Origin of the sequence: Citrobacter sp. UYEF32, from assembly GCF_040546205.1 — a bacterium.
Classification (GTDB): Bacteria; Pseudomonadota; Gammaproteobacteria; order Enterobacterales; family Enterobacteriaceae; genus Phytobacter; species Phytobacter diazotrophicus.
The window spans coordinates 1-56,199 of record NZ_JBEPNI010000007.1 but is presented as its reverse complement, the minus strand read 5'-3'; the positions used below and the strand labels follow the sequence as shown (position 1 = coordinate 56,199).

Annotated in this window: 55 protein-coding genes, 3 tRNA genes and 1 pseudogene (1 of these 59 only partly in view); 24 read left to right on the top strand and 35 right to left on the bottom strand. The window is 52.6% G+C overall.

The window, feature by feature from the left end; genetic code table 11:
• Positions 1-605, bottom strand: partial view of an NAD(P)H-dependent oxidoreductase gene (locus ABIB59_RS19765; RefSeq protein ID WP_079497336.1) — the 5' portion only. 172 nt of this gene lie to the left of the window's left edge; the window shows 605 of its 777 coding nt (coding positions 1-605); it begins with the start codon at positions 603-605; the stop codon falls past the left edge of the window.
• An 88-nt stretch (positions 606-693) separates the two neighbouring features.
• Between ABIB59_RS19765 and ABIB59_RS19760 the strand changes: the two genes are divergently transcribed.
• The 4 genes and pseudogenes from ABIB59_RS19760 (at position 694) to ABIB59_RS19745 (ending at position 2,808) form a co-directional block, all read left to right on the top strand.
• Positions 694-1,587 (top strand): LysR family transcriptional regulator, encoded by an 894-nt coding sequence (locus ABIB59_RS19760; protein WP_354036707.1) that lies wholly within the window; start codon positions 694-696, stop codon positions 1,585-1,587.
• Positions 1,588-1,606: 19 nt separating this feature from the next.
• Positions 1,607-2,026 carry a FosA family fosfomycin resistance glutathione transferase gene (locus ABIB59_RS19755; protein ID WP_354036705.1) on the top strand — a complete coding sequence of 140 codons (420 nt, stop codon included), beginning with the start codon at positions 1,607-1,609 and terminating at the stop codon, positions 2,024-2,026.
• 152 nt (positions 2,027-2,178) lie between these two features.
• Positions 2,179-2,351: pseudogene (locus tag ABIB59_RS19750) on the top strand (type II toxin-antitoxin system HicA family toxin).
• A gap of 49 nt (positions 2,352-2,400) precedes the next feature.
• Positions 2,401-2,808: a type II toxin-antitoxin system HicB family antitoxin gene (locus ABIB59_RS19745; RefSeq protein ID WP_354036703.1), complete on the top strand. Its 408-nt coding sequence runs from the start codon at positions 2,401-2,403 to the stop codon at positions 2,806-2,808.
• 53 nt (positions 2,809-2,861) lie between these two features.
• Here ABIB59_RS19745 and ABIB59_RS19740 read toward each other — a convergent pair whose 3' ends face one another.
• Entirely contained in the window at positions 2,862-3,524 is a 663-nt protein-coding gene (locus tag ABIB59_RS19740; RefSeq protein ID WP_354036701.1) for an O-methyltransferase, read from the bottom strand.
• A gap of 99 nt (positions 3,525-3,623) precedes the next feature.
• On the opposite strand from ABIB59_RS19740, the gene ABIB59_RS19735 reads away from it, so the two are divergent.
• The 4 genes from ABIB59_RS19735 to ABIB59_RS19720 are packed head-to-tail and all read left to right on the top strand — an operon-like array spanning position 3,624 to position 6,272.
• Positions 3,624-4,271 carry a TetR/AcrR family transcriptional regulator gene (locus ABIB59_RS19735; protein ID WP_354036699.1) on the top strand — a complete coding sequence of 216 codons (648 nt, stop codon included), beginning with the start codon at positions 3,624-3,626 and terminating at the stop codon, positions 4,269-4,271.
• 53 nt (positions 4,272-4,324) lie between these two features.
• On the top strand, positions 4,325-4,849 hold the full coding sequence (locus ABIB59_RS19730; RefSeq protein ID WP_039078200.1) for a hypothetical protein: 525 nt from the start codon (positions 4,325-4,327) through the stop codon (positions 4,847-4,849).
• Entirely contained in the window at positions 4,840-5,274 is a 435-nt protein-coding gene (locus ABIB59_RS19725; RefSeq protein ID WP_354036697.1) for a putative T6SS immunity periplasmic lipoprotein, read from the top strand. Before ABIB59_RS19730 ends, ABIB59_RS19725 begins: the two co-directional genes overlap by 10 nt.
• A gap of 38 nt (positions 5,275-5,312) precedes the next feature.
• The gene (locus tag ABIB59_RS19720; protein ID WP_354036695.1) at positions 5,313-6,272 is read left to right on the top strand and encodes an ankyrin repeat domain-containing protein; all 960 of its coding nucleotides are present in this window, start codon (positions 5,313-5,315) and stop codon (positions 6,270-6,272) included.
• 413 nt (positions 6,273-6,685) lie between these two features.
• Here the strand turns inward: ABIB59_RS19720 and symE are convergent, their stop codons facing one another.
• The 5 genes from symE to ABIB59_RS19695 all read right to left on the bottom strand — a co-directional run bounded on the left by symE (position 6,686) and on the right by ABIB59_RS19695 (position 15,411).
• Positions 6,686-6,970: an endoribonuclease SymE gene (gene symE / locus ABIB59_RS19715; protein ID WP_354036693.1), complete on the bottom strand. Its 285-nt coding sequence runs from the start codon at positions 6,968-6,970 to the stop codon at positions 6,686-6,688.
• Between the two features lie 350 nt (positions 6,971-7,320).
• Positions 7,321-8,784 carry a restriction endonuclease subunit S gene (locus ABIB59_RS19710; protein ID WP_354036691.1) on the bottom strand — a complete coding sequence of 488 codons (1,464 nt, stop codon included), beginning with the start codon at positions 8,782-8,784 and terminating at the stop codon, positions 7,321-7,323.
• Positions 8,781-10,400, bottom strand: coding sequence for an N-6 DNA methylase (locus ABIB59_RS19705; protein ID WP_354036689.1), 1,620 nt, complete (start codon positions 10,398-10,400; stop codon positions 8,781-8,783). Before ABIB59_RS19705 ends, ABIB59_RS19710 begins: the two co-directional genes overlap by 4 nt.
• Before the next feature lie 66 nt (positions 10,401-10,466).
• Positions 10,467-13,988 (bottom strand): type I restriction-modification system endonuclease, encoded by a 3,522-nt coding sequence (gene hsdR / locus ABIB59_RS19700; RefSeq protein ID WP_354036687.1) that lies wholly within the window; start codon positions 13,986-13,988, stop codon positions 10,467-10,469.
• Between the two features lie 253 nt (positions 13,989-14,241).
• Positions 14,242-15,411: a restriction endonuclease gene (locus ABIB59_RS19695; RefSeq protein WP_354036685.1), complete on the bottom strand. Its 1,170-nt coding sequence runs from the start codon at positions 15,409-15,411 to the stop codon at positions 14,242-14,244.
• A 380-nt stretch (positions 15,412-15,791) separates the two neighbouring features.
• On the opposite strand from ABIB59_RS19695, the gene ABIB59_RS19690 reads away from it, so the two are divergent.
• The 4 genes from ABIB59_RS19690 to ABIB59_RS19675 all read left to right on the top strand — a co-directional run bounded on the left by ABIB59_RS19690 (position 15,792) and on the right by ABIB59_RS19675 (position 19,477).
• Positions 15,792-16,757: a quinone oxidoreductase family protein gene (locus tag ABIB59_RS19690; protein ID WP_354036683.1), complete on the top strand. Its 966-nt coding sequence runs from the start codon at positions 15,792-15,794 to the stop codon at positions 16,755-16,757.
• 124 nt (positions 16,758-16,881) lie between these two features.
• On the top strand, positions 16,882-17,349 hold the full coding sequence (locus ABIB59_RS19685) for a MarR family transcriptional regulator (protein ID WP_039078208.1): 468 nt from the start codon (positions 16,882-16,884) through the stop codon (positions 17,347-17,349).
• Positions 17,350-17,352: 3 nt separating this feature from the next.
• On the top strand, positions 17,353-18,420 hold the full coding sequence (locus tag ABIB59_RS19680; protein WP_354036680.1) for an HlyD family secretion protein: 1,068 nt from the start codon (positions 17,353-17,355) through the stop codon (positions 18,418-18,420).
• Positions 18,410-19,477, top strand: a complete 1,068-nt coding sequence (locus ABIB59_RS19675; protein WP_354036678.1) for a DUF2955 domain-containing protein — start codon at positions 18,410-18,412, stop codon at positions 19,475-19,477. Before ABIB59_RS19680 ends, ABIB59_RS19675 begins: the two co-directional genes overlap by 11 nt.
• Here ABIB59_RS19675 and ABIB59_RS19670 read toward each other — a convergent pair.
• The 5 genes from ABIB59_RS19670 to mdtM all read right to left on the bottom strand — a co-directional run bounded on the left by ABIB59_RS19670 (position 19,471) and on the right by mdtM (position 23,319).
• Positions 19,471-19,710 (bottom strand): DUF2164 domain-containing protein, encoded by a 240-nt coding sequence (locus ABIB59_RS19670; RefSeq protein WP_039078211.1) that lies wholly within the window; start codon positions 19,708-19,710, stop codon positions 19,471-19,473. The genes ABIB59_RS19675 and ABIB59_RS19670 overlap by 7 nt on opposite strands.
• A gap of 78 nt (positions 19,711-19,788) precedes the next feature.
• Entirely contained in the window at positions 19,789-20,046 is a 258-nt protein-coding gene (locus ABIB59_RS19665) for a putative Se/S carrier protein (protein WP_354036676.1), read from the bottom strand.
• On the bottom strand, positions 20,046-20,810 hold the full coding sequence (gene yjiL / locus ABIB59_RS19660; RefSeq protein WP_103244961.1) for a putative 2-hydroxyacyl-CoA dehydratase activator YjiL: 765 nt from the start codon (positions 20,808-20,810) through the stop codon (positions 20,046-20,048). The genes ABIB59_RS19665 and yjiL overlap by 1 nt, the downstream gene beginning before the upstream one ends.
• 9 nt (positions 20,811-20,819) lie before the next feature.
• The gene (locus ABIB59_RS19655; protein ID WP_354036674.1) at positions 20,820-21,971 is read right to left on the bottom strand and encodes a double-cubane-cluster-containing anaerobic reductase; all 1,152 of its coding nucleotides are present in this window, start codon (positions 21,969-21,971) and stop codon (positions 20,820-20,822) included.
• 112 nt (positions 21,972-22,083) lie between these two features.
• On the bottom strand, positions 22,084-23,319 hold the full coding sequence (mdtM, locus tag ABIB59_RS19650; RefSeq protein WP_354036672.1) for a multidrug efflux MFS transporter MdtM: 1,236 nt from the start codon (positions 23,317-23,319) through the stop codon (positions 22,084-22,086).
• A 338-nt stretch (positions 23,320-23,657) separates the two neighbouring features.
• Here mdtM and ABIB59_RS19645 point away from each other — a divergent pair, with 338 nt between their 5' ends.
• Positions 23,658-24,764, top strand: coding sequence for a glycosyltransferase family 9 protein (locus ABIB59_RS19645; protein WP_354036671.1), 1,107 nt, complete (start codon positions 23,658-23,660; stop codon positions 24,762-24,764).
• A 55-nt stretch (positions 24,765-24,819) separates the two neighbouring features.
• Here ABIB59_RS19645 and ABIB59_RS19640 read toward each other — a convergent pair whose 3' ends face one another.
• Positions 24,820-26,100 carry a DUF445 domain-containing protein gene (locus ABIB59_RS19640; protein WP_354036669.1) on the bottom strand — a complete coding sequence of 427 codons (1,281 nt, stop codon included), beginning with the start codon at positions 26,098-26,100 and terminating at the stop codon, positions 24,820-24,822.
• Positions 26,101-26,289: 189 nt separating this feature from the next.
• Here ABIB59_RS19640 and ABIB59_RS19635 point away from each other — a divergent pair, with 189 nt between their 5' ends.
• The 4 genes from ABIB59_RS19635 to ABIB59_RS19620 all read left to right on the top strand — a co-directional run bounded on the left by ABIB59_RS19635 (position 26,290) and on the right by ABIB59_RS19620 (position 29,335).
• A complete protein-coding gene (locus ABIB59_RS19635) occupies positions 26,290-27,828 on the top strand; it encodes a DNA recombination protein RmuC (RefSeq protein WP_354036667.1) in 1,539 nt (512 codons plus the stop codon).
• A 74-nt stretch (positions 27,829-27,902) separates the two neighbouring features.
• A complete protein-coding gene (locus tag ABIB59_RS19630) occupies positions 27,903-28,184 on the top strand; it encodes a type II toxin-antitoxin system RelB/DinJ family antitoxin (RefSeq protein WP_052249220.1) in 282 nt (93 codons plus the stop codon).
• Positions 28,162-28,467, top strand: a complete 306-nt coding sequence (locus ABIB59_RS19625; RefSeq protein WP_071193569.1) for a type II toxin-antitoxin system RelE/ParE family toxin — start codon at positions 28,162-28,164, stop codon at positions 28,465-28,467. The genes ABIB59_RS19630 and ABIB59_RS19625 overlap by 23 nt, the downstream gene beginning before the upstream one ends.
• 82 nt (positions 28,468-28,549) lie before the next feature.
• A complete protein-coding gene (locus ABIB59_RS19620) occupies positions 28,550-29,335 on the top strand; it encodes a hypothetical protein (RefSeq protein WP_222557010.1) in 786 nt (261 codons plus the stop codon).
• Between the two features lie 7 nt (positions 29,336-29,342).
• Here ABIB59_RS19620 and yjiA read toward each other — a convergent pair whose 3' ends face one another.
• The 4 genes from yjiA to ABIB59_RS19600 form a co-directional block, all read right to left on the bottom strand.
• On the bottom strand, positions 29,343-30,296 hold the full coding sequence (gene yjiA, locus ABIB59_RS19615; protein WP_354036664.1) for a GTPase: 954 nt from the start codon (positions 30,294-30,296) through the stop codon (positions 29,343-29,345).
• 10 nt (positions 30,297-30,306) lie between these two features.
• Positions 30,307-30,510, bottom strand: coding sequence for a YbdD/YjiX family protein (locus tag ABIB59_RS19610; RefSeq protein WP_039078221.1), 204 nt, complete (start codon positions 30,508-30,510; stop codon positions 30,307-30,309).
• Positions 30,511-30,606: 96 nt separating this feature from the next.
• Positions 30,607-32,760, bottom strand: coding sequence for a carbon starvation CstA family protein (locus ABIB59_RS19605; protein ID WP_039078222.1), 2,154 nt, complete (start codon positions 32,758-32,760; stop codon positions 30,607-30,609).
• Between the two features lie 251 nt (positions 32,761-33,011).
• Complete coding sequence (locus ABIB59_RS19600; RefSeq protein ID WP_334749263.1) at positions 33,012-33,554, bottom strand: hypothetical protein; 543 nt, start codon at positions 33,552-33,554, stop codon at positions 33,012-33,014.
• A 299-nt stretch (positions 33,555-33,853) separates the two neighbouring features.
• Here ABIB59_RS19600 and tsr point away from each other — a divergent pair, with 299 nt between their 5' ends.
• Positions 33,854-35,515 (top strand): methyl-accepting chemotaxis protein, encoded by a 1,662-nt coding sequence (gene tsr, locus ABIB59_RS19595; protein WP_039078224.1) that lies wholly within the window; start codon positions 33,854-33,856, stop codon positions 35,513-35,515.
• Between the two features lie 83 nt (positions 35,516-35,598).
• Positions 35,599-36,411 (top strand): GNAT family N-acetyltransferase, encoded by an 813-nt coding sequence (locus tag ABIB59_RS19590; protein WP_354036661.1) that lies wholly within the window; start codon positions 35,599-35,601, stop codon positions 36,409-36,411.
• 15 nt (positions 36,412-36,426) lie between these two features.
• Here the strand turns inward: ABIB59_RS19590 and ABIB59_RS19585 are convergent, their stop codons facing one another.
• Both ABIB59_RS19585 and ABIB59_RS19580 read right to left on the bottom strand, forming a co-directional pair.
• Positions 36,427-37,788: an MFS transporter gene (locus ABIB59_RS19585; protein WP_354036660.1), complete on the bottom strand. Its 1,362-nt coding sequence runs from the start codon at positions 37,786-37,788 to the stop codon at positions 36,427-36,429.
• Positions 37,789-38,002: 214 nt separating this feature from the next.
• Positions 38,003-38,917, bottom strand: coding sequence for an FCD domain-containing protein (locus tag ABIB59_RS19580; RefSeq protein WP_039078227.1), 915 nt, complete (start codon positions 38,915-38,917; stop codon positions 38,003-38,005).
• Between the two features lie 139 nt (positions 38,918-39,056).
• Between ABIB59_RS19580 and ABIB59_RS19575 the strand changes: the two genes are divergently transcribed.
• Positions 39,057-40,079, top strand: a complete 1,023-nt coding sequence (locus tag ABIB59_RS19575) for a zinc-binding alcohol dehydrogenase family protein (protein ID WP_334749260.1) — start codon at positions 39,057-39,059, stop codon at positions 40,077-40,079.
• 138 nt (positions 40,080-40,217) lie between these two features.
• On the opposite strand, the gene opgB is transcribed toward ABIB59_RS19575, so the two are convergent.
• The 9 genes from opgB to ABIB59_RS19530 all read right to left on the bottom strand — a co-directional run bounded on the left by opgB (position 40,218) and on the right by ABIB59_RS19530 (position 47,745).
• Entirely contained in the window at positions 40,218-42,509 is a 2,292-nt protein-coding gene (gene opgB / locus ABIB59_RS19570; RefSeq protein WP_354036658.1) for a phosphatidylglycerol--membrane-oligosaccharide glycerophosphotransferase, read from the bottom strand.
• Between the two features lie 237 nt (positions 42,510-42,746).
• Positions 42,747-43,247, bottom strand: a complete 501-nt coding sequence (locus ABIB59_RS19565; RefSeq protein WP_354036656.1) for a YjjA family protein — start codon at positions 43,245-43,247, stop codon at positions 42,747-42,749.
• 73 nt (positions 43,248-43,320) lie between these two features.
• Positions 43,321-44,058, bottom strand: coding sequence for a replicative helicase loader DnaC (dnaC, locus tag ABIB59_RS19560; RefSeq protein ID WP_047371948.1), 738 nt, complete (start codon positions 44,056-44,058; stop codon positions 43,321-43,323).
• Positions 44,059-44,060: 2 nt separating this feature from the next.
• Positions 44,061-44,600: a primosomal protein DnaT gene (gene dnaT, locus ABIB59_RS19555; RefSeq protein ID WP_071193578.1), complete on the bottom strand. Its 540-nt coding sequence runs from the start codon at positions 44,598-44,600 to the stop codon at positions 44,061-44,063.
• A 185-nt stretch (positions 44,601-44,785) separates the two neighbouring features.
• A complete protein-coding gene (locus ABIB59_RS19550; RefSeq protein WP_039078233.1) occupies positions 44,786-45,214 on the bottom strand; it encodes an organic hydroperoxide resistance protein in 429 nt (142 codons plus the stop codon).
• 82 nt (positions 45,215-45,296) lie between these two features.
• Positions 45,297-45,752: a MarR family winged helix-turn-helix transcriptional regulator gene (locus tag ABIB59_RS19545; protein WP_039078234.1), complete on the bottom strand. Its 456-nt coding sequence runs from the start codon at positions 45,750-45,752 to the stop codon at positions 45,297-45,299.
• A 44-nt stretch (positions 45,753-45,796) separates the two neighbouring features.
• Positions 45,797-46,438, bottom strand: coding sequence for a TetR/AcrR family transcriptional regulator (locus tag ABIB59_RS19540; protein WP_071193580.1), 642 nt, complete (start codon positions 46,436-46,438; stop codon positions 45,797-45,799).
• 66 nt (positions 46,439-46,504) lie between these two features.
• Positions 46,505-46,978: a threonine/serine exporter gene (locus tag ABIB59_RS19535; RefSeq protein ID WP_039078235.1), complete on the bottom strand. Its 474-nt coding sequence runs from the start codon at positions 46,976-46,978 to the stop codon at positions 46,505-46,507.
• Positions 46,969-47,745, bottom strand: a complete 777-nt coding sequence (locus ABIB59_RS19530; protein ID WP_039078236.1) for a threonine/serine exporter family protein — start codon at positions 47,743-47,745, stop codon at positions 46,969-46,971. Before ABIB59_RS19530 ends, ABIB59_RS19535 begins: the two co-directional genes overlap by 10 nt.
• Positions 47,746-48,260: 515 nt before the next feature.
• Between ABIB59_RS19530 and ABIB59_RS19525 the strand changes: the two genes are divergently transcribed.
• Complete coding sequence (locus ABIB59_RS19525) at positions 48,261-48,995, top strand: helix-turn-helix transcriptional regulator (RefSeq protein ID WP_039078238.1); 735 nt, start codon at positions 48,261-48,263, stop codon at positions 48,993-48,995.
• Positions 48,995-49,621, top strand: a complete 627-nt coding sequence (bglJ, locus tag ABIB59_RS19520; RefSeq protein WP_039078239.1) for a DNA-binding transcriptional activator BglJ — start codon at positions 48,995-48,997, stop codon at positions 49,619-49,621. Before ABIB59_RS19525 ends, bglJ begins: the two co-directional genes overlap by 1 nt.
• Positions 49,622-49,661: 40 nt before the next feature.
• Here bglJ and ABIB59_RS19515 read toward each other — a convergent pair whose 3' ends face one another.
• Positions 49,662-50,120, bottom strand: a complete 459-nt coding sequence (locus ABIB59_RS19515) for a YbaK/EbsC family protein (protein WP_039078240.1) — start codon at positions 50,118-50,120, stop codon at positions 49,662-49,664.
• 337 nt (positions 50,121-50,457) lie between these two features.
• Between ABIB59_RS19515 and ABIB59_RS19510 the strand changes: the two genes are divergently transcribed.
• Complete coding sequence (locus ABIB59_RS19510; RefSeq protein ID WP_071193582.1) at positions 50,458-51,798, top strand: PTS sugar transporter subunit IIC; 1,341 nt, start codon at positions 50,458-50,460, stop codon at positions 51,796-51,798.
• 125 nt (positions 51,799-51,923) lie between these two features.
• On the opposite strand, the gene fhuF is transcribed toward ABIB59_RS19510, so the two are convergent.
• Together fhuF and ABIB59_RS19500 are read right to left on the bottom strand one after the other, a co-directional pair.
• Entirely contained in the window at positions 51,924-52,715 is a 792-nt protein-coding gene (gene fhuF, locus ABIB59_RS19505; protein ID WP_169039966.1) for a siderophore-iron reductase FhuF, read from the bottom strand.
• 104 nt (positions 52,716-52,819) lie between these two features.
• On the bottom strand, positions 52,820-53,890 hold the full coding sequence (locus ABIB59_RS19500; RefSeq protein WP_165159782.1) for a GGDEF domain-containing protein: 1,071 nt from the start codon (positions 53,888-53,890) through the stop codon (positions 52,820-52,822).
• Between the two features lie 252 nt (positions 53,891-54,142).
• Between ABIB59_RS19500 and ABIB59_RS19495 the strand changes: the two genes are divergently transcribed.
• Entirely contained in the window at positions 54,143-54,382 is a 240-nt protein-coding gene (locus ABIB59_RS19495; RefSeq protein WP_039078244.1) for a DUF1435 domain-containing protein, read from the top strand.
• Between the two features lie 33 nt (positions 54,383-54,415).
• Here ABIB59_RS19495 and ABIB59_RS19490 read toward each other — a convergent pair.
• The 4 genes from ABIB59_RS19490 to rsmC all read right to left on the bottom strand — a co-directional run bounded on the left by ABIB59_RS19490 (position 54,416) and on the right by rsmC (position 55,930).
• A tRNA-Leu gene (locus tag ABIB59_RS19490) sits at positions 54,416-54,501 on the bottom strand.
• Positions 54,502-54,533: 32 nt separating this feature from the next.
• Positions 54,534-54,619: transfer RNA gene (locus tag ABIB59_RS19485), tRNA-Leu, on the bottom strand.
• A gap of 28 nt (positions 54,620-54,647) precedes the next feature.
• Positions 54,648-54,733, bottom strand: a tRNA-Leu gene (locus tag ABIB59_RS19480).
• A gap of 168 nt (positions 54,734-54,901) precedes the next feature.
• Entirely contained in the window at positions 54,902-55,930 is a 1,029-nt protein-coding gene (gene rsmC, locus ABIB59_RS19475; RefSeq protein ID WP_079497306.1) for a 16S rRNA (guanine(1207)-N(2))-methyltransferase RsmC, read from the bottom strand.
• Positions 55,931-56,199: the final 269 nt, after the last annotated feature.

The window sequence follows — 56,199 nt, the reverse complement described above, 5'->3', positions numbered from 1 at the left end:
TCATCTGTCTTGCTGGTGCGATAAATCACCAGCGGCGGCAACACTTCGAAACCCGGATAAAACAGCATCCCGTGCTGGATGGGGAACAGAATATCGTCGATTGGGCCGTTGATCCCACGGGGGCTATAGTGTGATTCCCAGCCGCCTGTCGTCACCAGCAACATCGCCCGCTTGCCTGACAGACTCCCCTCGCCATAGCGATCGCCCCAGTGAGTGTCGCTGTGTTCGCCCACACCATAGGCAAATCCATAGGCGTAAACCCTGTCGAACCACCCTTTCATAATGGCAGGCATCGAAAACCACCACAGCGGAAACTGGAAAATGACCGCGTCTGCCCAGCGTAATTTCGCCTGTTCGCCAGCGATATCCGCACTTTGCAAACCCTGCTCAAAGGCCTTTTTTGAATCCAGTGACGGGTGGAAATGGTCACCCGCCAGCGGGGCCAGCGTGTCGCTGGCATCCAGTTGTGATTTCCAGTTCATGGCGTAGAGATCGGATACCTGCACGTGGTGTCCGCTATTTTCCAGATGCGAAATGGCAAAGGCATTTAGCGCACCGTTCAGAGAGTGGGCTTCGGGATGGGCGTAAACAATCAAAACATTCATTGTGTGTACCTGGTGTTGGGAAAGTCACCCCACGGTAATGAATGGGAAGGTATAGTAGAAATTAATTACTGATATTGTAGGTATAGCCATGGTTAATTTCCGTCGTATCGATTTGAATCTGCTGGCGACGCTGGATGTCCTGTTGACCGAACTTAACGTGACGCGGGCGGCGCAAAGGCTCAATTTGTCGCAGCCCTCGGTCAGCGTGCAGCTTGCCCGCCTGCGGGAGATCTTTGGTGACCCGCTGTTGCTGCCGGGGCCGCGTGGCATGCAGTCGACCGCCCGTGCCGATGAACTGCGTCTACCGCTGAGACAGGCGCTTGATGCGCTGGAAAGCGCCGTTTCGTCCGGTAGCCCTTTTGATCCGGCGAGTGCCGATCTCACCTGGCGGATCGTGGCCACGGATTACACCGAGTCGGCCGTGGTGTTGCCTGCGCTCAACAGCCTGCGGGCGGCCGCACCGGGTACCCGTCTGGCGCTCTTCGAGCTCAATCCCCCGCAGATTTTGCGCCAGGCGGAGCAGGGCGATGTCGATCTGATCTTTCATACCCGTGAAGGAGCGCCGCCTGCATTGCATCAGCGACTGCTGTTTACCGAACGCTATGTGCTGGCCGGGCGGCTGAATCACCCGGCCTTAAAACGTCGCCCGACGCTGGCGCAATTCTGCAGGCTGGAGCATGTGATTGTCTCGCCGGAAGGCGGGGGCTTTAGCGCGATAACCGATGAGGTGCTGGCAAAGAGTGGGCTTTCACGGCGCGTCGTACTCTCTGTGCCACATTTCTTGTTTATGCTGGAGGCGCTGGCCACCAGCGACCTGGTAGCCGTACTGCCGGAACGTCTGGTGAAAAAGGCAGGAGCCTTGCAGGTGGTGGAGCCGCCCGTGCCGCTGCCGGGGTTCGATATGCTGATGCTCTGGCATGAACGTCTGCACCGTGACCCGGCACACCAGTGGCTGCGACAACACTTACTCGACTGCCTTTAATTTCTGCTGAGATGACAACATGTTAAACGGTCTGAATCACCTGACGCTGGCGGTCAGCGATATCGCCAGCAGCATCGGTTTTTACCATCATCTGTTGGGGTTACCCCTGCATGCACGCTGGGATAACGGCGCGTATCTGCGCTGTGGCGATCTGTGGCTCTGCCTGTCGCTGGACGCGCAGCGGTGGTACATCGCCCCGCAGGAGAGCGACTATACCCACTATGCCTTTAGTATCGATGTAAATGATTTTGCTACGTTTGTGGCACGCCTTACGCAAGCGGGGGTAACGTCGTGGAAAGAGAACAGAAGCGAAGGGGAGTCGTTCTATTTTCTCGACCCGGACGGGCACAAGCTGGAAGCCCACGTGGGTAGCCTCGCGCAACGGCTGGCCGCCTGCCGCGCGAAGCCATACAAGGGGATGGTGTTTTTTGACGAGTAGCCCCGGTAAGCGCAGCGCCACCGGGGAAATCCCGGATGGCTACATGCGCTGAATACTATTTATACCCACTATACCTACAAATGCATTGGTGCTGGTGTGGATAGTGGGTATACTCTCTTTGCGCTGTTAAAAGGGAGACATTATCGAAAGGGATGACAAGCAGAGAACTCATGAAACAACTGCAAGAGCGTGGCTGGGTTCTTGACCGGGTGAAAGGAAGTCACCACACGTTCGTGAAGGAGGGGTAGCGTATGTCATTACGGTACCTCACCCTGAAAAGGATATTGCAAAGGGAACATTGCAGAAGATCCTGAAACAAATGTAATTAAAGCGGCACCGGGCCGGTGCCCTTTCAATCTTAATAGAGGTAAACCATGAAATTTCCGATCTATCTGCATCAGGCTGATAGCGGCAGTTTCTCCGGATTTGTACCGGACATCACGGGCTGCTATTTCGCAGGTGAAACGATTGATGCCGCGATCGCTGATGCCTGGAATGCGATCGACGCTCATCTGGATTATGTCACTGAGAAAGGAGAACTCGTGCCACAGGCGCAGAGCATTTCCGTGCATATGAATGATGAAGATTGCCAGGGTGGTATTTGGGCTTATGTCGATGTTGATTTAAGCAAATATGACAGTAAAGCGGTGAAGTTAAATATTACATTGCCGCAAAATTTATTAGTAAAAATAGACATCTATGTTGAGCTTCATCGGGAGTACGGATCGCGAAGTGGTTTCTTTGCCGATCTGGCGCGCCGGGAGCTTCAAAAAAGCGCGTAACCTCTTTTTCAGTGGTGCGTGCGGCCCGCCTTACACGGCGGGCTTTCAATCCCTCATCCCAGCCAGACAGACAGCTCCACATCCTCGCTAAACGGCGTCGACAAATAACCATTTTCTGGCGAGCGGACTTTTTTCAGATACGGCGGGTAATAATCGGCGTTATCGGCGACGATCAGCGCGCCTTTTCTCAGGTGCGGCTCCAGTAACGCCAGAATTTCTGGGTAGAGCGATTTCGCGCCGTCGAGCAGCACCAGATCAATCGATTCAGGCAGATCCTGACGCAGGGTTTCCAGCGCATCGCCTTCGCGGATCTCAATCAGATCGCTCACGCCACCCAGGTTAAAATGCTGCCGGGCGCGCGCCGCTTTGGAGGGCTCGAACTCGCAGGTAATCAACCTGCCGCCACCGTTATCACGCAGTGCCGCCGCCAGATGGAGCGCGGAGATCCCAAACGAGGTGCCGTACTCGACAATAGTGCGCGCGTTACTGCTGCGCGCCAGCATATACAGCAGTGTGCCGGTCTCTTTTGACACCGGTAGCCACAGATCTTTCAGGCGCCCGTACAGATCCCGGTAGTCGGTTTTGCTTTGTAACAGGCGCATCTGTTCCTCTTCGGAAACATCATCCAGTACGGGGCTGGTGGTTGCCTCGGCTTCGGCAAACAGACGTTCCAGCAACAGGGCCAGCGGTGCGGTGGTGAGGGTGGTCATGGTCATGCAGGACTCCAGTATAAAATATGACGAATTATTCGCATTTAGAATATGATGGATTCGTCACATTCACTATTCGCATTCCTTTCGCTGGAGACTCACCCGATGATATCCCGTTCAACCCCGCGTATTTCCTCACGAAAACAGCCGCGTCAGGCACGTTCTACCGCGCTGGTGACGGCAATCCTGGAAGCCGCTATTCAGGTTTTAGCTGAGGAAGGAGCACCGCGTTTTACCACCGCGCGGGTGGCCGAACGTGCGGGCGTCAGCGTTGGTTCGGTGTATCAGTACTTTCCCAATAAAGCTTCGATTCTTTTCCAGCTCCAGCTTGAAGAGTGGCAGCGTACGTCCGCACTGATGCGGGAGATTTTGCAGGACACCCATTATCCGCCACTCCAGCGAATGCGCACGCTGGTGCTGGCTTTTGTGCGCTCGGAGTGTGAAGAGGCTGCGATGCGCACCGCACTGGATGATGCTGCGCCGTTGTATCGCGATGCGCCGGAGGTGATGGCAGCAAAAGCCGCGGGGGAAGGTATCTTTCAGACCTTTGTGCAGGAGGTGTTACCGAGTGAGACGCCCGCCAGACAGGCGCAGGTCTGCGAACTGGTGACCACCACCATTGGCGCGGTGGGCAAGGCGTTCTCTTCTGTGCCGCGTAGCGAGGCGGAGATCACCGCGTTTGCGGCAGAACTGGGGGAAATGGTGTGCGGATATCTGCAGTTGAAAGACGAAATGTCACGCCGCGGCGATTGAAAAATCATTCGTAAGGTTTATATATATGAGGTCGCCATAATCAGAGGGTGTCTATGGACGGGGAAGGGAGTCAGCGGTTATTGCAGCCGGGCGAGATCCGTCTGGCCAGAAGTGTCTTCGGTAATAGTATTGAATACCATAAAGTCTGGGTGCATCACGAAAGCTATTTCCCGTTTGGCTTACAGCCGCAAAGTGCGGGAATGGCCCCCGATGGCGAGCTCTATTTTCGCGAATGGTACCGGAACGATTTTTCGCGAGAGTCGCATCCTTTTCAGCATATTTTCATTCATGAACTCAGCCATATCTGGCAGCGTAACCGCGGCATGAATGTGCGTGTAAATGGCTTAGTCAGTGGGCTGGTAAGTTACCGCTACCATTTAAATGGGCGACCTTTACGACGTTATTCGATGGAACAGCAGGCACAAATCATTGCCGATTATTTCATTCTCAAAACTTACGGCTATGCTTCCTGGATGGCATTAAGAGCGAGAGGCGATGTGACGCTTGACGGGGATCTCCGTGAGTCCCGCATGTTGCCTGAATATCAAAAAACGTTGCAGGGGTTTCCATGGTGCTAAAAAAGGGGATAACACGCGGTATGTTATTACTGGCGTCCCTGCTGGCACTGACTGGCTGTCCGGGCTCAGGCGACAGGCTAAGGCCCGATGAAACCACCTCGGTGAGGCGTACAGCGAATAATGAAGTCTGTTTTGCCGTTCATCATGCGGGAGATTACCAGCCGGTATTTATCTCTATTAATCCGCGCAATATTCCGCCCCCGAAACATAAATATACTTTGATGCCGCCCTTAAAGGTTAAAGATGCGCAACTGTGTATTCTGCCCTCTTTCTATACTTTCGCCAGCGACGGGCAATTTATCGTTAAGTACATCCTCAAATCGAGAACCCAAAGCCCGCCGACACGCAGCGTAGTGGTAGGGGTTGACGTTTCAAAAGGGGAAATAAGTGTCTTCCCCTTAGCAAACAGTGAAATCACTCGCTAAAGGATGAAAGTAAGACGGAACAGCAAAAAGGAGGCTCCATGGCCGATTCTCTGGCGCTGGCGGCAGGCCAGCTTTCTCTTAATGCATGGCAGGGGAAGTGGGATGAGGTCCTGGCTGTCCTCGAACAATATCCCTCGCTGATTAATCATGTTTCGCAGAAAAAAGGCTATTCCGCGCTGCATCAGGCCGCGTGGCACGGTGCGGATTTAACGGTCATTGGGCGCTTGTTGCAGTTCGGCGCGGATACCCAGCTCAAGACGCACGATAAACAGCAAACGGCGTATGACATTGCCGTTAAGAAGCACACACAGCGCCAGGATCTGTGGTTTGTGCTTTATCCGGCCCCGCGAACGCTCGCCCAGTTAATGCGTAAGATTTTCGCCCAGGGCATGCCGGAGTTGATGAATTATCCCGATAAGTTGCTGATGGACAATCTGGTGATGTTGCTCAGTGATGAAGAGTGTGTTTCGCCAACGGCCAGTGTGAAGGAGCGCTTTTATGGCGCCTTTATGGCGATGACGGGAACATCGCTCTCTACGCCCTTTGTACGCCACGCCTCGATTCCCCCGCACTGGTGGGTGGATACCGACTACTGGCGTGATGAATTTTTACCCCAACTCCTGGCATTGGAAAAACGCAAATCATGCATTCCGCTGGAACACAGTTGGGCAACGATTGGCGATCTGCTGACACCGGACCACTCTGGTTGGGGACTCAGGGGCGACCCCTGGTTATGGATGGAGATGCGCAAATCGTTATCCCGTGTCCCGCTGCCGGACACGCTAAAAGAGCTGACCGCGCTGCTGCGTAACGTTGTGCTCGCGCGAACCAATTCATCCATGCTTGATGACGATGCGGTCTATATCCCGCGTTTTTGCCGCGGCGGTATGAGCAGCGGCCATATTTCACTGCGTTTCTGGGAACAGAAAGCCATCCCCTCCATTGTGGAGCGCGCCGGGTGGCTAAGGGAGATGTGGGGGGCGGGGGAGCGGGGGTAAGGTGTCGCTTGTTCACGAAATATGTTTGTTCATGCTGCGTGAACAATGGTCATTCGTGAACAAGAAGGTTCAGTTAACGCCTTTCAATGCCGTCAAACGTACTTGCGATTGCACAGATAAAGGGTGTTTATACCTGTTTCCAGCATACCGAGCGCAGAGGCTGGATGGTTTCACCGAAGCCTGGACGCACGCTGTTACTGTGTATATTCCGCAGCGTGGCGTCGTTCGTTTTTGTTCGCCAGCCGGGAGCTGGCCATGCGGATGACATCGAAAAAAGAATAAACGATTTCTGGTACACGCTTGTGCAAGAATAAGCAGCGGAGCGCGATGGGCTGCGCTCCGCATATTTCAGTGCGTTACGCTCGCTGTTTATTTGCGGTTTTACCGCTGATCACGCCAATAAATTCCTCAACCTACTTTTGCTTGCGTGCAGACAGTTTATCAACCTGACGTAACGCGAGCATTAATTCCGGCTCTGGCTGCTTCGCGATAATCACGATACAGCCTTCCATTACTTTGATATCGATTTTGGCACCGGTGGCAAAATCGGCAGCTTCCAGCCACTGGCCCTTCATGATAATTGCTGGGATATGCTGGCGATCTTCAAAGCGGCTCGCGTAACTGACGGTGCCTTTACGGTTATTTTCCGGGGAGACTTCTGGATCGGTGAATTCTGCAATAGAATGCGGGGTAGTCATGGTCTCTATTCCTTTTCAATAGGGATTGTGATTAGCGAGGCGCTCGTGTTGCAGCACGGGCGTCTTGCGATAAATACTTGGATATATCATCAGGGAATAGAAGGAAAGTCCAGCTGAAAATAGACTGTAATGGGAATGAACATGAAAAGACTGGATATATCTTTGACGGTTATGAATGCGGAAAATAATATACACAAAATCATTCGGGTTGCATCAAGGCGGCAAGAGAACGAGTCCCCAGGAGCGTATATAAATACGTGACTGGGGTGAGCGAACGCAGCCAACGCCGAGGCAGCTTGAAGGATGAAGTGTAAAAAAGCGCACGGTTCAGGTGCGCTTGAAAATAACGGTCAGGCTTTTTTACGCGAGGTTTTTTTACCCCCACTGGCGGCGCGTTCGGCCTTGATTTTTTCCAGCAGGGCGGCGGCGCTGTTTTCACCGCTGATGAGATCCGGGTTTTCAGCACGCCACTGGGCGGTAAGCTCGCCGCGGAAGGCTTTCGCCAGGATCGACTGGGTGAGGCTGTTGACGCGGGTCAGTGCGTTATTGACTTGCTTTTCAATGGTGTCGGCGTAGGCGAAGAGTTGTTCGACACGGCGGACGATTTCAGCTTGCTCTGGTACCGGGGGGAGGGGGATACCAAGGTTTTTAATAGGACCAAGAAACAGATTTGCTTGGGCTGTTGATTTTGAGTTTTCCTCTATTTCTTTTTGTAATAACGGAGATTGAAGTAGGTACATCATATATTTATTGATAACAAAATCTTGCATTAACTTGATTAATGCAACACTACGAACCATAACATACTTGGAGTTCTCATCTACAAGACATACTCGCCCTATTGAACCAGAGCAGGAGATAAGAATATCTCCGCTATCAGGATCACATCTATTTCTTAGCTTTTGAAATTCAGCATCACTGACATAATCGACATCTGATAGTTTGAGATAGCCATCTTGAATATTTCTTGCTGAAATTAATAATTGCCCAGCAGATTCTCTTTTTGGAGTTTTATGTTCACCATCAGTAATTTTAGTAGCTATTGATTGTAATTTTACATATAGCCAATCTGAAGGTATTTGATATTTTCTATCAAGTTTAAAGTATGTTAAATCTTTCTTGACTATTTTTTTTGCTATCAATTTATTTTTGATTTTTTCAATTTCTTCTTCAACAATATTTGAATTATTGTTCATTCTCCATTCAGTAGTTAAGTCTCCATTTACTGCAGCAGCTAGCACCGTCTGACGAAAACGTTTCAGGATTTGTGGGATTTGCTCAAGACGTGTTTTGGTGCTGTCTACCTGCGCCAGCAGCGTATCGAGTTTTTCGGCGATGATTTTTTGTTCAGCAATGGAGGGGAGATTAATTGTAAGAGCTTTCAAAACTTCCAGGCGTATTCCTTTTACCGTTGTGCCAGTTCCTAAACTTTCAATTAGCTGTGCCTGTGAACGATACCAGTGAATGAAAAAATTACGATCCACTTCGCGAGATAGGAATAGTGCTTTCAAGTCTTGGTTAATTGCTGAATCAAAAGATGCCGTAACAATTTTTCCCAAACTCATACGGGTCGCAATAATCGGTGTCCCAGCAGGAATGATATTTGTACTGCTATTTTCTACAGCATCACTGGTGATATGGTCGATAGTATCTGTAAGGGCATGTTTATTCATATCCTTGACACTCATCCAAGGTATATCCCCTTGATAATACTCCGGGATTGCTTTGCTTGGGGTGCCTCCACCAATAATAGCAAGAAGTATATTATCCAAGTCGCTTTTTACCCACCCTTCCGGCAATTTCCCCCCACTCATGCCTTCACCTCACCAAACGCTTCATTCAACAACTGACGCTGCGCGTCCGCTTCATCCCCCGCGCCCAATTCGCGCATCAGCGCATCCAGCTCGCCCAGCGCCTGTACCAGTTCGCCCATCGCCTCTGCCGCCAGCACGTCCGGCTCCGGCAGGCTGTCGGCGTCGATGCTGTCCTTATCCTTCAGCCAGGATATATCCAGCGAATCGGATTTGGCGCTGCGGATCCACTCGCGGTTGAACTTGCGCCAGCGGCTGGTGGCCTGATGTTGATCGGTATTTTTATTCTCTTCGCTGTCGGCAACTTCGCTCTCTTCGGCGTTAAAGCTCCACTCGCCTTCGGTACGCGGGCTTAAGCCGTGCGGATCTTCGCCGTAGACGGTTTCAAACGGCTGCAGGTGCTGCTCGGTAAATGGCGTGCGCTTGCCGAAGCTCGGCATATTGGTACGCAGGTCATACACCCAGACATTTTCGGTGCAATTCTCTTCTTGGTATTTATCGGCGTCGGTGCCTTTGGTGAAAAACAGCACGTTGGTTTTCACGCCCTGCGCGTAGAAAATCCCGGTCGGTAAACGCAGGATGGTGTGCAGATTGCATTTGTTCATCAGGTCGCGGCGAACATCGGCACCGACCCCGGCTTCAAACAGCACGTTATCAGGTAGCACAACGGCAGCACGACCGCCCGGCTTCAGGTTGCGGTAAATATGCTGCAAAAAGGCCAGTTGTTTATTGCTGGTGTTATAGGTAAGGTCATCGCGGGTAATACTGGCTTCTCCGCCCTTGGAGGTACCAAACGGTGGGTTGGCTAAAATGATATCGGCTTTCGCCAGCGACTGTCCGGCCATGCCCAGCGCGTTGCCCTGATGCACCACGCCTTTTTCATCGCCTTCCATTCCGTGCAGCAAGCAGTTCATCAGCGCCAGACGGCGGGTAGATGGCACCAGCTCAACGCCGATAAAGGCTTTATTCTTCTGGAATACGCGCTCTTTGTCCGATAGATCGTACAGATCGTCGGTGTTGGCCTTGATGTACTGATCGGCGGCAATCAAAAAGCCCGCAGTACCGGCGGCAGGATCCTGAATCACTTCGCCCGGCCGCGGTTTGATGCAGCGCACCATGCTGTTGATCAGCGCACGCGGGGTAAAGTACTGCCCTGCACCGGACTTGGTTTCACCGGCGTTCTTTTCTAGCAGCCCTTCATACAGGTCGCCCAGACCGTCTTTCTGCGCGCTAAACCAGTCAATCTGATCCAGCGAGCGGATCAACTGCTCCAGGTGGCGCGGCTCGCGCAGGCGCGTTTGCGCGTCGGCATAAATTGCGGTGATCAGCGGGTCGGCGTGGACCAGTTTGCCTTCGGCGTCTTTACCGGTAGAGAGTTTCAGCAGAATTTGTTTGTAGTCGTTCAGCAGGTTAAGACCGGATTTGCTATTTAAATCGCTCCAGCGGCACCCTTCTGGCAGGATGTGTTTATCCAGCGTTTCCGCTTCGGTATTCTCGTGCACCATCTTGATAAACAACAGTAATACCAGCTCGGTGACGTAATCACTGTAGTTGATGCCATCGTCACGCAGGACGTCACAAAGATTCCAGAGTTTCTGAACGATTTCGTTGTTACTCATAGCTATTCCGGTTGAGGCCGGTTACCCGGCCTGTCTGTCAAAAAATGATGGGGAAGGGTATCACGATCAGGCGGATTTTGGTGCCCACAATGCATCGCTCATCTGATCGAGAATGGTGTCCAGTTGGTTGTCCAGCAGGCTGTTGAGCTTCTTTGTTCCGCCGTCGGCGGAGAACAGGTGATTTACGAAGTTTTTATCCAGCACCACTTCATGGACCAGCTGTTTTGCCAGCCGTTCCAGCCAGCGTTTCTGCACTTTACTCCAGCTATGCTGGGCATAGATTTTGTCCAGCGCCAGCTTCACGCGTTCCTCGAACGGAATAAGCGGTTCACCGAGCGCAGCCTGGCGGATATGCCCAATGATGGTGGCGGCAATATCCTGGCTGCTCTGGGTGCGTACCGCCGAGCGCAGGCTGGCCTCGCTGTAGCCCGCTTCATCCAGCAAAAGACGGATCTCTTTTAACTGCTCACGTGTCAGGTCGCGTGGACGGTTAATCACCACCGACAGCGCTGCGGACTGGTTGATTTGCGTGGAGATAAACTCATTAAAGCTTTGCAGGTAGTCGGCGGGTTTCTGGTAGCGCCCATAGGTTTGCTCTTTGCTGATGAGTTCATCATCATGGTCTGAAATCACCGGGCGGTACTCGCTGCCCAGCAGGGCTCCGACATCGCTTAACTGACGAATCAAACTGCGATGCTGCTTGAGAAACGCCGAGGCTTGCTGCGGGCCAAGCTTATGCAGATGCTGGTGCAATTGCTTTGGCTCCACGCCCCAGAGCTCTTCCAGTTCATTAAGCTTTTTGCGGATTTCTGGGCGTTTTTCGGCCTTTTTCTCCGCTTTACGCAGGACGCGCATAATTTTCTGGCTGAGCTGATTGAGCAAGCTATCCGCCTGCGTTTCCGTTGGGCTATCACCCGGATTGTTCAGCGCCGTTTCCAGCACATCGTCATTCGATAGTTCTTCAACCAGTTGCTCGATGCTGACGCCCACGTTTTTCACCAGCGGCTTCATGGTGTTCACATCCTGAAGCGTGGCGTAGATATCCACCGGATCGTGGATCCAGAAGACGGTTTTACCGATATCGTCGCAGCGCCGGGTGGCGCGGCCGATCATCTGCTCGTACAGAATGCGTGATTTTACCCGACGCAGGAACACCAGATGGGTGATCGCCGGAACGTCAATACCGGTGGTTAACAGATCCACGGTGATCCCAATGCTGGGGTAGCGTTCGTTTTTGAAACGCTTGATAAGCTTGCTGACCTGATCGCTCTTGCCGGTGATCTTCTCAATCGCGGCCTGATTAAAGTCTGGGTTGACCGCGCCCATGGCTTCATCGAGAAGGCGCTTAACCATATCGGCGTGGGCGTCCGTGGCGCAGAAAATCAGCGTTTTTTCATCGCCGGAAGGGTCTATCTCTTTCGCCAGCTCTTCGCAGATCACCCGGTTAAAATCTTCGGTGATGACTTTACGGTTGAAGGCATCGACGTCGAAATTCAGCTCGTCTTCCAGCTCGCTGGTATCGACTTCCCCCGTTTCTGCATCCACGGCACTGACGGTGTCGCCAATCTCAAAGTGAATACCGTATTTGCTGAGCTGGGTTTCATAGCGAACCGGGGGTTCGTGGTCAATCAGCCAGTCTTCCGCCACCGCTTCCCGGTAGGAATAAACATAAACGGGGTGACCAAAAATCTCGCTGGTGTGTTTGGCTGGGGTGGCGGTCAGACCGATTTTTACGGCGTCAAAATAGTCGAGCACCCGACGATAGCTGGAGAGATATTGGGCGTTATCGCGGATAGAGAGTTCGCCCTCGGTCATCTCCTGATCCAGCGTGTAACCACGGTGCGCTTCGTCGATGATGATGCAGTCGTAGGTATCTACCGCAGGCGGCGTGCCGGAACGATAGATCCGGCTGACCATGGATTGCACTGTGGCAACCTGTACGCGGGTTTCTGCTTCTGCCGCCATATCACCCAGCTCGGCGACATTATAGATTTGTGAAAGCGTCTGGTTCTGTTCCAGCGAAGCCTCTTTAAAGGCATCCTGCGCCTGTTCGCCCAGCGCAGAACGGTCGACGAGAAAGAGGATCCGTTTAAAGCGTTCGGCCTTCAGGAATCGGTAGATTAAGCCAATAATGGTACGTGTTTTGCCCGTCCCGGTTGCCATGGCCAGTAACGCTTCACGCGAGCCCTGTTCCAGCGAGGACTCGACGGCCTTAACCGCATTGACCTGGTAATCACGCAGGCCAAGATAGCTAAACGGCTCTTGATGCAATTTGGCTTCTGCTTCCGCCCGGCTACGATGCAGGCGGTCCATCAGGCCTTCTGGCGTGATAAAGCTTTCCAGCGGATAGCGGGTATTGTCAGGCGAGCGAACATCGCGGAACCACGTGCCGGAATATTCGGCGGACTGTTTGATATAAGGCCGACCGTTGCAAGAGAACACGAAAGGAATTTGATAAACGCTATTCACGCCATCTTCCCAGCCTTTGACGCGTCCTTCTTCAGACCAGGCGGGGATCATGGATGCGTCAAACTGAAAGCCTTTGCTGTAGCGTTCGGCCTGGGGGATTTTCCCGGCAGCATTTTCGTTTTTTCTTTTCGCTTCAACGGTTGCGACGGGTGTGAGCCCGCAGAAAAGAACGTAATCTGCTCTGCCATGTTCGTCATCGGCAAAGGTCGGCCATTCCGCAATGGCTTTGTTCACCCCTTTTTCAGGGCGGGAGCCTTTTTTCCAGGTGATTTCCTGAGTATCTGCCAGCCAGCCCCATTCATTGAGCTGCTGGTCAATCAGGATCCGTGTCAGCTCTTCGGTAATGATGTGCTTGCGGGCGTAACTGGACTTGCGGCCAAACTCTTTACGCTGGGCCGTAATGGCTTGCTGTGTTTGCTGTGCAAGCTGTGCCTGCAAAGCGGTGAGCTTCGCTTCATAATTTTGCTGGAGCGTTTGTAGATCCTGCTGACTCATTTCCAGCAACTGTTGTTGTTCTCTGGCCTCAATATCCATTTCGTGAGCCAGCTGTTCATATTCTTCTTTTTGCTGTTTAAGTAAATTCTGAAGCTGCTCGCTGGATTCCAGCTTTTGGTTCGCTGCCAATAAGATTTGTTTGAGTTGTTCGATGGCAGATTGAGATTTATTAAGCTGTTCACTTGGATCATGCGGTGGAATAAAAGGGCCCGGATTAAACTGACTACCGGCATCACCAAATGTCTGGTGGAACCAGATTGCCAGCGCTCGGGCGACTTTCAGCGCATCCATCGCTTCACGGTGACGGGTCTGGAACTGATGTGTCGCTTTATTACCTTCAATTCTCAGCGTATGAAATAACTGACGGATGGCAGGATCAAACTGTAATTCCCTGTCCAACCTGTAGAGCAACTCTTGCTGGTTTGGATTATCTTCCCGGCTAATATTCAACCGGGCAGCAATATTTTGCGCCAGCGCTTCACCAAACTGGCGTAGCTTCATCAGCGTGGTATTGGGATCGCTGGAGAATAGCCGTTCTGCGGTGGCGGTGATTTGAACCAATAGCGGATCGTATTCTGCCAGGAAATCAAAGTTTGTTTGCTGAGTTGGGCTGGCGGTTGTCAAAGATTAAGCTCCTTGCAGCGATCACCCGCAGCGTATTGCTGAAAATGCAAAGGGTGAAAAGGTTCGTTTTGCGAGACGTCTTCCAAAATCATAACGCTGCACGTTTTTTTATCAAGCGTTATAAGAGCAGGATGTTGTGCGTAACACTTTAAAAAGGCTAAAGAATGGGAGTGATGAGTAATTTGTAGATAGTGATGATGTCTGAGTGATGGGAAGAAGAGGGCGCGACCTTACTGGCCGCGACTTTTCGTGCTTATGACTCAATTTCCAGCTCATCAAACAGCTGTAAATCTACATCCAGCAGCTCAACCGCATTACTGCGCCTGATCCCGACGTTATTTTCAATCAACAGCTCCAGCAGACGGTCGCCGTCGATCAATGTGATCGGTGCAGCTCCGGGAAACAACGCCGCTTCTGCGCATTTCGCCGCAAATTTTCCAGTGGTGATAAGCGTGCCGCGAATGGCTTTGTGGTAGGGCAGCGCGCCACGTAGCTGGTCGATATACGGGCGGGTGATGGTGTTCTGCATCCGTTTTACCTGCACCACTTCGGTAATGGTAGTGATGCCGACCTGCACTTTACCGACCACGTCCACACCTTTATCGCCAGAGGCTTTGGTGACTTCCACCTGTTCGTAGCCCATGGCTTCCAGCAATTGCCCAACCAGATGCTCAAACTTGTACGGATTCATGGTGCTGATTTGCTCGCGCAGCAGCTCTTTTTGTTGCTGGTTATAGCGTTTCGCTGCGTCGAGCAGCTCTTTGCGTGGATCGGTTTTACGTTCAGGCAGCGCCTTGCCCAGCCACTTTCTTCCGGCGTCGGTGATTTTGTAGCTCATCCCTTCACGGGCGACCAGGTCGCGCTCAATCAGGTTATACAGCCGGGCATAGAGGGTGGTTTTGACGGAGCTGGGGGAGGCGAATTTGGAGTGTTGATGTAAGAACGCCTGCCATTCGGGTAGCAGATCGGCGCGCCGTGCCTGCTCGCGCCCGGCCAATAGCTCCAGTAATTGCAGCATACCTTCGATATCGTCCAGCCGACGAAGTGTGGCTTCATCCCCGGCAAGAAAGAGTCGCCCTTGTTCGCTGGGGTACCAGCCGCCGTCCTCATGGGTTTGCATCAGATCGAAAAGCGGGTTGTTGATAAACATATAACAACCGTAGCTGTGGCGCGGATTAAGGACGTGGTTATCTGTCTTCCAGATCTGCCAGGCGATTTTCGCATCCTCGCCGCTGAGCCTTTCTTTCAGCCAGATATCCGGCTCGGACCAGTCCACGGGGTTCTGCGGTGTACCGGTCTGTTCCTGAATGGCGGTGATCATATTTCGGACCGATTTTACGGAGCACCCTGCTATGGCTTTCATCATGGCCCGGGTTTGTGCGTAGGTCGGGAACAACGGAGTAATGACTTTATAATTTCTCATGACAATCCATTCACCGAGTAATTTGTTACATCATGCCATTTTCTAAGGTTTGATAAAGTGCCTGTGGCCTTTAAATATCTTTAATTTCATTCGATTGCTTGCCGTGTTGTGGCTTCCCGGCTGCGCTACGCTTAGCCGGGCTACGGACCGGAAGTGCCTGGCGAGCCATGCTGCGCGATCAAAACAAAAGTCGTCCGATCTTCCCGGCGGTAGTGGGCGAGGATACGTTTCGTGCGCTTAAAATTTACGCACGTTGCCTCTGCGGGATGAGTGTATAGGCTGAGAGTTTGTACGCAAAACCTGTAGCAGGTGACAAGGCGTTACATCCTGTATGGCGCGTATCTCCTGCATTTCGGCATCACGACGAGGGGGAGAAGGTAATGAATACCATGAAAGCCGCAGTCTATTTTCAACCAGGAAAACCGGATGTTCTGCATTATCGCGATGTGCCCCTGCCGGTCTGTGGCCCGGATGATGTGCTGGTCAAAATTGAAGCTATTGCGCTTGAGGGCGGCGATTTAATTAATCGCGCGACTGCAGCGCCAGGGCCGCAGGGGACAGTTCCCGGTTATTCGGCGGCGGGCAGCATTGTTGCCGTCGGCGCAAACGTGAAAGACCGCTATCCAGGCCAACGGGTCGCAACCATTGCCCTTGCAGGTTCTCATGCGCAATACCGTATGGCCCCCGCAGCGTGGTCCTGGATTATCCCGGATGGGCTGGATGTAGCCGCCGCTGCGGTCATCCCCGTCAGTTTTGGTACGGCTGCGCGAGCCCTGTTTTCACGCCTGAATCTGAAGGCCGGTGACACGCTGCTTATTCAGGGCGGAGCCGGGGGCGTTGGGGTCGCGGCGATTCAACTGGCAAAGGCCCGGGGCGCACGGGTGCTGGCAACGCTTTCCGGTCGCGAGCGTATCGCGCAACTCGCTCAGCTTGGGCTGGATGTGGCGCTGGACTACCGTCAGCAGGACATCGTCGCAGAAGTAAAACGGCTGACGGAGGGCGCCGGGGTGGACAGCGTGTTGGATCTCGTGGGGTCAACGCTGGACCAGTCTCTTGCCTGTCTTCGTGAGTGGGGAACCGTGGTGCTGGCAGGTAATGCGGGGGGAACCCCGCATGTCGATTTGATGGCCTTACAGCAGGCGAATCAACACCTCAGCGGGCTATTCTGGGGGCGAGAACTGGCGTATGAAGAGGCCAGGGCGTCCGTAGACAGGCTACTTCTTGATGCGCGTGACAAGCAATTTAGTGTCGTGATCGACAAGCAGTTCGCACTGGCTGACGTCGTGGCCGCGCATCGTTATGCCGAAGAGAATCGTGTGCTTGGACGCATCATTCTGCGCCCCTGAAGACGACGCCAGCCTGTGTGGCTGGCATTTTCCCCTTTCGCATTCCATGCTTTATCACAACTCCGTTTCTTGATACTTATCATGATAACTATTATCCTCCTCACCGCTTAATGAGGAACCTCACATGACCGAAGACGAACTGTTTGCCCGCAGGCCGCTGGGAATGCGAATGGCGATGATTGTGCGCCAGTGGCGCGCCACCATTGATCATGCGCTTGCCGATACCGGCCTCACCCAGTCGGGCTGGACGGTGCTGATGCAGCTTCGCCAGCTAGGCGATAACGTCTCGGTCAGTGAACTGGCGGAAGTGCAGGGCATCGAACTGCCGCCGCTAATGCGTACCCTCACGCAGCTTGAAAATCAGGGATTGCTTGTGCGCACCACATCCCCCTATGACAAGCGCATCCGCCTGCTGACACTCACGCCAGAAGGTCATGCCATGCTGGAAAAAATCACCCGTGTGATTGAAGCCTGTCAGGAACGTGCGGCGCAAAACATCCCGGCTGAAAATATGGACATTTTCAGCGCGACATTGAATCAGATCGCCTGCAATTTGCGGAATATCCGCGAAGAAGATAACAAGACTAAATAAATCATGATGACGCCAGAACAAAAGTTTGCCCGCTGGGTAAGGGTGAGTATTGCCTCTTTCCTGCTGATGTTTGTCTACTTTATCGTTGCCGATATCTGGATCCCGCTGACGCCGGACTCCACCGTAATGCGCGTGGTGACCCCGGTGTCTTCGCGCGTTTCCGGCTATGTTGCGAAGGTCTACGTGCAAAATAACAGCGTGGTGAAGAAGGGCGACTTGCTCTACGAACTGGATGCCACGCCGTTTAACAACCAGGTGGAAGCCGCGCAAATCGCGCTGGCGCAGGCGCGTCTTAACAATCAGCAACTGGATGCGCAGATTGCGGCAGCCGAAGCGAACCTGAAAACCGCACAGCTTACCGCGCAAAATGACAAAGTCACCTTTGACCGCTATCAGCGTCTGGGGGCGATGCAAAACGTCTCGCAATCTGACCTGGATAAGGTGCGCACGACCTGGCAGAGTAGCGTGCAGTCGGTCAATAACCTCAATGCGACGATCCACGCCCTGACTATCGAACGTGGCGAGCGCGACGACCGTCGCAACGTGACGCTGCAAAAATATCAAAATAGCCTTGAGCAGGCGCAGCTTAATCCTGGCTGGACGCAGGTGCGTGCCGAGGTTGACGGTAAAGTGAGTAACCTGCAACTGAGCCCCGGCTATTATGCCGCTACCGGCAGCGCAACCCTGGCGCTGGTGCATGACAGTGCAGATATCGTGGCGGATTTTCGCGAGAAAAGTTTACGTCACACCCGCGTCGGTACCGATGCCGCCGTGGTCTTTGATGCATTGCCGGGCCATGTGTTTCGCGGCCATGTCACCAGCAGCGATGCCGGGGTGTTAGCCGGGCAGCAAGCGGTTAACGGTGAGCTGTCGGAACCGGAAACCTCCAACCGCTGGGTGCGTGATGCGCAGCGCATGCGTATTCATGTGGCGCTGGATGACGCCTTGCCCAAATCCCTGCCGACCGGCGCGCGCGCCACCGTGCAGCTATATAACAGCGAAGGGCCGTTTGCCCGCTTCTTCTCGGGGCTGCAAATCCATCTCGTTAGCTGGCTGCACTATGTCTATTAATACCCTCGCGCGCGTCTTTACGCCGCACGGCAACATCGTCTATACGGCGAATGATTTTCGCCAGACGCTGCGCATTGTGTTTGCCGGGATGATCGCGCTGAGTATCTCGAGCTTTTACAACACCAGCTATGGCGTCTTTTATGTCGTCTACCCGGTGATGTTGCTCTCGCTGGTGCCAGTGTTTAACCGCCACATGGCGAAGCAGTTTATTTTTAGCGCGGTGCTGAATTGCGTCGAAATGGTGCTAATCATCGGCTATTTGTCGAAATGGCCGCTGATGATGACGCTGGTGGTATTCGGCCTGTATGTGATGCGTTTTCGCTTTATGAGTAAGGGGCCACTGTTCCTGTTTGGTTCGGCGGGAGTGGTGTGTCAGAGCACGATGCTCAACTTTATGAGCTACCCGACCAGCGACTGGCACACGTTGATTTTCTCCAATATTGAAGCCAGTGTGATGGCGGTAGCGCTCAGCGCGCTGATGAATTACCTGATCCCGGATGTGGCGCCGCGCAATTCGCCGCCGCGGATCGAAAAAAACGATGCCCGTGTGCGGCATGAGTCCCTGCTTTCCGGGACCGTGGCGACGATGATCTTTGTCGTGTTCCAGATAAGCGATCTCAGTGATTCGCTGTCAGCGCTGATGGCGGGTATTTTGATCCTGTTCCCGATGCATTATCGCGGTGCGGTGATGAGTTCGTTGTGGCGTGTGGTGGGGGTGATTCTCGCCTGTCTGTATATCCTGCTGGTGCAGTTGATTCTCTACAATCACAGTAGCCATATGTTGTTGATGATGCCGCTGATAGGCCTCGGGCTGGCGTTTAGCGCGCGACTGCACGTGATGGAAAAGGTGGGGGCGGGCGTCGGTTTTTCCAGCGTTACCACCATCGGCATTATGTTCGGGCAGAACCTGCACCCGGATACCGACCTGGTGTTTAGCGATCTTTATCGCATTGTGTCGGTGACGGTCGCTCTGTTGGGCACACTAACGATGGTGTTTCTGGTGCATCTGATCTTAAACCGTTTCGAGGCGACGCGGTTTGTGGTCGAAGATCAGTAGATTTTTTTCAGATCCATCTCTTCCTGAATGCGTTCGCTGTAAGCGGCGTGCGTGCGGATAGCTTCATCGATCCCGGCGTTGAACAGTGTTGGGCCGATATTTTCAATGACGAAATCGACAAAGAATTCGGCGTCGAATTGTTCCAGTTCGAGGTCGAAGTTGTCGGTGCAGTAGCGTTGCAGTTTTTCGCGAAGCATCTCGCGTTCGCTGTGGCTGAGATCGATTTTGCTCATCGGGCTTCCTGGTAAGAGAAAAAGGGCATCATAGCAGAGCTTCGCGGTAACGCGCTCCCGGATGGCAGCGCAAGCGCCTTATCCGGGCGACGACGCATACACCGCCACCTGCTCAAACGCTTCTCCCTCGCAGCGGTAAATCGCCTGGGTCGCGCCGGGCAGCACCCACTGCTGTTCGGTACCGGGCGGGCACTGCAGACGAATGCATAACCCGCAGCCGCCGCGCAGGGTGCGCGGGATATCCGCCACGCGAAACGACACGCCGGATGCCTGCAACAGTTTGCGGGTCTGCACGACGCCTACGGTGGAGTGAAATAAAAACAGGTACTCTTCCATCAACGTCCCCTCTGGCGCTGACCAATCAGCGCCGCGCCAATCGCCCCCGCGTATTGAGCATCGTCATGGGTATGCACCGCCATCTTCAGATGCTCGCTCAGCATGGCACGGAAACGGGCGCAATGGCTTACGCCGCCGGTAAACAGCAGCGGTCCCTGAGTGGTGAGCCGCGATATAAAATGGCTGCTGCGTCGTGCCATCGCATTGATCACACCCGCCAGAATCGCCTCGGGAGCAACGCCCGCTGAGCGCAGGCTGATCACTTCTGATTCGGCGAACACGGTGCACATGCTGGTCAGCGGATGCGGCGCGATGCCGTCGGTGATCCCATCCAACGCTTCCACCGTAGTACCCAGAGTGCGTGAAATGACGTCCAGAAAGCGCCCTGTTCCGGCGGCGCATTTGTCGTTCATCAGAAAATCGGTGAGATTGCCCTGTTCATCAAGCTGGATAACCTTGCTGTCCTGACCGCCGATATCAATGACGGTGCGTGCCTCCGGCAACAGCAGGCGCGCGCCCAGCCCGTGACAGGAAATCTCTGTTACCTGCTTATCGGCAAAATCCACCAGTTGCCGCCCGTAGCCGGTAAGCGTCAGGAAGGGCTTTTCCTCCAGACCTGCCCGCAGTGTCTCCCAGGTGTCATGGATGCTGTCCGCCGGGCGAAATGACGTCGGGCAGAGGAAACGCCGGACAATGGTGTTCCCCTCCAGCAATATCCCTTTGGTGGTGGTTGAACCGGAATCAATACCTATCGTGAACGTCACCCTGACCCCTTAGAGCATCTCGATAAACGCGGCGACACGGGTGCTGAGCTGCCCGATATCGGCGGTGGAGTAATCCGTCTCAATCGCCATGTAGGGAATGTTGTGCTGCTGGCGCACGTGGCGTTTGATGGCGAGCGATTCCACCGCGTAGGTGTGGCAGGCCTGCAAAATCACGTCCACCACGCCGTCGGCCTGGTACTCCTCGACCATCTGGCTCAGCAAACGCAGGCGTTCGGGATTAGGCGAAATGCAGGAGCAGCCAATCGCCAGATATTTGTCGGTCAGCGCGTCGTAGACATCACCGTCCTCCGCCACATTGCGTTCGGTAGCTTTCGCCCCGGTGCAGTTCTCGTAGCCCACTACCCAACCGCCGTTCTCTTCAATGACACGCACCACTTTTTCGGCCGCGCCGCCAATCGGGCAGCCGGTGATCAGGATGCGCGGACGGGATTCCAGCCGCTTGCCCTGTTCCCACTCGGCCTTCACGCGGGCGGTCATCTCATTGAGCTCGGCAATCAATGCGTTTTTATCGAAACGGAAGGTCGCGCCGTATACCACTTTCAGGATGTCTGTCCCGCTCAGCGCGGGTGGATTTAACTGCCCCAGACGGTAGAAATCAGCCGTTGCCTGACGTTCACGGTTTTTCAGTACGATGGCCTCGCGCAGGGCGGCTTCGCTGATCGGCTGGCCGAAGCGCTCCTCGATGTGCTGTTGCAGGCGCAGAATTTCCGATTTCCACAGCGCCCGGGAGGCGTCATCCGTCGCGCTGTTAGGCAGTTGCATTACGTGGACGGCTTTGAAATCTGCCATGTATTCGTACATTTTTTTCTTGCCGTCGCAGGTGGTTTCGCCCACCACCAGGTCGGAAAAATAGAAGTACGGACATTTGTCGGTTTTACCGAAACCATAGCTGCTTTTAATCAGCGGGCAGAGATTACGCGGCAGATCTTTTTCGGCTTCTTCAATGGTTTCGTCGTTGGTGGAGCACAATGAGACCACGACTGCTCCCGCGGCCATCGCGATTTCCTGCGGCATAAAAGTACAGTAGGTGCCGACCAGCGGGATCCCCTGTTCTTTCAGTTCCATCACGGTGAGAAAACCTTTCTGGCGGGCGTCGGAGAATTGCTCAAATACTTCCGGAAGTTCTGTAATAAGAGACATGATTTTTCCTTCCCCGTAACACGGGAGACAATGAAAAAAGAGGCGGTCTGCTGCCGCCGAAGGAAGAATTATAACCTTATTGAATATATGGAATTGTTGATCTGCCGCGAGATTAGCGGCATTGAGCGCTTTCGTACTGCTGTACCCGTCGCACCAGACGGTTGAGGCAGAGTATGGCAACGCCGCCTGTAACCAGCGCCAGCAGATGAAATGGAATGCGCCCGCCGCCGGAGAACCACAGCCAGCGTGCGCCCTCAATGGCGATCGCCACGGTGCTCAGCACCACGATATTGAGCGACGCCGACACAGTGCCTTTCGGTAAGTTATTCGTAAACAGCGTAAAACGAAAAAGGGTCGAGAAAATCAGACCGATACCAAAGCAATAGATACTGGTGCCGGCTACCGACCAGAACCAGAGGTGCGGAAAGAGCAGATTGCCGGCGAGCAATGTCACCAGCCCGATAAGCTGGATGGGCACGGTACGACGGATATAACGCGGATTGGTCGGATCTTCCACAAAGCGCATCACCACGATATTGGCGGCGATCAACGCGCCAAAGACCGGGATCTGCGCCCAGGCGAATTCCGCCGTAGTCATGCCACCTGCATCGATCAGAATCACCGGGGAGACGGCCACCCAGGACATGAGCGGAATGTAATAGAGCGCGAGCGTGGCGGCCCCGTTGAGGAATACGCGGTTGCGAAATACCGCGCAAAAGTCATGGACGACGCTCATTGCCCGTAGCGGCGTCTCCTGCCTTTTAACGGTTTCCGGCATCGCCAGCATCAGCCCAAGCCAGGCCACAAAACCGAGGACGGCGATCGCCGCGAAAATCACCTTCCAGTGGACAAAATGCATTAACGCAGCGCCGCCAAGGGGCCCAATCACCGGGGCCAGCAGCACCGCCGAGGTGATAAGCGACATCAGCTTAATGGCTTTGGTCGGTTCAAAGGCTTCCTGAACGGTGACGTACCCGACCGTGGAGATAAAACAGATGCTGGTGCCCTGAATAAAGCGCGCCGCCAGGAACTGTTCAAAGGTGGTGGTGAACAGCGTGGCGATACAGGCAAGGGTAAAGATAAGCGCCCCGGTCAGCAGCACCGGGCGGCGACCAATTCTGTCGGACAGAGGGCCTAACGCCCATTGCAGCGCCATGCCACCTGCCATATACAGGCTGACTGAGAGCGGGGCGAGGCTGACGTCGCCATCAAAATCGCGCACCACCTGAATGATGCCCGGCTGGATCATGTCGGTGGTGAGGTAGGCGGCAAAATCGTACAGCACCAGCGCCATCGGGAAGATAAAGACCCCGGCGTAACGGGCGAAAAATGCGGGCTTCCATGACATAACAGTCTCCTTTTACGGTTTTTCTTACCGCGCTCTTCTATTGTGCGAGCAGACAATTTATATGTCGACGTTAATTTTGCCTGTTTTTTAACCGGCGGGCAGTTGGCACCTTTGCGTTTCACATGTGCGCTGGCGCCGCTGGCTCATACCGGGGCCGTTTTGGGGCTGCGTCATGACCAACCGCAGAAATATTCACGTTTTTTATGATATTTTATGGCGATTCGTCAGGCTTTGTTCTTTACACATCAAGCGAAGCTGACAATGGGTTGGTGGTTATCAATCAGTAAAAATTATTGAAGTGATAAAATAAAACAACGGATTCATCGGGAGAATGTTAGATGGCATCCAAAAAATTTAAAAATGCCTTTATTTCAGCAGCCATTGGTTGCTACCGCTTTTTAACGGGAAATAAGCTTTGTGGTGCAAGTGAATATAATGCAGAGCGCGTAAAAAGCATTGCCATTTTTTCTACAACAGCACTTGGCGATTTGATACTCAATACACCGGCAATCCTGGCTATAAAAGAACGGTATCCTGATGCCGCGCTGACGCTTATATCAAGCCATAAAAATAAGGCACTCGTTGAAAATAGTCCGTGGTTCGAAAATATTATTTATTGGGATCAAAAAGTTAAGAATGTATCGAGTGTCGCCAGGCGCCTTCGTGCCTGCAAACCGGATGTGGCGGTCCTGCTCCATTCCAAGAGTCCGTATGATGTGCTTTGTGCTGCTCTGGCTAAAATCCCTTTTGTGCTAAAAGATGCGTACAACGGAAGCGATCTGGCTATGCGTAAGCAGGTTACGTCGATGCCTGAAAATAATTATCCTGGCCATTTAATAGAGCGAAAGCTAGCGTTGGTCAATTTAATGGGATGTTCTACAGAAAATATTCAGATGCAGATCCCTTATCCCGTCAAAAATATCTCAACTTCGCCAGATAAAGTGGTCGTTGGTTTCCAGTTGGGCGCTTCTGAAAAATTGCGCCAGTGGCCGGTTGAATATTTCAGAGAGCTTGCAAAATTATTGCTCGCCGCGGGAAATAATTTCGAAATAGCCCTGATCGGTTCTCCAGCCGAAAGGGGACTGGCAGAAGCTTTTCTTGATGGGTTTAGCAATCAGGAACTCGGCAGGATCAACGATTATGTCGGGAAATGCTCGTTGACCGGACTGGTTGAGTGCATTGCCGGGTTCGATGTTCTTGTTACCCCTGATACCGGGCCTCTTCATCTTGCGGTTGCCCTTAAGGTGAAAACGGTCAGCCTCTTTGTAACCGCAAATCCCGCTCATACCGGGCCGCTTCAGGATCCTGAACGTCATATCGTCATTAAGGAATCTCCCAGGCAGGCGATGGAGCTTGCCGAATATCCGGATCAGCCTATGGCAATCATTAAGCCTGAGAGAGTCCTTACCGCTGTGCAACGTGTGGTCACGGCAGAGGAAATGTAACACCTGAGCGGAGGTGAGTAATTAACATTCATGGCACTGTTTTTTGTTGCTTTTTTCACCCCGTGGGCAGCGAAAGCAGGGCGGGGATCTGCGAGAGCAGGTAAAGCACCAGGCCAATCGAGCCGCCGACCAGCGTGCCGTTGATGCGGATGAATTGCAGGTCTTTGCCAATATTCAGCTCGATCTGGTGCGACATATCGCGGGCATCCCAACTTTTCACCGTATCGCTGATATGGCGGGTGAGGAACGCGGCAAAATCCGGTGCGACGCTGTGAGCCGCCTGTTCCAGGTGTTCGTTAAGCGATGTACGTAGCGCGCCGTCCGCCAGCAGCGTTTCGCCAAACCACAGCCCGGCTTCGGTGGTGCGCTGTTTAATGCGTGAATCGTCGGCCTGCATATCGGCTTTCATCCAGTCGCGCAGATCACCCCACATCTCTCCCAGATAGCGGTTAAACGCGTCATCTTCTTTCAGGTAGCGTTTAATGTTATCGGCCCTGGCGGCCATCTCCGGGTCGGTTTTCAGATTAGCGATCAGTTTCAGTACGGCTTTATCGAAGGCCCGGCGGATCTGGTGTGCGCTATCGTGGGTGACATCATCCAGCAACGTATTCACCGCGCGGGTAACCATCACGGCGCTTTGTTCACCCAGCCACTCGGTGGGCAAAATTTTGGCCTTACGCGGATGCTCCGTTTTCAGCCAGCGCACGACCTGGCTGGCGATAAAGTCCCGGCTGCTCTCTTTTTGCAGTAACAGGATCATCTGGCCGATCAGGGCATCCAGCAATACCTGGTGGCGCTGGTTTTTGGTCATGCTCTCCAGCATCAGCGCGCCGGTTTCTGTGAGATCGACTTTATCGATCGCCCGATGTACCGCGCGTTTAAGCAGGTTTTTGATGCGCGTGTCGTCTGCCAGCTCCAGAAATCCGCTCATGACCTGCATCAGGTGCTGGCCGACACGACGGGCGTTATCCGGCTGGCTGAACCAGACACCAATCATCTGCGCTGGCTGATGACGGTGAATGAGTGCCACCAGCGACTGGGTGTCGAGAAATTTTTCCTGCACGAACTGGCCGAGGTTGTCGCCAATGCGATCTTTATTGCGTGGGATAATGGCCGTGTGGCGGGAGATAAAAGGAATAGGGACACGGCGAAAGAGCGCCACCACGGCGAACCAGTCTGCCAGCGCACCGACCATTGCCGCCTCTGCAATGGCTTTCACCCCACTGACCCAGAAGTTGGGTGGCAGAAAAAGGGTAACGATGAAGATCGCAGCCGCGATCAACAGTAATGAGAGCGCCAGGCGTTTGGCACGTTTGAGTTCTGTGATTTTGTTCATGGTTTAAGCATAGAGCAGAGACGCAGTTTCGCTTGGTTTTCAAAGTGAAACGTGGTGGTGACCGTTCCCCTCACCCCGGCCCTCTTCCCAAAAAGGTGAAGGCGAAAGGCAGGGCGAAAACCAAATATTGCATCTTCGTTTGCCGGGGGTATGGTAGTCGCAGAAAAGATGGATAAAGGATGCTCTGACATGACGCTTACGATGATTGCCGCTGTGATTGCCGCCCTGCTGGGGGGCGCGTTTGGCTGGCTTCTCACCCAACAGATATTTACCCGCAAAATGGCCGCGCTGGAGCATGACCATGAGCTGGCGGAGGACGAGCTGGCGGCAACCAAGAAACTGCTGCGTGAGCAGGAAGCCAAAACCGACGCGGCGCGCGAGGAAAAGCATCAGCGGGATATCGACGTCAGCGCCATGCGCCAGCAAATTAGCGATCTGAAAGGGCGAACGGATGAGCTCTTGCAGCGTCTGGCCAGAACAGAAGCGCAACTGGAAGAAGAGCGTCGTCTGTCGGGCCAGCTCGACCATGACTATACCGAGCTGAAAACCACGCTTGAACAGCGCGAGCACCATTTCCGCGAACAGTTTGCCAGCCTGGAAGAGACCAAAAAATCCCTGTCGCGCGAGTTTGAAAATATCGCCAATAAGATTTTCGAAGAGAAGGGCAAAACCTTCACCACCACCAGCAAAAACAGCCTGGATGACATGCTTAAGCCGTTTCGCGAGCAAATTGAGGGCTTTCAGAAACGGATCAATGAAGTGCACGACGCCTCCATTCGTGGCAATGCCGATTTGAATGCAGAGATTAAAAAGGTGCTCGATGTCGGGCTGAAAATGAGTACCGAGGCGACCAACCTGACCTCGGCGCTGAAAGGCGATTCCCAACAGCGTGGTGCCTGGGGCGAAGCGCAATTGCGCCGTACCCTGGAGATGAGCGGGCTGGTGGAGAAAGAGCACTTCGAGGTGCAGAGCGCTTTTACAGACGAAAATGGGCGCAGGAAACAGACGGACTACCTGATCCGCTTGCCGGACAATAAGCACATCATTATCGACAGTAAAGTGTCGCTGAATGCCTATGATCGCGCCTGTTCGGCCGAAACGCCACAAGCGCAGCAGCACGCGATGGATGAGCACATCATGGCGGTACGCCGCCACATCGATGATCTGGCGTCGAAGGATTACACCAACCTGGCGGGTATTCGAAGCCCGAGCTTTGTACTGATGTTTATGCCCATCGAAGCGGCCTATATTGAGGCGCTGAAAACGAATAAAGGGTTGTTTGAATACGGCTACCGCAAAGGGATTGTGCTGGTCTCCCATACCACGCTGATTCCGATTCTGCGTACCGTCTCTAATCTGTGGATGATTGAACGCAGCAACAGCGAAGCGCGGGAAATCAGTGAACGTGCCGGGGAAATCTTCAATACCGTTTGCCTGGTGGCAGAGCGCTTAAGCAAGCTTGGCGGTACACTGACCACCGCCAGCAACCAGTACAACGCCACCGTGACCTCGTTGGTGGGTAGTCAGGGGCTGTATGGCAGGGTGGAGCGCTTTGGCAAACTCTCCGAGAAGGTCAACAAGGAGCTACCGAAGCTTGAGATTTCCCACCGTGATTTCGAGCACGAACGGATGGCGATGATCGTCGAAGCGATACAGGAGCCCACCGCTGTGGAGGGAGAAGCCGCCGCACTGCCCGAAACGCCTTCGCAAGCCGTTAACGAGGGCTAAGGAATGGGTGTTTTCAGATTTCCATCCGTGTTTTTTGTGGCTACAATGTGGCTACAAAATGAATGGGGGGATATATGGATTCTGTTATCCGATCGCGTATCGACAAAGAGTTGAAAGAACGAGCGGCTACCGTGCTGGAAGAGTGTGGACTGAGTTGGAGTGTGGCTATCCGCTTGTTTGCTGAGCAAATCGTAAAACATGAAGGGCTACCTTTTGAAGTAACCCGTAAACCGACTGCCCGTCTGCGAGTAGCAATGAACGAAGCAGATGAAATTATTACACACCGGCATGGACGCTTTGAGAGTGCAGAGCAGCTTATGGACAGCCTGAATCATGGTAAAAAGCAAACGGACTAACTTGCCATTCCGATCTGATTACACCCGTTCTTTTATCAAAGCCTGGGAGCGCTATAACAAAGCCGGGCGGCGGGATATGAACGAAACTGCCGCCATCATGGCTATGGTTCTTTCCGGTAACCCGCTTCCTGCGCAATACAACGACCATGCACTGACCGGGAATATGCAAGGTTTCAGGGAGCTGCATATCGGTGGGGATTATTTGCTGGTCTATAAGCTTGAGTCCGAAAAGCACTTGATCGTGTTCACTGATTTGGGGACGCATGCCGAACTGTTCGAATAACAAACAACCTGAAACTACCTTAAACGTCAGCCATCATTCGACATATGATGTTCCCTCGATTGACCCTGGGTGAAAAGAAATCATGAGCGCTATTTCTGCTAATTTGTCCCGCTTTCGCGACGCTATCGTCACTTTTTCCGGTCGCAAAACGCCCGGTGAGTTACCTGCGGAATTTTTGCTGGCGCAGGAGGGAAACCTCGCGCAGTACTACATCCCTTTTGATGCGGTAAATACCCGTGCGCTGGTGGTGCTGGTGGGGATAACGCCGGGATATGTGCAGTGGTATAACGCGGTAATGACAGCGCAGAAAGTGCTGCGTGAGGGCGGCGATGACGCGCTGGCGTTACGTGAGGCGAAAAAACACGGGGCCTTTAGCGGGCCGCTGCGAAATAACCTGGTCAAATTGCTGGATGGTATTGGCCTGGCACAGATGCTCTCGCTGGATTCCACGGCGCAGCTTTTTACCGACCATACCGGGCTGGTACATTGCACGTCGCTGTATACCCAGCCGCTGTTTGTCAAAGGCGTCAATTATAACGGCACGCCGCATTTTTCCCGCTCCGCGTTATTGAGAGCGGCAATTGATGAAGGATTCGCCCAGGAAGCGGCGGCGCTGAAAAAAGCGGTATTTATTCCGCTGGGGCCGGTGGCGACCGAAGGGGTAAACCTGCTGGCCAGTCGGGGCGTGCTGGACGAGGCGCGGATATTGTCGGGATTGCCGCATCCGTCCGGGGCCAATATGGAGCGGATTAGCTATTTTCTGGGGCTTAAAGCGCGCGATACGCTGTCGAGTCGCACCAATGCGGACCTGCTGGATCAGGCAAAAGCCAGTTTACTGGCGAAGGTCGGTAAACTGGCTTTTGTGTAGTATGACGTCAGGCTTTCAGCCCGGCAAAGGCGTCGCGGATTTCCTGTTCCGGCAGTTGAATGCCGATAAACACCAGCGTGCTGTGCGGCGGCTCGTCGCCCCACGGGCGGTCCCAGTCGGCGCTGTAAAGCCGCTGTACGCCCTGGAACAGCAGGCGGTTGGGCTCGCCATCAATCCACAACATGCCCTTATAGCGTAATAACTTGTCGGCAAACGACAGCAGCAGGTTTTCCATTACCCGGGAAACGTCGCTGATATCGACCGGATAATCCAGCTCCACCACAATCGATGAGACGTCGTTCTGCTTGTCCGCAATAAAGTGGAAGCGTGGTCCTGAGGTGATGTTCTCTTCCAGCATAAAACCGTTGGTGTTAAACAACTGGCCGAGATTGATATCGCCATGGGTGACGGTATAAATCGGCGCGCGGGCGTTGATGCGGCCCAGACGTTCGCGCAGTTTTTCACTTTCACCGGCGACATCGGTTTTGGTCAACAGAATACGGTCGGCATAGCCCACCTGCGACTGGGCGATGGTGAACTGATTCATCTGTTCATCCGCATGGACGGCATCCACCAGCGCGATCACGCCATCTAACAGGTAACGCTGACAGAGGATCTCATGGGAAAAGAAGGTCTGGATAATCGGACCGGGATCGGCCATACCGGTGCACTCGATCACCAGGCGATCAAAGGCGACGTCACCGCGATCGAGGCTATCGAGTAAATCCAGCAGCGCGTCTTCCAGCTCGCTGGAACGGGTACAACAAATACAGCCGTTGGTGAGCGTTTTGATCTGCGTGGCGCGGTCGCCAATCAGTTGATCGTCAACCGAGACTTCACCGAATTCATTTTCGATAACGGCGATTTTGAAGCCGTGCTGCTCGCTGAGGATATGACGCAGCAGGGTGGTTTTGCCGGCGCCAAGAAAACCGGTTAACAGGGTGACAGCAATCGGTGTCATGTTCTCTCCTTTAGCAGCAGCGCACGCCACCTTCTCCACTTCCGCCGTAGCGCGCTTCCTGACGTTCGCGGAAAAACTCAGTGTACGTCATCCAGGGTTTATCCGGATGATTGGTTTTCATATGTTCGACGTAGTTGTCGTAATCCGGGATGCCAATCAGCATTTTTGCCGCCTGGCCGAGGTATTTTTTGGCCTGACCTAAGTTACCAAACATAACGCATCCTGATAAGAAAAAGCCCGGTGGCGCTACGCTTTACCGGGCCTACAGAACCTTGTAGGGCGGGTAAGCGCAGCGCCACCCGCCGTTTTTTTAGTGATGTGAAGAGGTCTTCACGCCGCCTTCCGGTACCGGGACATACGGGGTTTCTTTGTCGGTACGCACGGTGTTGTTACGCACGTTCAACCAGGTTTTGATGCCGTAGAAGATGATGCTGTACACGACCACCAGGAACAGAATACTCAGACCTGCGTTGGTGTAGTTATTCACCACGATATGGTTCATGTTGGCAATCTGCTGTGCGGTCAGCTCAGAGCCACCGGCAGCAATCTTCTCTTTGTACTGGTTAGCCATGTACAGGAAGCCTTCCAGTTGCGGGTTGGCGCTGAACAGTTTCAGACCCAGCGCCCAGGTGGTGCACAGCAGCAGCCACAGCGCAGGAACCACGGTGACCCAGATGTATTTGGTGCGCTGCATTTTCACCAGCACCACCGTACCCAGCATCAGCGCGACAGCCGCCAGCATCTGGTTAGAGATACCGAACAACGGCCACAGACTTTTCACGCCGCCCAGCGGGTCAACCACACCCTGATACAGCAGGTAGCCCCACAGCCCAACGCAACCTGCGGTACCGATAATACCGGCGACCAGTGAGTCGGTTTTCTTGAGGAACGGCACGAAGTTACCCAGCAGATCCTGCAGCATAAAGCGGCCAGCACGGGTACCGGCGTCCAGCGCAGTCAGGATGAACAGTGCTTCAAACAGGATACCGAAGTGGTACCAGAAGCCCATGTCCGCCATCGGCATGATTTTGTGGAACACGTGGGCGATACCCACAGCCAGCGTCGGTGCGCCGCCTGCGCGGTTAAGTACGGACGGTTCGCCGATATCTTTAGCCGTTTGCAGAATCTGCTCAGGGGAGATAACAAAGCCCCAGGAGCTTACCGTTGCCGCCGCGTGCGCGGTGACATCTTTCAACTGCGCCAGAATCATCGGCGCGTTGTCGCCGCCCAGCTCATGCAGGTTCGGCATTGTGATGCCAAGGCCAGCAGGCGGGGTGTTCATTGCAAAGTAGAGACCCGGTTCAATGATGGATGCCGCAACCAGCGCCATCACCGCAACGAAGGACTCCATCAGCATGGCGCCGTAACCGATAAAACGCGCGTCGGTTTCATTCGCCAGCAGTTTCGGCGTGGTACCGGAAGCGATCAGCGCATGGAAGCCAGAGACCGCGCCACAGGCGATGGTGATAAACAGGAACGGGAACAGCGCACCTTTCCACAGCGGGCCGGTACCGTCGATGTACTGCGTGACCGCAGGCATTTTCAGTTCCGGGTTGAGGATAACAATACCCAGCGCCAGACCCACGATAACGCCGATTTTCAGGAAAGTTGCCAGATAGTCACGCGGTGCGAGGATCAGCCATACCGGCAGTAGCGCAGAGATGAAGGCATAACCAATCAGCGCGAAGGTGATGGTGGTGTCTTTAAAGGTCAGCGCCGGGCCCCAGTACGGGTCGTGGGCGATGATGCCGCCGAAGTAGATGGAGGCCACCAGCAGCACGATACCAATGACCGACACTTCACCCACGCGGCCTGGGCGCAGGAATCGCATGTAGATACCCATAAACAGGGCAATCGGTACAGTGGAGCAAACGGTGAACACGCCCCACGGGCTTTCTGCCAGTGCTTTTACCACGATCAGCGCCAGCACGGCGAGGATGATGATCATGATTAAGAAGCAGCCAAACAGGGCGATAGTCCCTGGCACGCGGCCCATCTCTTCTTTCACCATCTCACCCAGAGAGGCGCCGTTACGGCGTGAAGAGATAAACAGCACCATAAAGTCTTGCACCGCACCTGCCAGCACAACGCCTGCCAGCAGCCACAGGGTACCCGGCAGGTAGCCCATTTGCGCTGCCAGCACCGGGCCGACCAGCGGACCAGCGCCTGCGATAGCGGCAAAGTGGTGACCAAACAGGACGTAACGGTTGGTGGGTACGTAGTTCAGGCCGTCATTATTAATAACAGCCGGGGTTGAACGTGTCGGATCGAGCTTCATCACCTTTTGCGCGATGTACAAGCTGTAGTAGCGATACGCCACGAGGTACACAGAAACGGAAGCGACCACGATCCACAGCGCACTGACGTGCTCACCGCGTCGTAAAGCAATGACGGATAAGCAGAAGGCGCCGAGGATGCCGAGGAGCACCCAGGGTATATGTTTGAATAGCTTTTTAGTATCCATGTCAGACCTGATTATCAAGAAAAATGAAATCGGAGTTGATGTGTTAAAAGACGGCCTTGCTGGTGACGATCATGGCAAATTACAAGCGTAAAAAGGGCGCGATCTGATTGAGTGGTATGAATAGCGGGGTAAGCGGTCAGCTAAGCGGATAAGCGGTTTTATACGGCGCTAAGCGGCTGAAAATATGTGATAAGGATCACGTGGAGCCGCGGGCTCGCAGGCGTTGATAAAAAGGGCCTGCGAGCAAACGGTCAGATCACGATATAGCAGTAGGGGGTATTTTCGATAGGGGTCAACAGTACGTGCTTTTCTCTGCTTTTGGTCTGGTAATATTTATCCTGGAGGTAATTATCAATCAGTTCGTCTAACCGCTCAGCGTCAATGGTTCGCGTAATACCTAAGGTCCAGAAGCTGCGCAGATCGATCTCAGAACGCCTTATTTTTGCTGATTTTTCAAGGTCGAGGATCATATTTCTGACGCAACTGGTGGGGTCGATATTTTGCTTTATTTCCAGAGCGATGTAGCTGTCCACCGTCCAGCCTTTTTTCCTCAGCAAGAAGTCAGTACGCAGTGAATCGCGCTGCGGATTCATGCGTTTGTCGCACTCCAGGCTGATCTCGCGCCACCATTCATGGTCGGTGGAAGCCAGCAGGTTAGCGAACTCAATTTGCATCCAGATTTCCCAGCCAGAGATATGGTACTGGTCGATTATATTCAATTTTTGCTGAATATCCTGGCGAGTAAAAAACAAATGTAACAGAGTTGATAAATGATCAAAATCACGGTTAATCACTTTTAAGTCCTTGAGTTAAAAGAGCTAACCTATTAAAGCAGTGAGTCGCTTAAGGGGGAAGATTATTCTTAATGTCGCCGGGGATTTTCCATATTTCTGGTTGTTTAACTGAAATTTTTAGCGAAACGTATTATTCCATGCTCGTTTATTTCCTTTATATCGACGTTTTAGACTAAATACTGTGGATGCTTACTGTTTTCTCGACGTTCGTCTTTAGACAAATGCTCAATACGATCCACCATAAAGTTTTCTCTGGTCAGGCCGAAAAACTGTTACCTGGCTAATGGAAGATAGAAAACATGTTGAATCGTATGAAACTTGTCACCAGTTTACTTTTTGTACTGGGACTTTTTGGTCTTTTGCAGCTCACATCTGGCGGCTTATTCTTTAACGCACTTAAGCACGACAAAGAAAACTTCACTGTGTTGCAGACTATTCGTCAGCAGCAATCCACGCTCAACGCCAGTTGGGTGGCGCTTTTGCAGACGCGTAACACGCTCAACCGCGCCGGGATCCGTTACATGATGGATCAGAACCAGATTGGTAGCGGTGCAACGGTGAACGATCTGATGCAGATCGCCAGCAGCTCGTTAAAGCAGGCGGAAACGCACTGGAAAGAGTATCAAGCTTTACCTCGCGATCCGCGCCAGAACGAGGCTGCGGCAGCGGAAATCAACCGTACTTATGATATTTACCACAATGCGCTGGCTGAACTGATTCAGTTGCTGGGCGCAGGCAAAATCAATGAGTTCTTTGATCAGCCGACGCAGGGCTATCAGGACGCCTTTGAGAAGCCGTACCTTGACTACTTGCAGCAAAACGACCGTCTGTATGCTATCGCGGTCGAAGAGAGTAACGGCTCTTACTCCACTGCCGTATGGATAATTATTAGTGTCCTGTTGGTCGTACTGGTGGTGATTGTCGCCGTATGGCTGGGCATTAAGCGTGGTGTTATCGGTCCGATGAATCATCTGATTGAAAACATCCGCCATATTGCCGGTGGCGATCTGGAACAGACTATCGATGTGCACGGTAGCAACGAAATGGGCCAACTGGCCTCCAGCCTTCGTCATATGCAGGCTGAGCTGGTGCGTACCGTAGGCGATGTTCGTAACGGTGCCGATGCCATTTACAGCGGCGCAAGCGAAATCTCTGCAGGTAACAACGATCTCTCTTCCCGTACTGAACAGCAGGCTGCTTCGCTGGAAGAGACTGCCGCCAGCATGGAAGAGCTGACCGCAACGGTGAAACAGAACGCCGAAAACGCCCGTCAGGCCAGTCATCTGGCGAAAAGCGCATCCGATACCGCGCAGAAAGGCGGTAAAGTGGTGGATAACGTTGTGCAGACAATGCGTGACATTACCGCCAGTTCGCAGAAAATTGCCGATATTATCAGCGTGATCGATGGCATTGCCTTCCAGACCAACATTCTGGCGCTGAACGCCGCGGTAGAAGCCGCACGTGCTGGCGAGCAGGGTCGTGGCTTTGCGGTGGTGGCAGGGGAAGTCCGTAACCTGGCCCAGCGCAGTGCGCAGGCGGCGCGTGAAATCAAGAGTCTGATTGAAGACTCTGTCGGTCGTGTTGAGCTGGGCTCTACGCTGGTGGAAAGCGCCGGTGAAACGATGGACGAGATTGTCAGTGCGGTAACCCGCGTCACCGACATCATGGGCGAAATCGCCTCTGCCTCCGATGAGCAGAGCCGTGGTATCGATCAGGTGGGTCTGGCTGTAGCAGAAATGGACCGTGTGACCCAGCAGAACGCCTCACTGGTAGAAGAATCTGCCGCTGCGGCTGCCGCGTTGGAAGAACAGGCCAGCCGTCTGACGCAGGCGGTTGCCGTGTTCCGTACCCGTCGCGTGTCCCGCGAAGCACCGGTTGCGGCATCCACGCTGAAAACCCCATCTGCAAGCCCAGTGCCGCGTAAAGCGGCGGTCGGCGACGAAAACTGGGAAACCTTCTGATAAACCTCGCGCCCTGCTGACGCGGGGCGCACTTTATCTTTTTTCATCGTGCTATCCTTGGTTTTTCCGCCCGGAGGAGCACTATGAATCTGACCGCCGTTTCTGCCCTTCACTACAGTAGCGAGCAGCTTTCTGCTTTTTTAGGGGAGTGCTTTGAAGGCTACCGTATTCCCATCTCTCTTACCCCTGAGCGTTTTGCGCTGCGTTTCGGCGCAGAAGATATCAGTCTGACCGACTCTTGTGTCTGGTGGGAAGGCGAAAAGCTTGTGGCCATTGCCCTTATCACCCGGCGTACCGAATCCGCGCGGCTGGCCGCCTTTGCCCTGCGCCCGGCATACAGGGGGAATGGGGTAAGTAAGCGGCTGTTGGTGCCCTTAATTGACAGGTTGAAGGCAAAGGGCGTTCAGCAGATGTGGCTGGAGGTGCTTGCAGACAACCAGGCGGGGATCGGTCTGTATCGGTCAGTGGGTTTTGAGCAACAGCGGGTGCTGCGGGGCTATCAGGGCAATACGTTTACCGCTATCCCAGAGAACCTATTGCGGGAGTGCAATCCTCTTGAGCTGCTCTGGCGATCCGTGGCTGAGGTAAAGAACGTGCTACCCTGGCAGCTTGATCCTCTTTGCGTCATTACCCTTCCTTGCCGGGCTTTTGAGTATCGTAAGCATGCGTATGCGGCCATTTCAACGCTGATGGATGCTCCGCAACTGCGCTTTCTTTATGTCGAGCCGGAGTACCGCCACAAAGGCTTTGCCCGTGAGATGCTGATCAACCTCAATCATCACTTCCCTGGGCTGACGACCAGTGTGGCGGTGCCGGAATCCTTCACCCCGCTGTTTTCCTCTGCGGGGTATTGCACGATGAACATCAGTCAAATTGAAATGCGGGCGATGTTGTAATCGCCCGTTTGTTCGTTAGTTTTGCTTCGGATCGCTGATCGGTTGGCGAACCAGCACCACATAAGCAATGGCGCCGAGGACTGTCACGCAGCCGCAGATAATCAGCGCCAGACGGAATGACTGGGTCGTATCGACGATAAACCCGGTGACAATCGGTGCAAATGAGGCGCAGATAAAGCTCGCGAAGTTCTGGATACTGCCTACTGAGGCGGTCATTCTTGATGCCACTGCGACGTGGATCAATCCCCAGCATGATGTGCCCGCAAAGTGGATGCAGAACAGCGCCATGCCAATCAGCAAGACGGCGGCCATGGAGGTTGTGGCCTCCGGTACGACGAAAGTAAAAGCGGCGGAGCAGAGCATCCCGGTGATGATACTGATTTTGCGGCTTTTGATCGGCGCCATGCCGCGCTTTACCAGCCAGTCGGTGACGTAACCGTTGGTCAGCATCCCGGCGGCGCCAAACAGGAAGGGGATCGCGGCCATCATGCCGGTACTTTTCAAATCGAGATTGTAAGAGGTTTGCAGATAGCCAGGCAGCCAGGCAAGGTAGAGCCAGGCGGTGTAGTTGATACCGCTAAAGCCAAGCATCATGCCCCACATGGTTCGGTTACGAAACAGGCTGCGCCATTCTGCGAAACTCAGCGGATCGCGTCGGGCATTGACACTACCGGCATTCAGATAGGCCTGTTCAACTCCGGTTAGCTGCAAATCTTCGCGGTTGCGATAGAGCATATACCAGCCAATAGCGAGGAAAATCCCCAGCACGCCAATCACGATAAACATGCCGCGCCAGCCGATCATTAGCATCATTGCGGCAAGAATGGGCGGACTAATGGCGACGCCAATGGTCGATGCGGCGTTAAAGAAGCCCATCGGGCGGCCACGCTCTTTAATGTTGAACCAGTCGTTGATGACTTTGACGCCGCACGGATTCATTGGCGCTTCACCCAGTCCCATGCCGATACGTACCAGTACGAATTGAGTAAAACTGTGCACCATGCCGGAAAGCGCCTGGAAGAGCGACCAGAAAAACATGCCTAAGCCGAGCATGATACGCGGACCTTTGCGGTCAAGCAGAGGGCCACACGGGAGCTGTCCGATACCATAAGCCAGTGAAAAGACGGAAAGCAGGGCACCAATTTCGGTTGCACTTAGCCCTAACTCCTGGCGAATGGTTAAATTCGCGACCGATAATGAGCTTCTGTCGAGATAATTGATAACCGCAGCAAAAAATAATAAAAGCATCGCTGTGGTTTGGATTCGCTTAATTCGGGCGCTACGTTTTAATAAGCCATCTGGCGGAATAGGAATATCCGCTTCGGTTGTTTTATCAAACGTTGTCCGTGGGTCGAGGGTAATATCGTTTTTTTCCACGCCTGACTCCAAAATGTTACTTATCTCTCTTCGCGCTTTATCAGTGAAGGAGAAAATATCAATCCCGATGCCAGATTAATAAATCTGACACCACTCACTTACATCCAGTTAATTCAGTCGACTTAATCAAAGGATAGGAGCGGTGTTATTTTTAGTTCTTTGCCTTTTAGCAGAAGCGTGCTCCCGATTGAAATTTGCTGTTTTTAATTGGTACTTAATAGTGAGCGGCAAGGGATTGCTGAATAGAACGGATCATGGATTCTTTAGCGGTATGCAGATGGTTGCGCAACGCACATGTGGCATCAAGATCGCTGCGGCAAAGCAGGGCGCTGAGGATGGTCATATGTTCATCAATGGCGATGATATTGCGCTGCTTCAGGTCACTTTCATCCCACTGATAATGAAAATGGAAGATAACGGATATGATTTCAAGTGATTGATTAAAAAAGATATTATCGGCAGCGGAAAGCAATAACGCGTGAAAATCCCGATCCAGTTGCGAAAACATGCGAAAGCTATCGCCGATACTATCGCGCAGCATACGGTGGCGTTCGAGCAGCGTTTTGGCACTCAGCCAGCGAGGGTCATCTGCGGGCAGATTCAGGAAATGCTGCAGGGCATGGGTTTCCAGCATCTCCCGCAGTTCAAAAAGCTGTTCGGCGTAGCGCTGGTCGAACTGTTTCATACTCCACTGGCCGCGTTTTTCATTCTCAATGAGATTATAACGGCCAAATTTGAGCAAATATTCCCGTACTACCACCGGGCTGACACCTGCCGCACGCGCCAGTTGTAGCTCGGAAAAAGATTCGCCTGCGCGCAGCTGCCGCTGGTTAATCATGGTGAAGAATGCTTGCTCAAAGAGACGATTCTGCTCGGCCAGCGGCGCGCTGATGCAGTTAAAGCCATCGTCCTGCGTCGGTTTGCGGATAATGCACCAGGCGCCTTCGGACTTGACCAGAACCCCGCACTCACACAGATGCGACAGCAGGTGCCGTACGGTTGTGCGGCTGATGTTATACATTTCTGCCAGCGCGTTTTGCGTGGGCAGCGGGGATGGAATATGACCACGCGCCATATCATCAATCACCTGGTTAATTACGTTATGGCGTAAGTTTTGCGAACGGCTCATCGTGTCTCCTGTTTTTTATTATTAAAAACCTATTTAAAACATTTTTATGGGCTGAGTTTCACAATTCAGCACGCCGGTTTCGTTTTGTTTCTGCTTTTCCCTGATATCTGGAGCAACAAGAAATACGGGAGAATGAATAATGACCACAATGAATACACTGGTATGCCAGGAACCAAAAGTAATGATTTGGAAAAAACGTGAAATTCCAATGCCTGGCGATAATGAAGCGTTAATAAAAATAAAAACAGTAGGGATATGTGGAACGGATATTCATGCCTGGGCAGGTAATCAGCCTTTTTTTAGTTATCCACGTGTTTTAGGCCACGAAATATGTGGCGAGATTGTTGGTCTGGGGAAAAATATAAACCATTTGCATAATGGTCAGCAGGTTGCGGTTATTCCTTACGTTGCCTGTCGTAAATGCCCGGCCTGCCGTAGTGGGCGCACCAACTGCTGTGAGAACATCTCGGTGATCGGTGTGCATCAGGATGGCGGCTTTAGCGAGTTCCTGAGCGTGCCGGTGGCAAACCTGCTGGTGGCCGAGGGCATCGACCCGGAAGCCGCCGCATTGATTGAACCTTATGCGATCAGTGCCCATGCGGTGCGCCGTGCCGCGATCCAGCCAGGGGAACAGGTGCTGGTTGTGGGTGCGGGGCCAATCGGGCTGGGGGCGGCGGCTATTGCCAACGCCGATGGCGCGCAGGTGCTGGTTGCCGACACCAGCGCGGCCCGCCGTGCACATGTCGAAAAACATCTGGATCTGGTGACCCTCGATCCTTCCTCGGCAGATTTTGAAGCCCTTTTGCGCGCTGCCTTTGGCGGTTCGCTAGCGCAAAAAGTCATTGATGCAACGGGTAATCAGCAGGCGATGAATAACACGGTGAACCTGATTCGCCACGGCGGCAGCATCACCTTTGTGGGGCTATTTAAAGGGGATTTGCAGTTTTCCGATCCGGAATTCCACAAAAAAGAGACCACCATGATGGGTAGCCGTAACGCGACGGAGGAGGATTTTGCCAAAGTCGGGTGTTTGATGGCGGAAGGCAAGATCACCGCACAAATGATGCTGACTCACCGCTATGCGTTTCACGCGCTGGCTGAAATCTACGAACAGCAGGTGATTAACAACCGCGAATTGATCAAAGGGGTTATTCATTTCTGAGTGCCTTTCGGCACTCAGGTTTGTGGCTTGAGGCAGAGGCTATCGCGGGGTATTCATCCGCCAGCGGAGGATAGGTTGCAAAGACAGGCAGCAATAACGATTGCTATTCAGCGCCCAGGGTATTTCGGGCGCATTTTTTTATCCTGCGGATTCAACGACTTTGATTTCAACCATCCCGATACCGAGTTTACGTGGAGAGTGGCCGAGAATATTCCCCTCATTGGTCGACTCGGGTTCCGGCGGCACAATTACCAGCGTATTGCTGCGTGTCGGGTTGTTGAAACGTAACGTGGTGGTGGAAACATCGTTGCCCAGCATCAGCGTTTGTTCCTCATCGCCTACTCTTACCGGAATAGGGCGGTTGGCGTTTGCACCATAGGCTTTTGCGGTGATCACGAGGTCAAAGGATGCTGGCAACGGGTCATTAAATTCAATTTCGACTTCGTTGCCGAGCTGCGCATTCGACCAGCGTCCCCAGCTTTCCGGGCGTGAAATGCCGCTGAATTTTTTCACTTCCTCAGGCGCGCCTGCCACGTTGAAGACAAAGCTGTCGGCTTTGTAGCGGATGTCGTCATCGACAATTTTGAGCATATCCACATTTTGCTTGTAACGGTCGGTGCTGATGACGGTGTCTTTGAAAGCGGTTTTGCCTTTCCACTGATCTTTGTCGACCGCCTGGACTTTCTGTTCACCGCCAAGCTGCCCTTGCGATACACACCAGTCGGTGGAAAGCACCAGCTCCGGCGCCCACAGGCGGGCCATCTTGTAGCATTGATCAACCCAGACAAAGTTATCGCGTGGGGCGAAATCGGCGAGCTGGAAACGCAGCGGCGCAGAGTATTCGCTTTCCGGGATAGGTTCGATGCGTTTTGATGACACGCGTACCAGTAGTGGAAGGCGGAAATTACTGCCGGAGAAGGCGATCATCTTTTTATCGCGATCGATAGTGAAGTCTTTCATCTGCTTCGGGAAATTCCACAGACGAATGATATCGGGCTTCCAGGCGACGATTTTCTCTTTCATATTCAGGAATTCGCCGGAAAGCGACTGCCCGGACAGGCTGCTGCGCCCAAGGCCGAGGTAGTTATCGCCACCGAGAATGTCCAGCACCGTAGCGCCGTTATCCATGGTGCTGCGTTTCACGGCCAGCGTGTCCTGCTGTGGCTCATCGCCACGCAGAACGAAAAACAGGTTCTTACGATCCTCTTTGTTCAGGTATTTCCAGGCGGTGTTGTTCATGGCCAGATGATCGGAAGAGACCACAATGACCGTATCTTTAAACCAGGGCGAGGCTTTGATTTTGTTAATCAGCGCGGCAATATGCTGTTGGCTACAGGTTACGGCGCTAAACGACTGGTTTGGTTTACCGTCATAGCTATAGCTTTTACGACTACAGGTTCGGGAGATAAAACCGTCCGGGTGGTGGGTATCGACAGTTAACGCAAACAATGAGAAACGTTGCCCGGAACGGGATAGCGCCTCGTACTTTTTCCACACTTCATCCAGCACGGTGTCGTCGTAAAAGCCCCAGTCATTGCGGTATTTCGGATCGCTTACTTCGCCTTTTAACTCTTCTGCGCCGACCAAATAGTCAAAGCCATGTGATTTAAGAAACACATCTTTACCGGCAAAGCGCAGGTTTGCGCCCTGAACAAAATAGTTCTGGTAGCCGGAGTTTTTCAGGATATCGCCAAGGCAGGTGTTCTGCGGGAAAAAGCTGGAAACGGACGCAGATGCGTTACCTTCAAACGGCGCAAACAGGGGGATACCGCACTGAGAGGCGACCATTCCGGCAATGGTGTAATCCGTACCGGGCAGTTGTTCCGTTTGCGAGAAATCCAGACCTTCTTCTTTTAATGCGCCCAGCTCAGGCGCCAGGCCGGGAAACGCCTCATCATCGAAATAGGTGCGTTCCAGACTCTCGCCGTAGATATAGACCAGGTTCAGCTTTGGATTGGGGATCTTTTTCGCCGGTTCGCGATAATATTCTGCGAAATCAGGATCGCCTTCACGAGACTGCGATTTTACGAGTTCAGTAATCTGATGAAATGCCGGGCTGGCGTCTACGGAGGCCAGTGCCATCAGCAGTGCCAGCAGGCTGTAACCGAAGTGATAAGGGCGGTGGCGACGACGGCGTAGTACCCAGGCCAGCGCGCCAAAAACCGCCGTCAGGGCGAGAACCAGAACTGCACCGGGCAGCAGATATTTGCGCACCCCCGCGCCCGTGAGGCTATTGGTCAGCGTGTAGATAACCGCATCATTGATCCCATCGCCTGTGAAGTAGTTACTGGCGTAGAGGGTGATGTTTAGCAGGACAAAGAAACCCAGCACCAGCAATATTGCAGTGAACCACCAGGTATTACGGCCCGCTTTAGAGGCGTAAATCGCCACGGACGCGAGAAATAGAACAATAGAAAGTAACTCGGACAACCGTCATTCCTCTACGACACCAGCATCCTGCTGGCATAAATCCTTTGGGGATACAATTTAATTGCGATGTAACATAGCTGCAATTGTAGTGTCATCTTTATACAGATTTATTCGGAATTGGTTTAGAAAGATTTAAGTATGACCGCTGTCGCTTTCTTTATGGAGAGGGAAGGTACGCAGGTAAAAGGCAGGCGCCGCGTCTGGGCCCGTGGGGCGACAAACGCGACGTTTTTTAACTCAGGAGAGGAAGTTTACGCCCTGTTTCAGGACAATGTCACAGGCTTTGGTTTTCACTTTCTCCGCCAGCGGCGTGCTGCCAATATTGTTCAGATTGAGCTGCTCGCCGTTTTTGGTGTTTAACATTCCCTGCAGGCCTTCAAGATAGTTAGTGTCTTTCTGCTGTTCTGTCTGGGAATTCAGGCCAAGCTTATCCAGCACCTGATTTTTAATGTTATCCGTGTTAGTCAGTGAGGCGAGCTTATGTTTGGCACAGTAAGTCATTACGCCTGCTGCATTATTCATGGTGCTTGAGCTGAGTGACTGGTTGCCACCGTTGAGCAGGCCCGTCAGTGAAGACAGGGACATACCACCTTGTTGCTGACCGCCAGAACCGCTCTGCTGGCTAAGCTGGCTGGCTGCGCTGGAAAGACTGTCCTGCCAGGAAGAGGCATAACTGGCGTGAGTGAAAAACGCGCCGCCGGCGAAGGCAACGCAGAGAAGGTGTTTAGCAAAGGACATGGCGTAATCCTGGGGTGGCCTGAAAGCGCACATTATACACCTGCCCGCGTCCGGATTAAGGAGTGGAAAACTCTCAATACTCTTTGCCGGTGACGCGGCTACGGTAGCTGTCCCAGTTAAAAATGACCCACAAACTGTTGCCCAGGCGCATCCTGTCCATGACACGCTCGCCCAGAAGCTTGTTCATCTCTTCCAGATTGCTGTTGGTGAGCATACCTGTCGGGCGTTTTGAGGAAGATCGACGATCGACAATCTGATTAATGATCACTTTTTCGTAGCGTGATTCGGTTTGCATGCCGATCTCATCGATAACCAGCAGATCCACGCTGCTCAGATCGTTAAGCAGTTGTTCTTCGCTGTTATCACGGTTACCAAATGTCTCTTTCATGGCGGACATGATGTCAGCGACAGTGATAATCAACACGGATTTGCCGTGCAGTAGCAGTTCATTGCAGATAGCGGCCGCGAGGTGGTTTTTACCGGTACCCGGTTTGCCGGAGAAGATAAAGCTGGCAATATTTCCATCGAACTCAGCCACATACTGCCGCGCCTGGCTCAGTGCGCGCATCTGGCCTTCGCATTCCACTTTGTAATTATCGAAAGAGCAGTTCTGGTGAAGCGGACGGATACCTGAGCGATTAAACGTGCGCTGCATTTTCATCGCCCGATTTTCGCGCGCAATCGCGGCGGCGCGGATCTTACCCTGTTCCTTCTGCCAGGCCATAAGTTCCTCGCCGTTTTTAAACGCGGGCTGAGTATTGGCAGGCATCATCCGTTGCAGACGTTTCATCAGTTCAGCGACGTTTTTCATCGTTATCCTCTAAAACCTGGTGGAATTTGGCTGTCAGGCTGGGAAATCGCGTTAATGTCGCGTTTCACCGTGCCGCCCTGATTGGCGCGATTTATCTGGAGGCTTCGCGCCAGTTTTTGCTGCCATTGCACATGGTGGAACACTTTCCCTTCGGCTTGCCAGTAGGCAATAAACGCCGCCAGCTCTTCCGGCGCAACGGGGTGAGCAAGGGCGATGCCCCATAGCGCCGCAAGGCGTTGAAAATCCGCATCCGGTTGCCAGCCCGCATACATGGCAAATTTCCCCATAGGAACATTTACCGGTGCGGCGGCTGGCTCTTCATAGAACTGGTTATCCAGCGTGATATCACTGGCCGGACGCGCCAGACGTGACTCCAGCGCCAGCAATTCTGCCAGACGTTCGGGGGTAATGGCGTAAAACGCAGGGCTGTTATTGGCAAAAACAGCGACCGCGCCCCCTTCCGTTCGCGCCAGAACGCTTTCGTGATCGCGCATAAAATCATCAATGCCGATAACTGTAGAAGTCAGAATTCTGGAAGACATAGCGCGTTCTCAAACAGGGCAATAACAGAAAGACATTCTGCGAAGATTTTCGCAGACATAATGACACATAGTAACACAGTGGAGGCGTGGGGGAGCAGAGACGAAAAAGCCGGGTTGCCCCGGCTGTGTGTTTTCCCAATGGTGCTGGCTGCCGGATCTTTGGCTAATGCCCGTCCGGCTTAGTATTACGCGATGATGTTTAACGTAACATCGACGTTGCCACGAGTGGCGTTAGAATAAGGGCAGACAATATGGGCGGCATCGACCAGTTTCTTCGCCTCTGCGGCATCCATTCCTTCCAGGTGGATATTGAGTTTGACCTCAATCCCAAACCCGGTCGGTAGCGGACCGATACCCACTTCTGCTTCGATAAAGGCGTCTTTTGCAATTGCGATCTTGTCGCGACCAGAGACGAACTTCATCGCACCCAGGAAGCAGGCTGAATAACCTGCGGCAAACAGTTGCTCCGGGTTGGTGACTTCACCGCCTGCGCCACCCATCTCTTTCGGTAAACCCAGTTTGACGTCCAGTACGCCGTCAGAAGAGGTTGCGCGACCTTCACGACCACCGGTGGCTTTGGCTTTGGCGGTATAAATCACTTTTTCTAAAGACATAACAGGTTCCTTTTCATAATTGTCGTTTACTATAAAATAGCACGCTATATATATGGTCGCATAAAACCGTCCACAGTCGGGCTTATGCTTGCTGAAACTGTTGGCGCAATACTTCGAGCTGCTGTTTTAGCTCCATCAGATGCTTGTGGTCACAATCGAACGAGCACATGACCGCATTCGGTATCGCTTTTGCCTGTTGTTGCAATTCCCGACCTGCCTCGCTCAGGGTAATGACGACCTGGCGTTCATCCTGGCGGGAACGTTGGCGAATAATAAACCCGGCGCTTTCCAGCCGCTTCAACAGCGGGGTAAGTGTTGCCGAATCCAGAAATAAGCGTTCACCAATCTCCGACACCGTGACGTCATCTTGTTCCCACAACACCAGCATCACCAGGTATTGCGGGTAGGTCAGATTCATCGGTGCCAGTAACTGCCGATACAGCTTATGCAGCGCCAGGTTTGTTGAGTACAACGCAAAACAAAACTGGTTATCTAACGCGAGCTGCGCATTCGCGGGTTCAGTTGATTTCGTTTTCATGTTTCTGAATATAGATAGTGCACGATTTAATTGCAAGTTATTTTTTAGGGGCAGATATAACGCAGTACAACTTGTACCGCCATCCGGCGATAATGCTGACGTTGTTGCTGTTGATCTTCATCCGCCTCGAAGAGCATGGAAAACGAATAACTATTGGCAACGTAATGAAAACTAAAGCTACTGATCAGTCGATGCAGGTCGCGCGCGCAGACACTTTGGTTGAATAGCTGCTTTTGCTGACCACGACGCAAAATATCTTCCAGCAGCGTCAGGGCGCTGAGGTTGACATCCCGCAGCCAGGCCGATTGCTGAATGAAGCGGCCGCGTTGCATGTTCTCCATGCAGATGATGCGAATAAAATCGGGGTGGTCGGCGTGGTAATCGAAGCTACTTTCTACTAACTGTACCAGCGCCTCGACAGGCGGCAGGGTGGCGAGTTCGAGGGATTTTTCGTTGGCGCGAATAGCGGCATAAACATACTCGATAACCTGCAAATACAGGTTTTCTTTGGTTTTATAGTGGTACACCACCATGCGCTTTGTGGTGCCGGCTTTTTCAGCGATTTGCTCCATGCGGGCGCCATTGAGCCCATATTCCGCAAACAGTGTAATCGCGCTGAGGAAAATTTTGTCCTTCACTCGGGTATCGTCAAAACTGTCCGGTGAATAAATGCCATGGTGTTCCACATCCGCTCCTCGTCAGTCACAATCGGTTCGGGGGATTATCACCATGGCAAAGAAATAACTCAAATTTCACACGCGCGGGCGTTTGCGGTAGATCCACAGGCCGGGGATAGACAGGCCGATTGAGAGCGCGCCGACAATCGACGACGCTTTGAGAAAATTGGTCAGCAAAAGAATCATCAGGTCTTCGTTATAACCGAGGTGACTGATCTTTACGGCGGAGATCATTGCGGTATAGGCTGATATCCCCGGAAACATGGGGATTACTGCGGCAACCGTAAAGACTTTTGGATGCGCGAGATACCAGCGTGACCAGTGAATCCCAATACTGCCGACCAACATCGAGGCGATAAATGTCGACCACTCGATGTTAAAGCCCCAGGAGACCATGGCGAAGCGCGTACCGTGACCAATTGCGCCGAGCAGAGCGCACCAGGGCAGGGCGCGATGCGGAACGTTAAACACCATTGCAAAGCCTACGGCCGGAATGGCAGCCAGCAACATGTCTTGTATCAGATTAAGCAAAAACCAGATTACATCCATCCGCGCAGCCCCCACATGGTCATAGCCAAAACGACACCAATACAGGTAGCGAGTGTTAACAGACTGGCGATAGCCCAGCGTGCGAGGCCAGTATTGATATGGCCTTTAAACATATCTGCGACGGAATTAATCAACGGGAAGCCGGGGACCAGCAATAAGACACTTGCAGCCATAGCGACCGTAGGCGTATGCAGGAAAACCGGTAGCGTGAGCATAAGCCCGGAAATGGTGGTCGCCACGAATGCGGTGATGCAGAAATTGATTTGCGGGTGCATATGACGGTTCGCCAGCAGCAGTCGGACGTACATCGCCATACTGCTGGCGCAGAACGTGATAAACGCGCCATCCCAGCCGCCATTGTTAAGCCGACAAAAACAGGCGCAGGACAGGCCAACCATCACCGTGACCAGCCAGCGTGGGTAACGAAGGGGTTTTACCTGAGAAAAACGCTTTTCGACATCTTTGGCGTCCAGCAATTTATGTTCTGTCATGATGACAATATGCTGAACCTCAGTCACCACATGCATATTGATGCCGCGATCGCTGTTTTTTCGGGTCGATGTCAGGCACTGGCCATCTTTAATGGTGGTCAGCACAATGGCGTTTGATGAGATGGAGCTTTCGACGCTATCCATGCCCAGCGCCAGTCCGAGGCGCGTGGATAATTCATCTACCAGTGCGCTTTCCGCACCGTGTTGCAATAAAAAAAGGCCGCATTGGATACACAAACGTGTAATGGCGCGTTGTGATGACTGGTCTTCTTGCATGATAGCCCTGGTAATGTTGCACAAGGTCCACAAGGCGTGGCACGAAAAGGTAATTTTTAGCACAGGAGGCCCTGTGTATGGCGTGGTGATAGATCAAGATTCGCGCAATAAATCACAAAATGGTGCGGTTTTGCTGCTCGCTGGCAGGATTGTGCGCCGTTTTTAGAAAGGGGAAGGGAAACCTACGCCACGTGAGAGATAAAAAGATAGATTCATTTTTCTGGTGTATTTATTTTCAATAAATATATATTTTGTGATTAATTAATTTATGTTTCTCTTTTTATCTTCTACAGAGTACGTAGCAGGTATCATTATTGGCTTGTTAGATATATTGACACCCCATTAAGCTGTTTTTATAATCACTAATTGTTACAACCGAATATTGACAAACACTCTCGTCATATTTTCATTTTATATTTATTAATGGGTGGTATCCGCTGACACGGTGGTTGGCGTTATTAGTAAATATTCACATAACTTATTTTATAAGGCTCGCGAATGGATGCGGAGGTTACATGTTATCGAGAAGCTGTAAATATGGGATAGTTGTCAGTAAAATTCCCGTAATGACTGTTGGGCTGGGGGACATTCTGGAACGTCATTTCCCCGAATATGAATTAACTTTTTGCCGCTCTTTAGAAGAGATAACACTATTACAGTTACGCCGCGCCTCTCTGGTCATCGCAGATCTTTCTGGTGAGCAGCGTCAGATGCGCAATGCCTGTGAACAATATTATTCCCTTCTTTCTCAATACACTGATATCCATTGGATATTCTTTGTTTCACGTACGATTTATCCTATGGCCGTTGAATTACTGATGCGACCTTGTAGCACCTTACTTTCAGACAGAGAACCGGTGGACGGTGTTATTAATGCTATTCGCGCTGGTGATGAAAGTGCAGAAAGAATTAGCCAGACTTTATTATCAGCAGATTTCTTTGACGCAGATGAGGCTGTAAATAAGCTGGAGTCATTAACGCTTTCTGAGCGAAAGGTATTCCGTCTGTTGGGTAAAGGGTGGGGTATTAATCAAATTGCGATGCTACTTAAAAAAAGCAATAAAACAATTAGCGCGCAAAAAAACAGTGCCATGCGTCGGCTGTCATTACGGAGTAATGCGGAAATGTATGCATGGATTAATAGTGCGCAGGGGGCTAAAGAGCTGAATCTTGTGTCGGCGTATGGAGAGCAATCAGAATGGAAATCAGTGCCGGGAAAAAGCATGTTGCCGTCATCGAGAGATGCATGATGAGTGAGGCTGGCCTGCGCCATCTGTTCGCATCGCCAGCCATGAAATCATATCACTTTCATTTTTTTAACAGTCACAAAGCATTTGTTGAAGCGCAGAAAAAGACGCCTTTCTTTTCAGTTATTTATTCGCTATCGAGTATGCGAGAGCTCCGACGGGAATGTCTGCTTTGCTTGCATGCGTTGTCACTGACAAACCCTGGCATCCAGCGGATCGTACTGGCGGATGACGATCGCGAAGCGCGCCTTGTCAGCCGTCTTTCTCCGTCACGATTGCATGGCGTTTTAAGTAAATCAGCTTCGTTACCCATTTTACTTGGGCACATTTGTACCCTGTTGGGGGAGACCCGCCGTGTCAATGAAAACGTGGTCAATCACTGGTATGTCAGCCAGAACCGCACGTTGAGTCCGACTGAGCGCGCCATTTTGCAATGTATGACGCGTGGTTTGTCGATGCCGGAGATAGCCGTACATCTGGAGCGCAACATTAAGACCATCCGGGCGCATAAATTTAACGCCATGGCTAAATTAGGGGTGAATTCCGATGTGGGGCTGCTGAATGCGGCAGATATTTTAACCTGGGTTCCTGCCGCAGCAGCATTAAAAGGGGCTCAATCCTTAGCATAACCCGTTTACTCAGTGCCAGGTTCGCCTGGCACTGCCTTGATTACTCACAAACATCAATCCATTTTGCGTCTGTTAATTGCGCCATGCGCTCCGGGGAAATACGCACTGCGCTATGGATGGCACCCGCTGCCGGAAGTACTTCCTCGTAGTGTTTCAATGAAACATCACAATAAACAGCCAACGGGTTTTCCAGCCCGAACGGACAGACACCGCCAACCGGATGGCCGGTAAGGGTGACCACTTCATCACTACTGAGCATTCTCGCTTTCGCACCGAAGGTGGACTTCAGTTTTTTGTTGTCCAGGCGGGCATCGCCTTTTGCGACAACTAACACCACGTCGTTTTTGATTTTGAGAGATAACGTTTTGGCTATCTGACCGGGTTCAACATTATGGGCAGCGGCAGCCAGTGCGACGGTTGCGGTACTTTGGTTGAGCTCGATGATGTCAATATCGGGGGCGTGTTCGGCAAAAAATTGCCTGACAGACTGCAAACTCATTTTCTTCTCCTGAACATAACCTTCAATAATCTGTCACAACCCTGTGATCCCTGTAAATATCTTGTCAAAACAATCCCGTTACCACGCGTTTCACGATCACCTTCACAATCGTGGAAACCGGTTTCAGTAACCGGTTGCAGTGTTTTTCATCGGGGTTAATACTGATTTTGTCACTTCCTCTGTCCCGATAATCAATAAGAGCCGTCTATGAAACGTATCCTGCTTCGCTGTAATGCTGGTTCGTTAGCCAGCATGGTCTTAAACCCTACAAATGGATTGCTGCACGGCAGAACATTCGCTGTTGCGCTGAATTATATAGACTGACAGGAGAGCCGCTATGTCTGCCAACCATGCAGTGTTTAACGTGATTTTTCGCTTCATCGAAAACTACGTCAGCCCTATAGCCGGGCGGATTTCTTCCCAGCGTCATGTCATGGCCATCCGTGATGGTTTCATTTCGGCCATGCCGTTTATGATAGTCGGTTCTTTCCTGCTGGTCTTCGCCTATCCGCCGTTTTCGCCTGACACGACGTGGGGCTTCGCCCGTGCGTGGCTCGATCTGGCAAAGCAGTATGAAGGGCGTATCCTGACGCCGTTCGACATGACGATGGGCATTATGTCTATCTACATCTGTGCGGCCATCGCCTATAACCTGGGCAAGCATTATGTGAAGTCGCATCAGCTCGATCCCTTTATGTGCGCCATGCTGTCGCTGATGGCCTTTTTACTGGTTGCGGCACCCAAAACCAACGGCACATTACCGGTAGATAGCCTGGGGGGAACCGGGATTTTTACCGCGATTCTGGTCGCCGTGTACTGTGTGGAGATGATGCGTTTCCTCAAGGCGCACAATATCGGCATCCGCTTGCCGGATCAGGTGCCGCCGATGATCAAAAACTCATTTGACCTGTTGATTCCGGTGCTGGTGGTTGTGTTGACGCTCTATCCGCTGAGTCTTCTTATTCAGTCACATTTCAATGTATTAATTCCGCAAGCCATTATGGCGCTCTTTAAGCCACTGGTGTCGGCTGCGGATTCACTGCCTGCGATTTTACTGGCGGTGCTAATCGGACATTTACTGTGGTTTGCCGGGATTCATGGAGCGGCGATTGTGTCTGGCATGCTGCAAATGTTCTGGCTGACTAACCTGGGGCTGAACCAGACGGCACTTGCGCAGGGGGCGCCGTTACCGCACATCTTTATGGAGGCCTTCTGGACATTCTTTATCGTTATTGGGGGGTCCGGTGCAACCATGGGGCTGGTGTTCTGCTATCTGCGCAGCCGCTCGGTGCATCTACGCTCCATTGGCCGTTTGAGTATTGTCCCCAGTATGTTCAATATTAACGAGCCGGTTATTTTCGGTACGCCGATTGTCATGAACCCGGTGTTCTTTATTCCTTTCCTTCTGGCGCCGTTAGTGAACGCCATTATTGCCTGGGCGGCGATGAAAATGGATCTGATTGGACGCGTGATTTCTGTCGTTCCGTGGACCGCTCCTGCACCTATTGGCGGGGCGTGGGCGCTGGGCTGGGATTTCCGTGCCGCCGTGCTTGTCGTTATCCTCGCGGTTATCTCCGCCATCATTTACTACCCGTTCTTTAAAGTGTACGAGAAACAGTTACTGGAACAGGAAGCGGAAGAGGCGCAACGCGCAGAAGAAGGCCAGCAAGTGGCCTAAATAAAAGCAAAAAGGCAACGAACGTTGCCTTTTTAGTATTTACGTTCTCTCCCTGTGGCAGAGGGCCGGGGTGAGAGCATCAAGCCGCACAACTTCACAAGCGTGAGGTATCTGGTCGCATGACGCTATTTTTTTAGTGTGCAGTCTCCGCATTGCTGGACATCCGGCAAGCGATATCGCTGGCAGCAAGTACGTCTGACCAGCGCACCATCACGGGTGACGACAGTCCGCCATAAAGGGTTGTCGTTACCGCTCGAAAGCTGCTTCTCGAAGAAGCAGAACTGGCGCAGCGCGGTGACCCGTTCATCGCCCAGCAAAGGCTTCATTTCGCCCAGACACCAGTTAATCAGATAACCCGTATTGCTCCAGATAAGCTTACCGTTGATCTCGTCGGTCGCTTCCAGTGCCGCTACGACGGGGGCCATCGCCCGAACGATTAATGCCTCAATACGCGGGATGTCACCCTGCGCCGTCAGAGCCTCATCCCGCTCTACATCCATCCAGAAGCAGGCGGCACGGCCAGTTTCATGAAATTCGACATGCAGATGCTCCGGGGAAAGATCCAGCGCAATTTTTTGCGTTAATAAGGCTACCAGCAGCGGCGGCACCATCAGGCCGAGGTACCACTGTGCCCATAATGACAGAAGCGGTTTGCCTTCATACGGCAGCGTCGGCTGCTTTTGGTAGATATGGTTTGTGTAAGTTGTCAGCAGTGATTGCAGATGATCCGGTCGCGCCCATTCCGCCAGCGTTAGCGCCTGTTGTGGCGGAAGTTCGTTCAGCTTGATGAAATCGAGAAGATGAGGGCGCAGGCGAGCAAGGATATCGCGCACCTCATTCGCCAGGGTGTCGCTCTCAGTAAAAAGCCTCGCCTGACGGATCACAAATTCATTAACGGGTGCGTAACGATAAGCCATAGTGTCAGAAAGATAGAAATCTAAATGATAATGATTTCCAATCCTAGCCAGAGGCCAGGCCTATAGCAAGATGTTTATCGTAAAGTCAGCCTGGACAGGCCGAATTATGCGACCTGGACCTGTAAGTCGCTGCTGACGAGAATACTGTTCCGTCCCTGGTGTTTGGCTTCGTACAGTGCTTTATCTGCTTTATCGAGTGCGTCTTCAATGTCGCCATCTTCCAGCGGGGCAATGCCAATGCTCACAGTGACGTTCGTCGCGACACTCTCATTAAACATATGGGGGATCTTCAGGTCGTAAACATGCTGACGAATCCGTTCCGCTGCAAGACGAGCACGTTCCAGGTCAACGCTGTTTAATAAGATCAGGAATTCTTCGCCGCCAAAGCGGGCGACAATATCTCTGGATCGCACGGCATTACGAATGGCGGCAGAAACGCGAATTAACGCCTGATCACCCATCATATGACCGTAGTGATCGTTGTAGGCTTTGAAGTGGTCGATATCCAGCAGTAGGACAAAACGCGTACCGTCATCAAGTGCCAGCAGATTATCGAGCTTGTTTTGCAGACCACGTCGGTTGTAGAGCCCTGTAAGCGGATCCAGCATACTTAAATCGTTCAGCGTTTTGCGCTCCTGCATCAGGCGATACATCAAAGCCTGTGAGAAGTTGTCGTTACGCTTTTGAATCACATGCTGAATAGCAATCCCGATCATCGGCAGCGCAAAAGCGTAGACAATCCGCAATGTTATTTCACCGCTGCTTAACAAGACGCACCCCATGAAAGCAGGTAAAGAGTGCAGCATAAATGCGATGATATTATTAGAGAAAGCGAGTGAGCCAATAAATAAAACACTTAATAGGGCGATAAGTAGATAGGTTGAACCATTATCTCCTAATGCTGCGGATTTAATAATGATATCCCACGCCCACATACAGCCAAATAAAAACGAGATCAGCGTTATATTTATTTTCTTTTTTGGAAATTTCCAGTGACCGAACAAGCCAGCAAGGCTTGAGCCCAGGATCAGGCATACGGGCAATGTAAACGCATGCAGGTTATAAAGTGGCAGTGCGATAGAAAAAAGAGCCGAGATGGTATTAAGTAGCAAGAAGAGTCGCACGGATAAGCGATATTTCTTGTTACAAAGGGATTGCCAGGAGTGTGGTGTCATATTTAAAAAAGTCGTTATTAATCTGCAATGTATAATTGAACTGGTTGCCAAACTGAAAAATAACGCGAAGAAAGATTACCGCGAAAAAAGCAATTTTTTAGATTTAATTAAGTGGTGCTTAATTTATCACCTTCGTGAATCCCTGTCACCAGAAGATGCGTAAAGTTCATACCGATTCGCTAAGGTATGCTGACAAATGAGAAAACCTATCATATGATATTGGTTATCATTATCGTTGTGAGAGTCTAAAGCATGTTGCAACGCGCACTGGGTAGTGGATGGGCTATCTTGTTGTCAGGGGTTATCGTCGCGGTGATGGCCTTTGCGGATCTTTCCGTGGGTGCCTGGCGCTCGGTGATTGTCATTGGCTTGTTGCTAACGTCCGCGATGCTTTATCACAAAAGATTACGTCATTTTGTTTTGCTGCCGTCAGGGATTGCGCTTGTCGGGGGGATAATGCTGGTGATGCTGAATTTGAAGCTGATGATGTAACAGGGAGGTCATACAGGGAGGCTGTAAGATATTTGGTGCGAGGGGGGGGACTCGAACCCCCACATCCTAAGGACACTAACACCTGAAGCTAGCGCGTCTACCAATTCCGCCACCTTCGCACATCTATCTTACTGTTTTGATATCGCCTCGTTGGTGCGAGGGGGGGGACTCGAACCCCCACATCCAAAGGACACTAACACCTGAAGCTAGCGCGTCTACCAATTCCGCCACCTTCGCCCGGTGAGAGCAATATCAACGTGGATTATGGTGCGAGGGGGGGGACTCGAACCCCCACATCCAAAGGACACTAACACCTGAAGCTAGCGCGTCTACCAATTCCGCCACCTTCGCATACCATCGATACCCAATAAGTATCGTTACCACGGAGGCGCATTCTAGATGTTTTCCAGGTTTCGTCAATAGTTAATTGCGTGTCGATTTTATAACTGCTTTAAAAACCAACACCTGGAATTTGCTGCGGAATTGCCCGGTAACGAAATGCTACCGGGCCGGAAAAGATCAGCGTTTTGCCTGACGAGTCATCACGGTACGGTAGACTTTAAAACGCCCTGTTTGCGCGATCACTTCGTGGAAACCAAAGGTTTCGTCCAGCACCGCCGGGTAGGGCAGGAAGGCGTTAGCGACGATACGCAGCTCGCCGCCACTGTTCAGATGACGCACCGCGCCGCGAATCAGCGTTTGCGCGGCTTCCAGGCTGGTTTGCAGGCCATCGTGGAAAGGCGGGTTTGAGATGATCATATCGAAACGGCCCGTCACCTCAGAAAAGACATTGCTGGCAAAAACGTCACCTTCAAAGCCATTCGCCGCGAGGGTTGCTCGGCTGGCTTCAATAGCCGGCGCCGAGACATCGCATAGGGTCAGACGTACTTTCGGCGAGTGGCTGGCCAGTACGGCTGCCAGTACACCCGCGCCACAGCCCACATCCAGTACCTTGCCCTTAGTATGCGGGGTCAGCGTTGAGAGCAACAACTGGCTACCCACATCCAGACCGTCGCGGCTAAAGACGCCCGGCAGCGTTTTAATAGACAACCCGTCCAGGTGGTATTCATCCCAGAATGCCTGAGCATCAAACGTTGGTTGTTTTTCCAGACGTCCATGATAAAGCCCGCAGCGACGCGCACTGTCGACTTTGTTCAGCGGCGCAAACTCCGCCAGCATTTGTTCCGCACTGCGAACACCGCTGCGGTTTTCGCCAACAACAAAAATATCCGTGCCAACCGGCAGCAGCGACAGCAGATTCATTAACTGAAACTGTGCTTCCGGCTTATTCTTCGGCCAGTAGTAAATCAGTGTATCGCTCTCGCCAGTGGCAGCCTTGTCAAGCGTAAGCCCGAAAACGGCCTTGTCACCCATCTGACGGCTGAGTGTCTGCCACTGATGGTACTGTTGAGTCCAGGCGCGGCTTTCAACCGACTCCAGCCTTGCAGGCAGGTCATCCTGTAAATCACCGGCAAAAAGAATGCGGCTCTGTTCGAAATCGTCACTGTGGCGCAGCAAGACTTCACTTGCCGGAGTTAAAGCAGACATGAATGGTTCCTCATTAAACTTAGGCGGGGATTATACACGTTATCCTTCACGCTGCCTCTTTGTTGGCTGCGTCTTCGTACCCCGGTCACTTACTTGTGTAAGCTCCCGGGGATACTCATCCTTGCCGCCTCGACGCATCATGAATGATTTTGTGTATGACAACGTTATCCTTCGCGCTGCCTCTTTGTTGGCTGCGTCTTCGTACCCCGGTCACTTACTTGTGTAAGCTCCCGGGGATACTCATCCTTGCCGCCTCGACGCATCATGAA

Bases quoted from the DNA above. Each gene is read 5' to 3' on its own strand.
- ABIB59_RS19495 (WP_039078244.1), top strand. From the start codon at position 54,143: ATGTTGCAACGCGCACTGGGTAGTGGATGGGCTATCTTGTTGTCAGGG.
- ABIB59_RS19675 (WP_354036678.1), top strand. From the start codon at position 18,410: ATGTCTATTAATACCCTCGCGCGCGTCTTTACGCCGCACGGCAACATC.
- ABIB59_RS19625 (WP_071193569.1), top strand. From the start codon at position 28,162: ATGGTAAAAAGCAAACGGACTAACTTGCCATTCCGATCTGATTACACC.
- ABIB59_RS19525 (WP_039078238.1), top strand. From the start codon at position 48,261: ATGTTATCGAGAAGCTGTAAATATGGGATAGTTGTCAGTAAAATTCCC.
- ABIB59_RS19685 (WP_039078208.1), top strand. From the start codon at position 16,882: ATGACCGAAGACGAACTGTTTGCCCGCAGGCCGCTGGGAATGCGAATG.
- ABIB59_RS19515 (WP_039078240.1), bottom strand. From the start codon at position 50,120: ATGAGTTTGCAGTCTGTCAGGCAATTTTTTGCCGAACACGCCCCCGAT.
- ABIB59_RS19705 (WP_354036689.1), bottom strand. From the start codon at position 10,400: ATGAGTAACAACGAAATCGTTCAGAAACTCTGGAATCTTTGTGACGTC.
- fhuF (WP_169039966.1), bottom strand. From the start codon at position 52,715: ATGGCTTATCGTTACGCACCCGTTAATGAATTTGTGATCCGTCAGGCG.
- ABIB59_RS19510 (WP_071193582.1), top strand. From the start codon at position 50,458: ATGTCTGCCAACCATGCAGTGTTTAACGTGATTTTTCGCTTCATCGAA.
- dnaT (WP_071193578.1), bottom strand. From the start codon at position 44,600: ATGTCTTCCAGAATTCTGACTTCTACAGTTATCGGCATTGATGATTTT.
- ABIB59_RS19720 (WP_354036695.1), top strand. From the start codon at position 5,313: ATGGCCGATTCTCTGGCGCTGGCGGCAGGCCAGCTTTCTCTTAATGCA.
- ABIB59_RS19630 (WP_052249220.1), top strand. From the start codon at position 27,903: ATGGATTCTGTTATCCGATCGCGTATCGACAAAGAGTTGAAAGAACGA.
- ABIB59_RS19760 (WP_354036707.1), top strand. From the start codon at position 694: ATGGTTAATTTCCGTCGTATCGATTTGAATCTGCTGGCGACGCTGGAT.
- ABIB59_RS19580 (WP_039078227.1), bottom strand. From the start codon at position 38,917: ATGAGCCGTTCGCAAAACTTACGCCATAACGTAATTAACCAGGTGATT.
- ABIB59_RS19535 (WP_039078235.1), bottom strand. From the start codon at position 46,978: ATGGATGTAATCTGGTTTTTGCTTAATCTGATACAAGACATGTTGCTG.
- ABIB59_RS19755 (WP_354036705.1), top strand. From the start codon at position 1,607: ATGTTAAACGGTCTGAATCACCTGACGCTGGCGGTCAGCGATATCGCC.
- tsr (WP_039078224.1), top strand. From the start codon at position 33,854: ATGTTGAATCGTATGAAACTTGTCACCAGTTTACTTTTTGTACTGGGA.
- mdtM (WP_354036672.1), bottom strand. From the start codon at position 23,319: ATGTCATGGAAGCCCGCATTTTTCGCCCGTTACGCCGGGGTCTTTATC.
- ABIB59_RS19500 (WP_165159782.1), bottom strand. From the start codon at position 53,890: ATGACACCACACTCCTGGCAATCCCTTTGTAACAAGAAATATCGCTTA.
- symE (WP_354036693.1), bottom strand. From the start codon at position 6,970: ATGACTACCCCGCATTCTATTGCAGAATTCACCGATCCAGAAGTCTCC.
- ABIB59_RS19735 (WP_354036699.1), top strand. From the start codon at position 3,624: ATGATATCCCGTTCAACCCCGCGTATTTCCTCACGAAAACAGCCGCGT.
- ABIB59_RS19590 (WP_354036661.1), top strand. From the start codon at position 35,599: ATGAATCTGACCGCCGTTTCTGCCCTTCACTACAGTAGCGAGCAGCTT.
- ABIB59_RS19745 (WP_354036703.1), top strand. From the start codon at position 2,401: ATGAAATTTCCGATCTATCTGCATCAGGCTGATAGCGGCAGTTTCTCC.
- ABIB59_RS19670 (WP_039078211.1), bottom strand. From the start codon at position 19,710: ATGAGCAAAATCGATCTCAGCCACAGCGAACGCGAGATGCTTCGCGAA.
- ABIB59_RS19545 (WP_039078234.1), bottom strand. From the start codon at position 45,752: ATGAAAACGAAATCAACTGAACCCGCGAATGCGCAGCTCGCGTTAGAT.
- ABIB59_RS19680 (WP_354036680.1), top strand. From the start codon at position 17,353: ATGATGACGCCAGAACAAAAGTTTGCCCGCTGGGTAAGGGTGAGTATT.
- ABIB59_RS19620 (WP_222557010.1), top strand. From the start codon at position 28,550: ATGAGCGCTATTTCTGCTAATTTGTCCCGCTTTCGCGACGCTATCGTC.
- ABIB59_RS19645 (WP_354036671.1), top strand. From the start codon at position 23,658: ATGGCATCCAAAAAATTTAAAAATGCCTTTATTTCAGCAGCCATTGGT.
- ABIB59_RS19550 (WP_039078233.1), bottom strand. From the start codon at position 45,214: ATGTCTTTAGAAAAAGTGATTTATACCGCCAAAGCCAAAGCCACCGGT.
- ABIB59_RS19730 (WP_039078200.1), top strand. From the start codon at position 4,325: ATGGACGGGGAAGGGAGTCAGCGGTTATTGCAGCCGGGCGAGATCCGT.
- ABIB59_RS19635 (WP_354036667.1), top strand. From the start codon at position 26,290: ATGACGCTTACGATGATTGCCGCTGTGATTGCCGCCCTGCTGGGGGGC.
- ABIB59_RS19740 (WP_354036701.1), bottom strand. From the start codon at position 3,524: ATGACCATGACCACCCTCACCACCGCACCGCTGGCCCTGTTGCTGGAA.
- ABIB59_RS19710 (WP_354036691.1), bottom strand. From the start codon at position 8,784: ATGAGTGGGGGGAAATTGCCGGAAGGGTGGGTAAAAAGCGACTTGGAT.
- yjiA (WP_354036664.1), bottom strand. From the start codon at position 30,296: ATGACACCGATTGCTGTCACCCTGTTAACCGGTTTTCTTGGCGCCGGC.
- bglJ (WP_039078239.1), top strand. From the start codon at position 48,995: ATGAGTGAGGCTGGCCTGCGCCATCTGTTCGCATCGCCAGCCATGAAA.
- rsmC (WP_079497306.1), bottom strand. From the start codon at position 55,930: ATGTCTGCTTTAACTCCGGCAAGTGAAGTCTTGCTGCGCCACAGTGAC.
- ABIB59_RS19575 (WP_334749260.1), top strand. From the start codon at position 39,057: ATGACCACAATGAATACACTGGTATGCCAGGAACCAAAAGTAATGATT.
- ABIB59_RS19725 (WP_354036697.1), top strand. From the start codon at position 4,840: ATGGTGCTAAAAAAGGGGATAACACGCGGTATGTTATTACTGGCGTCC.
- ABIB59_RS19610 (WP_039078221.1), bottom strand. From the start codon at position 30,510: ATGTTTGGTAACTTAGGTCAGGCCAAAAAATACCTCGGCCAGGCGGCA.
- ABIB59_RS19665 (WP_354036676.1), bottom strand. From the start codon at position 20,046: ATGGAAGAGTACCTGTTTTTATTTCACTCCACCGTAGGCGTCGTGCAG.
- ABIB59_RS19690 (WP_354036683.1), top strand. From the start codon at position 15,792: ATGAATACCATGAAAGCCGCAGTCTATTTTCAACCAGGAAAACCGGAT.
- dnaC (WP_047371948.1), bottom strand. From the start codon at position 44,058: ATGAAAAACGTCGCTGAACTGATGAAACGTCTGCAACGGATGATGCCT.
- ABIB59_RS19565 (WP_354036656.1), bottom strand. From the start codon at position 43,247: ATGTCCTTTGCTAAACACCTTCTCTGCGTTGCCTTCGCCGGCGGCGCG.
- ABIB59_RS19530 (WP_039078236.1), bottom strand. From the start codon at position 47,745: ATGCAAGAAGACCAGTCATCACAACGCGCCATTACACGTTTGTGTATC.
- ABIB59_RS19605 (WP_039078222.1), bottom strand. From the start codon at position 32,760: ATGGATACTAAAAAGCTATTCAAACATATACCCTGGGTGCTCCTCGGC.
- ABIB59_RS19655 (WP_354036674.1), bottom strand. From the start codon at position 21,971: ATGTCTCTTATTACAGAACTTCCGGAAGTATTTGAGCAATTCTCCGAC.
- ABIB59_RS19640 (WP_354036669.1), bottom strand. From the start codon at position 26,100: ATGAACAAAATCACAGAACTCAAACGTGCCAAACGCCTGGCGCTCTCA.
- ABIB59_RS19695 (WP_354036685.1), bottom strand. From the start codon at position 15,411: ATGAGAAATTATAAAGTCATTACTCCGTTGTTCCCGACCTACGCACAA.